This window comes from Caulobacter sp. GW821-FHT11A05, assembly GCF_058809015.1.
In genome coordinates this window covers 333,972-391,418 of record NZ_JBXASF010000001.1, presented here as the reverse complement: position 1 = coordinate 391,418, position 57,447 = coordinate 333,972, and the positions used below count along the sequence as shown (strand labels likewise).

Genomic DNA, 57,447 nt, shown 5'->3' with positions numbered 1-57,447 from the left:
AGCGTCGGCGGCGGCGGGGCGCAGATCCAGCCGGACCTGGTCGACAAGATCGACAAGACGGTGCCGACCGCCCGGCCCAACACCGGCTATGGCATGACCGAGACCTGCGGGGTGATCACCTCGCTGAGCGGCGACTTCTTCGTCGACAAGCCCGCCTCCTGTGGCCGCGCCCTGCCCAACTTCGAGGCCAAGGTGGTCGACGACTTCGGCAACAGCCTGCCGACCGGCGAGGTCGGCGAGCTGTGGGTGCGCGGCAGCAGTGTCATCAAGGGCTACATCAACCGCCCCGAGGCCACCGCCGAGACCATCACCGACGGCTGGCTGCACACCGGCGATGTCGCCCGCATCGACGAGGAGGGCTTCATCTTCCTGGTCGACCGCAAGAAGGACATGGTCCTGCGCGGCGGCGAGAACGTCTACTGCGCCGAGGTCGAAGCCGCCGTCTATCGCCATCCGGCGGTGGCCGAGGCGGTGGTGTTCGGCGTGCCGGACGATCGGCTGGGCGAGGAGGTGGCGGCCGCCATCCTGCTGCGCGACGGCCACAGCGCCAGCGCCCAGGAGCTGCGCGACCACGTCGCCGTCCTGATCGCCAAGCACAAGGCGCCCCGCTACATCTGGTTCCTGTCGGAGAACATCCCGCGCAACGCCAGCGGCAAGTTCCTCAAGAAGGACCTCAAGGCGTCGCTGAAGCTGCACGAGGCGGCATAAGGGGAACAGGCAATCGGCTCACGGCGTTGCTGTCCCGCCTCAAGGGGAGCCCGCCGTGAATACTGAAAAAGCCTTCTCCAAGTTCGCTTCAAAGACCGCTAGAGTGACCGGCCAGCCGATCACCTTCCTGGCCTGCGTCGCCGTGGTGCTGCTGTGGGCGATCAGCGGGCCGTTCTTCGGCTTCTCGGAGACCTGGCAGCTGGTGATCAACACCGGCACGACCATCATCACCTTCCTGATGGTCTTCCTGATCCAGAACACCCAGAACCGCGACAGCGAGGCGGTGCAGGCCAAACTCGACGCCCTGGTGCTGGTCTCCGAGGCGGAGAACGACTTCGTCGGCATCGAGGATCTGACCGACCGGGAACTGCGCGAAATGCACCGTCGCTGCGCCAAGGCGGCCAAGGCCCACACAGACCTGCACCGGAAACTCAATGAGGAACTGGAAAGCCGCGAGGGCGACAAGCCCGCGCGCAAGACCGCCAGCCCCAAACGGCCTGCCAAGACAAAGACTTAGTCGGCCAGTCGACAGACAACCTGCAATCGACTCTCAGCACACACTCGCCCGGGAACGGCGGCGGCGAAAACCCGTTAGGTCGCCGAACGACCCAGAACCCGGAGGAGATCACCCATGGAAAAGTCATTCACCGCCGCCGACGCGCCGGACGCCATCGCCCTGCTCAAGACCGACCACCGCAAGGTCGAGGAACTGTTCGAAAAGTTCGAGGGCGCCAAGGGCGCGGCGGCCAAGCAGAAGATCGCCGAGCAGATCTGCCTGGAGCTGAAAGTTCACACCCTTATCGAAGAAGAGATCTTCTATCCGGCCTGCGAGGGCAAGATCGAGGACGACCTGCTGAAGGAAGCCTTCGTCGAACACGACGGGGCCAAGATCCTGATCAACGAGATCGAGGCCGGCAGTCCCGAAGAGGCCTTCTATGACGCCAAGATGAAGGTGCTGTCCGAGGAGATCGAGCACCACGTCAAGGAAGAGGAAGCGCCCGTCAAAGGCATGTTCAGCCAGGCCCGCAAGGCCGGCCTCGACATGGATGAGCTCGGCGCCCGGATGTTCGCCCGCAAGGAAGAACTGATGGAACAGGCCAAGGCCGGTGGCCTCGGCAAGGCCGAGACCACCATCGTGCAGAACGATCAGGCCCCGACGTAGGCCTTGAACCAGGGGACGAGGCGGCCAAGCGCCTCCTCGATCTCCGGGGTCGAGACCGCGAAGCTGAAGCGGATGAAGCGGTGGCCATAGACCGGGTCGAAATCGACGCCCGGGGCGGTGGCCACACCCGTTTCGGTCAGCAGGCGCTTGCAGAAGCTCATGCTGTCATTGGTCAGGTGGCCGATGTCGGCCCAGATGTAGAAGGCCCCGTCCGGCGGGGCGATGGCGGTGAGGCCCAGGCGCGGCAGGGCGGCCAGGATGAGTTCGCGGTTGCGGGCGTAGGTGGCGACATGGCCCTCCAGCTCGGCGATGTCGTCCATGGCCGCCAGGCCGGCGTGCTGGCTGAGCGAGGGGGCGGTGAGGAACAGGTTGCCGACATAGGCGCGGGCCGCCTCGCGCAGGTCGGTCGGCGCCACCAGCCAGCCCAGCCGCCAGCCAGCCATGCTGAAATACTTCGAAAAGCTGTTTATAATCAGCGCATTAGGCTCGAACTCCAGCATCGAATGGGTCGGGCCGACGTAGGACAGGCCGTGGTAGATCTCGTCGGAGACGATGCGGATGCCCCGCCGTTTGCAGACGGCGGCGATGGCGGCCAGCTCGTCGGCGCCGATGATGGTGCCGGTCGGATTGGCCGGGCTGGCGATGATCAGGCCGGCGGGGGCGGGATCGAGCGCCTCGATCATGGCGGCGGTCAGCTGGTAGCGAGTGGCCGGACCGCAGGCCAGTTCGACCGGGACCATGTTCAGCGCCGTCAGCGTGCCGCGATAGGCGACGTAGCCGGGCCGGGCCAGCGCGATGCGGTCGCCGGGCTGGAAGGCCGACGACAGGGCCAGCACCAGGGCCGGCGAGGCGCCGCAGGTCAGGATGATGCGGCCGGGCTCGATGTCGACGCCGTGCAGGGCCCGGTAGCGCTCGGCCAGGGCGGCGCACAGCGGCTGGCTCTCCCAATAGCCCATGCCGTCGGCGTCCAGCACCCGGTGGGCGGCGGCGATGGCGCTGGCCGGGGCGCCGGTCGAGGGCTGGCCGAACTCCATATGGATGACGCGCGTCCCCTCGGCCTTCAGGCGATGGGCCAGGCGGCTGATCTCGATGGCGCGGAAGGGGTCGGGGGTAGCCATGGGCTGGCGGTAGCGGCTTTCGGCGGGAATGGGAACGGCCAGGGCTTATCGAAGCGATCGCCCATTATAGCAGGCCCGGACAGGGGCAAGAGCCGCGGCGAGCAATTTTCCTTTTAAATACAGATATTTGATATCGGCATGGACGGACCATCCCATGGTGGCGGCATAGGGAATCCATGGGGGACCCCGGGAGGTTTCATGGGGGTGGAATCGGGCGGGTCTTGGGGTTTGCGGCGAACGGCGGTGGCGGCCGGCGCCCTGTGTCGCGCCCGGCCGCCCGGGCTCCGTACCCCGGATTCAAACTCGTCCGGACGGGCGCCGGGTTTGACTCCTTCGACGGCCTCGTGATGAGGTTGATCCGAGGGCGACAGGGGGCCCTTGCCCATGACCCGTCTTTTCGCGCTGGCCGCCGCCGCGCCGCTCGCCCTGCTCGCCGGCCAGGCCCTGGCCCAGACTCCACCGCCGCCGCAGGCCGAAGTCCTGCGCTTCGAGGCCCCGCAGCGGGCCATCGCCGTCGCCCTGCCGACCGCCGGAGAATGCCGCGCCCTGCTGCCGGTGAGCAGCAGCGCGCCGTCCAAGGTTCCCGTCGACGTGACCGGCGCAACGATCCTCACCAAGGACGATCTACGCGAGGGCTGGCTGCACCTGGGCGACAACGACGCCGGGGCTGATACCCCCACCAAGGTCGCGGCCTGGGTCGACTGCCGCTATGCGCAGGCGGGCTATGTCGGGGCGCGCAGCAGCATCACCCGGGACGGGACGACCTGGACCATCGCCGTGCGCGAAGGGCGGATCAGCGGCCTGGAGGTGCAGGGCGCCGACGCCTCGCAGGAGGCCTTCATCCGTCGGGCCTTTTCCGATGTGAAGACCGGCCAGCTGCTCAACGCCCGCGCCCTCAAGCGCGGCGCCGACGCCGCCTCCCGCTACGGCTTCTGGGGCGTCGCCCCGTCGGTGCGGCCGGACGGTGAGGGGGTGGTGCTGGTGCTCAGCGTCTCGCCGGGGCCGCCCGGCATCTTCCTGTCCGCCCAGAACGCCTCGGCCGAGACGGTCGGGACCTGGAGCGGCGGGGCCAGCCTGATCTTCGGCGACCTCACCCCGCTGCACGAACGGACCATCATCGGGGTCTTCCACGACCTGACCGGGGACGCCCAGCGCGGGGCGCAGATCTCCAGCCAGGTCCTGATGACCAGCTCGGGCCTGGAGCTGAAGGGCGACCTGGCCATCTTCGAACAGTCGCCGGACGAACGCCTGCCCAACCTCGACACCGAGGGAACGACCCGGGTCGGGCGGCTGGAGCTGCGCCATCCGCTGGGCCTGGCTGGCGGCGGCCAATCCAGCGTGCTGTTCGCCGGCCGGGCGGGCCTGGAGGCCATCGACCAGGACACCGACCTGGCCGAAGGACCCTTCTCCGGCGACGCGACGGTGCGCGACCGGCTGCGGGTCGCCTACGCCGGGGTGCAGGCCGACTTCCGCTCGAAGGATGCGACGGCGTACGGCTATGTCAGCCTGCGCAAGGGCCTGAGCGGTCTGGGCGCTTCCGAGGAGGGCGACGCCCTGCTCAGCCGGGTTCAAGCCGATCCCTCGGCCCTGGTCCTGCGCTTCGAGGGGGCGGCGTCGATCACCTCCGGCGGCTTTCTGATCGAGCCGCGCCTGCGGGCCCAGCTCTCCGACAAGCCGCTGCTGCAGTATGAGGAGTTCACCTACGGCGGCCTGATCGGCGGCCGGGCGCTCGATCCTGGCGCGTTGTTCGGCGACAGCGGCGTCAGTGGGTCGGTGGATGTCTACGGCCCGGCGGCGAAGCTGGGGACGCGTTTCTCGATCCGCCCGGCGGCGTTCGTCGAAGGGGCCTGGGCGACCAACGAGGACGACATCGGCCCGCTGGTCGACCGCCTGGAAAAGCACGGCGCCTTCGCCGGCGGCGGGGTGCGCTTCAGCCTCGACGGCCGCTGGAACCTGGATGTGCTCTACGCGGCGCCGGTCGGGGACACGGTCGGGGTGCCGGATCAGTTCGTGGGGCCGAAGGTGAGTGTCGGGATTTCCGGTGGGTTTGCGTTTTAACTGCTCCCTTCTCCCGCTTGTCGGGAGAAGGTGGCGCGAAGCGCCGGATGAGGGCAGCACCGGCTGAAGGGGTGATGCGCGTTCTGGTGCCAGGGCGGCCGCTGATCGGGCTCCTCGTCGTGAGCTGGCGCCGCCCTCATCCGACCCCCTTCGGGGGCCACCTTCTCCCGACAAGCGGGAGAAGGATCGTGCTTGGCTAGTAGGCGTACCGCGCCGGTTCCGCCTCCGACGCCTTGGCCACCGCCGCGGCCAGTCGGGCCTCGACGGCCTCCGCCGACAGCTGCAGCACCAGCGCCCCGTCGCGCTGCTCGGGGCTGATCAGGCCGCCATCCAACAAGCGCTCCCCGAGCGGTTTGCCCAGGCCCCTGCCCCGCGTCAGCGCCGCCTGCAGGTCGTTGTGGCTGATCGCCCCGGCCCGAACCAACAGGTCGCCCAGCCGCACGTAGCCTGACCGGATGCCGCGCCACAGAGCCGCCTCGTCCGAGGCGCTGATCCGGCCCTGGCCGCGCACCTTGGCGAGGGCCGCCCGGCCGCGGGCGAAAGGCGCCGGCTCCCAGGCGAAGCGGATGGCGAAGGCGATGTCGCTTAAGGGGGCGTAGAGGTAGCGGACGCTCTTCACCCCGGCGGCGCCGAGAATCTTCTCCAGCTCGGCGCGACGGGCGGGCGGCAGGGGTTCGGCCAGGGCGATGTCCAGCGTGCCGTTCTGGCGGCGCAGCGGCACGGCGGCGAACCAGGCGGCCTGTTCGGGCTTGAGGGTCCACAGCACGCCGCTGTCGATCTGGAAGGGATCGAAGATCGAGGCGTAGACCTCGCCGCGCTCGGCGAAGGCCTCGGCCAGGTGCTCGTCCTCGACGAGGCCGAGGTCGAGGAGCTGCAGGCCGATCGGACGGTAGGACGCCTTCTGGGCGGCCAGGGCCCGCTCCAGCCCGGCCTCGTCCAGATGGTTCCAGAAGCGCAGCACGTCGCCGACCCGGCCGCCGCGCTCCAGTTCCGACAGCGAGGGATAGCTGTGCTGGGTCTTGTCCCAGGCGATGGTGCGGCCGGTGATCAGATGGCTGACGTACTGGCGCAGGGAGCGGAAGAAGGCTCCGAAGCCGATCAGGTTGGAGACCACGATCCGCAGCGGCGTCAGCGGTACGTGCTTGAGGCCGTGGTTGAGGCCGGTGAACCAGGCCCGGTGCAGGATGCGGTTGACCAGGAAGATGAAGTTCAGGGCCACCAGGGCCCAGACCCACGGCCGGTCGATGATCGGCGGCAGTTTGGCGACCTGCGGCCAGATGGCGATGATCCCCCAGTAGCCCAGCACCTGGATGACGATCAGATAGGCCATCGCCCCGACCGGCGAGGTGAACAGCGCCTTGCGGTCGCGGAACAGGTAGTAGCGGTTGGCCAGGTCCCCGAACCAGCCCAGCTGCTTCCAGCCCAGATAGGAGATGCCCAGCATCCAGCGGGTTTTCTGGCGCACCGAGGTCTGGAAGCGGTCCGGGAAGAACTCCTTGGTGGCGACCAGCTCGCGCTTCATCACCGTCACCTCGCCTTTGCCGAACCAGCGCTTCCTCTGGCGCGGGACGCGGGCGTGGTAGCGGATGAACTCCGACGGATAGCCCAGCGTCGCCAGGCGGTGGGCGACGTCATAGTCCTCGGTCAGGCTGTCGGTGTTAAACGGCTGGCCGTCCTTCTCGCGCAGCAGGGCCAGCATGGCCGAGCGGGCGAAGGCGGTGGCGACGCCGGCCGAAGGGGTCATCCCGGTCACCGCCGAGCGGACCGGCAGGTCCTTGGTGTGGAACTCGGCGAACTCGTCCATGTAGTGGCAGGCGACCAGCCGGTTCCAGGCCCGGTCCATGCTGAGCACCGGCATCTGGATCATGCCGTTGTCCTCGATGAACCAGCTTACCGTTTTCAACCCATAGGGATGCACCACGTCCTCGGCGTCGTGCATCAGGAAGACGTCGAACCGCTCCCCGGTCCGCTGCTCGTGCAGCAGGATGTTCTGGACCAGCCAGTTGAGGCAGTCGGCCTTGCTGGTCGGGCCGTCGTGCGGGACCTCGGCGAGGTAGGTGTTGGGAAAGCGCTGGCGGACCTTCTCCACCTCGCGCCGGGTGTCCGGATCGTTGGCGTAGACGCCGACGAAGATCCTGTAGCGGGCGTAGTTGAAGGTCTTGTTGGTGTTGGCCACCATGTTGGCGATGACGTCGCTCTCCTGCCAGGCCGGCACCATGATGGCGATCAGCTTTTCAGGATGGGCGTCGAGCCGGGCCTGTTTGGGCGGGCGGCCCCAGAAGTCCCACAGCTTTTCCCAGCGTTGCCACCAGTAGAGCAGGTCGATGAACAGGTCGTCGAGCGAGCTGATGGTGATCAGCACGGCGGTGACGATGATGGCGACCTTCAGCGCCCCCCAGTAGCCGAGGACGGCCGCGAAGGCGCTGTCGCCGGTGATGCCCACCGACGCTAGCCAGGCCGCGATCTGCGCCATTGCGCCGTCCATCACCCCAATCCCCCAACCCTTGAAAAGGGTTAACCGGCATTCAGCCTTTCCACGGCCCCGGCCGCAAGTCTGCCGGCATATTGCCGCGTCAGGATCTCGGCGATCCGTTCGGCGGCGTAGCCGTCGCCGAACGGGCTGAGGGCCTTGGCCATCCTGTGCCGTTCGTCCTCGTTGGTCAGCAGCAGACAACCTGCGGCCGCCACGCCGTGGCGGGTGACGCCGACCAGCCGGGCGACGCCGGCGGTCACCGCCTCGGTCCGTTCGGTGGATTCGCGCAGCACCAGCACGGGGACGCCGAACACCGGGGCCTCCTCCTGGACGCCGCCGCTGTCGGACAGGATGGCGACGCAGCTCTTCAGCAGGCTGAGGAAGTCGGGGTATTCCAGAGGCCCGACGATACGGACGCGCTGTTGCCCTTGCAGGGCGGCGAACACCCGCTGGCGCAGGGCCGGGTTGGCATGGGCGACGAAGACGATCTCGACGTCCGGCACATGGTCGCGGATGTCCAGCAGGGCGCCCAGCACCTGGTCGAGCGGCTCGCCCCAGTTCTCGCGCCGGTGCAGGGTGACCATGATCCGCCGCAGGCCGGCGGTCAGCGGCTCGGGCGCGATGCCGGCGGCGGTGAGGCGCACGGAGTCGACGCCGGTATTGCCGGTGACGAACACCCGGTCCTCATGCACCCCCTGGCGATGCAGGTTGGCGGCGGCGACGCCCGTCGGGGCGAAGTGGAGATCGGCCAGCTGGCCGACGACGCAGCGCCAGCCCTCCTCCGGAAAGGGGCTGGTCAGGTCGAAGGTGCGCAGGCCCGCCTCGACATGGGCCACCGGGATGCGGCGGGCGAAGGCGGCCAGGGCCCCGGCGGCGGTGGTCGAGGTATCGCCCTGGACGATCACCAGCTCGGGCGCGGAGCGCTCATAGGCCTCGTCCAGCTGGCCCATGACATGGGCGAAGCGGGCGCCGAGGCTGGCGTTGTCGGCCGGGGGGGCAAGGCTGAGGTCGGGGGTGATGCCCAGCGTCGCCAGGGTCTGGCGGTTGAGCGCCGCCTGTTGCTCGGTCGAGATCCAGATGGGGTCGAACCCCGTCTTCGTCGCCAGCGCCGCCTTTACAGGCGCCAGCTTGACCACCTCGGGCCGGGTCCCGGCCACAATCGCCACCCTCACGGTCGTATTCCTTTGACCGGGGCGACCCGTCGCCGCCCCATATGTGGAGGAATGACGGCGTTCGATTGAACTCTGTCTGAGGTCGCCGTTGGCTGGCGTTCATAAACCGGGCGGATGAGTAGGGATTGGGAGGGTTCGAGGCTCCTGTCCTATTTTCTACCGCTCATCCCGGCGAATGCCGGGACCCATTTCGTAAGGCGCGGTGGCAAGGGAGCGTGCCCTTGGGCACGGCATTGAATGTCTCAACCCAAGCCCCGCCGTGCCTGAAGGCACGAGTCCTGACCGATGGCGCCCTATGAAATGGGTCCCGGCATTCGCCGGGATGAGCGGAAGGGGGGGGGCGAACTTTCGGCTGATACTAGCCAGCCAGCCCAATCGCCTTCAGCCGCTCATGCAGGAACTCGCCGGCCGAGATGTCCGGATACTTCTTGCCCTCGTCCCCGAGGCATTGCGGCAGGACGTCCAGCCGCGTGGCCAGGGTGGGGTGCATGAAGAAGGGCATGGAGTAGCGGCTGGCGTTCTCGGCCCCCTGCGGATTGACCACCCGGTGGGTGGTCGAGGGGATGACGCCGTTGGTCAGGCGCTGCAGCATGTCGCCGGAATCGACGATCAGGTTGCGGGGCGCGGTCTCGACCGGCAGCCAGGTCCCGTCGCGGTCGAGCAGCTGCAGGCCGGCGCCCTTGGCGGCGACCAGGATGGTGATGAAGTTGATGTCCTCATGCGCCGCCGAGCGCACCGCGCCGTCCGGGTCGCCGTTGATCGGCGGATAGTGCAGGACGCGCAGCAGGGAGGTGCCGTAGCGGACCCGGTCGTCGAAATAGTCCTCCGGCAGGCCGAGGTTCGGCGCCAGGGCGCGGAGCAGGATCTGGCCGGTCTCGTTCAGGGCCGCGAACAGGCGGGTGAAGACATCCTGGAACTCGGCGATCTCGGCGGGCCAGACATTCTCGGGGAAGGGCTCGTCAGCGGGGGCGTCCGGCGAGGGGTCATGGCCGATCTGCCAGAACTCCTTGAGGTCGGGCTTGGCGCTGTCCTTGGCGTGCTCGACGCCGAAGGGGGTGTAGCCGCGCATGCCGGCGGCATAGGCCTGCTTGGTGGCCTCGGGCAGGGCGAAGACCTTTTCGGCCAGGCCGTAGGCCTGCTCCAGCAGCTGCGGCGAGACGTTGTGGTCGGCCAGGGTGAAGAAGCCGTACTGCTTGAGACCCCGGAACAGGTCGGCGGAGAACTTGGCGCGGCTGGCGGCGTCGCCGTGGGTGTAGGCCTTGAGGCTAAGCTCGGGAACGTGGCGGGTCATCTGTCGTGTCTCAAATCGGAAGCAGCGGAGCCTAGACTCTGTGCGGGCGGATTCAAAAAGAGATCAGCCGGTTAGCCCCATCAAATCCGCTCATCCCGGCGACACGAAGTGCGGCGCGGCCCATGTCGGGACCCAGTTTGATCGCGACCTCCCCTCACCACCGTGTGTCCTCGCGAAGGCGAGGACCCATAGGCGGGTGGCCGGTGACCGGAGGTTCAGGGTGTTCCGATCGATTGCCCGCCGCCACCTATGCATGGGTCCTCGCCTTCGCGAGGACGGTCGGTGGATGGGGTGAAAGGGGGGAATCAAGGGCTGAGCAACTTCGCCTCGACCTCGGCCCGCCAGGGCAAGGAAGGCTGGGCTCCGGCCTTGGTCACCGCCAGCGCGCCGGCCGTGCAGGCGAAGGCCAGGGCCTCGGCCGGCGACTGGCCCTCCAGCAGGGCGACGGTGAGGGCGGCGACGAAACAGTCGCCGGCCCCGGTGGTGTCGACCACGGCGACCGGCGGCGGAGCGGCCAAGGCGATCTCCAAGCCATCCCTGAACAGCTTAGCGCCGGCGCCGCCGAGGGTGACGGCGACCAGTCCTGGGGACTGGTGCAGGGTCTCGCCATAAAAGGCGGCTTCGGTCTCGTTGACGATCAAGAGGTCGGCGCGGTCGAGCAGGGTCTGGGGGACCGGCGCGGCGGGGGCGAGGTTCAGGGCCACGAAACCGGTGGCGCGCTCAGCGGCGGCGGCGACGGTCGGGATCGGCAGTTCCAGCTGCAAGATGACCGCGCCTTCCAGCGTGTTGGGCAGGTCGGCGGGGGAGACGCCGGCGTTGGCGCCGGGGGCGACGACGATCTGGTTCTCGCCCTCGGCTGATACGGCGATCAGGGCGACGCCGCTGGCCAGGTCCGGCTTGGTCGCCACACCCCAGAGGTCGACGCCGTCGCGGCGCAACAGGCCCAGCGCCTCGTCGGCCATGCCGTCCTTGCCGGTCGCCCCAATCATCTGGACATTGGCGCCGAGGCGGCGGGCGGCCAGGGCCTGGTTGGCGCCCTTGCCGCCGGGGTGGCGGGCAAGGGATGCGCCGGTCATCGTCTCGCCGGGGGCCGGCAGGGTGGCGGCGGTGGCCACGAAGTCGAGGTTGATCGAGCCGACGACCGTGAGGGAAACGCTCATGCCAGCCTCGCGGTGATCAAGTCGAAGACCCCCTGCCCGTTCGCGGTCGTCACCCAGCGGTGCGGCGAGCCAGCGGCGGCGCGGAACTCGACAGCGGTGTGGCCCAGGGTCAGCGGCGAGGCGGTCTCGACGGTGACCTCGCAGGGGACGGTCTCGAACAGCTCCGGCGCGACCAGCCAGGCGATCGGACAGGGGTCGTGCAGCGGCGCGTCGAGGCCGCGGACGATCTCGTGCTCGATCTGGCGCGAGAAGCGCAGCAGGCTGGCGGCGGCGGCGGCGCGCGGATTGCCCAACGCCTCGATGGCGGCGATGCGTTCCTCGGTGGCCCGCACCTGGTGGGTGGCGTCCAGGCCGTGGACGATGACGGCGGCGCCGCTGGCGAACACCACATGGGCCGCATGCGGATCGGCGAAGATGTTGTACTCGGCCGAGGCGGTGATGTTGCCGCCCTCGGCCCGCGCCCCGCCCATCACCACCACCCGGCGCAGACGGCCGATGATGGCCGGTTCCAGCACCATGGCCACGGCCAGGTTAGTGAAGGGGCCGGTGACGACCACGTCGACCGTGCCGGCCTCGCGCTCCATCAGGGTGCGGACCAGGAAATCGACCGCGTGCGGGCCGGGCTCGTCCGCGACCTTGAGCAGCGCCAGGTCGCCAAGGCCCGAATCGCCGTGGAAGTGGCCGGCCTCGACGGGGACGCGCACCATCGGCCGCTGGCAGCCGGCCAGCACCGGCACGTCGTGACGGCCGGCGATCTGGCGGATGATGCGGGCGTTGCGGGCCGTCAGGGCGGCGGCGACGTTGCCGGCCACGGTGGTGACGCCAAGGATGTTCAGCTCGGGGCTGGCGAAGGCGAGCAGCAGGGCGACGCCATCGTCGACCCCCGGATCGCAGTCAATGATCAGGGTGGAATGTGACACCGGCCCATTGTCGGCCGGACCAGGGCCCGGCCGCAAGTAGGGCTAGATGACACCGACCTCCCGCATCTGGTCGAGGAAGCGACGGGTGTTGGCGTAGTTCTTGGCGGTCAGGCCTTGCGTCTCGTAGGCGGCGAACACCGCGTCGGGGACCACGACGCCCTCCTCGACCCGTTCGATCTTGCCGGTCTTGATCAGCCGTTGCACGTGGCGGCGGGCGGTCTCGTAGGAGATGCCCAGCTCGCGGGCCACGACATAGACACTGACCGGACGGCGGGCGTCGTTGGGCGGGATGTCGTTGCTGGCCTGGTAGCGGCCGTCGGGGCCGTTCAGGTGGCGGGTGTTGGCGTCGGTGATGGCCAGAAGGATCAGGCCGTCGAGAATGTCGCCGCCGCCGAAGCTCTTCACGAGGGTCAGGCTCTGCAGGAACCAGCGAGAGCCCAGCCGCGCGACGATGCGCTTCTGGTCGAGGGTCGTTTCGTCGTTCACCGCCGACGGGAAGTCGGTCGTCTTGAGAGCGGACTGAGGCATGGGTGCGTCCCCCCGGAGCGCATTTTCTGGTGTTGAGCGAATAAGCTACTCACGAGTAATCTGCACCAATCTGGGCATAGCTCAAGCGTTGCAGCGACCCAAAACGAGGATTGGACAAGATGTCGCGCCACGAGGGATGATCGGGTCCTCTTCGGGTCGGACGTCGGGGGTCTCCATGCGCCAATCTCTTCGCTTCGCGCCAGCGGTAGCGTTGCTCGCCGCCGCGCTCATCGCCCTGCCGATGGCGGGCCTGGCCCAGCCGGCTGACGGCTATCGCCTGCCGCCCGCGCCGATTCCGCAGATTCTCGACGCCGACCCGACGCCGGTCATCGTGCCGTCGCGCGACCGCAGCCTGATCGCGGTGATGGGCCGCGAGAACCTGCCCTCGATCGCGGCGGTCTCCGAGCCGATCCTGCGGCTGGCCGGCACGCGGCTGAACCCGCGCACCAACGGCCCGATCGAGGCGCGCACCACCTATCTGCGCTCCCTGAGCTTCATCACCGTCAACGGCGGGGCCGAGGTGAAGGCCCGGCTGCCCGAGGGCCTGCGGTCGCTCAGCCTGTCCTGGTCGCCGGACGGCCGCTGGCTGGCGATGATGGCCGAGGCCAGGAACGGGCTGGAGCTGTGGGTGGTCAATCCGAAGACCGGCGACAGCCGCCGGGTCAGCGACGCCAGGCTGAACGCGGCGTTCGGCGCGGCCTACGGCTGGCTGCCGGACAGCAGCGGCTTCCTGGCCCGCATCGTGCCGCCCGGCCGGGGCGAACCGCCGGCCGCGACGACGACCCCGAGCGGTCCCCTGGTGCAGGAGAGCAAGGGCCGCGCCGCGCCGGTGCGCACCGCCCAGGACCTGCTGGCCTCGCCGCAGGACGAGGCGATGTTCGAGCACTATTTCACCAGCCAGCTGGTCCGCATCGACCTGGCCAGCGGAGCGCTGAAACCCATCGGCAAACCTGGGCTCTACAGCGGCGCCACGGCCTCGCCCGACGGCCGCTACATCCTGACGACGCGGGTCAAGCGGCCGTTCAGCTACATCGTGCCTTCGGGCCGCTTCCCGACCGAAATCGCCGTCGTCGACTGGAACGGGACAGTGGTGAAGGCCGTCGTCGACCGGCCGCTGGCCGACGACCTGCCGCCGCCGTTCGACGCGGTGGTGACCGGGCCGCGCAGCGTCGGCTGGCGCGACGACGCCCCGGCCACCCTCTACTGGGTCGAGGCCCAGGACGGCGGCGATCCGCGCACCAAGGTCGACATCCACGACCGCGTGCTGATGCAGGCCGCGCCCTTCACCGCCGCCCCGACCACGCTGGTGGACCTGGCCGAGCGGTTCAGCGGCGTCGACTGGGGCCGCAAGGACCTGGCCGTGGTGCACAGCGCCTGGTTCGACACCCGTCACGAGACCCGGCTGGCGGTGAACCCCGCCCATCCGGGCGCGCCCAAGGTGCTGGTCAGCCGCAACTACCAGGGCCAGTACGACGACCCGGGCGACGTCTTGATGACCGCCCTGCCCAACGGCCGGCAGGTCATCCACTTCACCCCCGACGGCCGGGGCATGTTCATGAGCGGGGCCGGGGCGACGCCCAAGGGCGGCTTCCCCTTCCTGTCGGAGATGTCGCTGGAGGACGGGACCAGCAAGCGGCTGTGGACCTCCAGCGCCAGCCACTACGAGATGGTTCTCGACCTCATCGACGACGAGCGGCTGGTGATGCTGACCCGGCGCGAGAGCCGGACCGACAACCCCAACTTCTTCCTGCGCGGCGTCAAGGCGGGCAAGCTGGCCCAGCTGACCCGCATCCCTGACCCGGCCCCGCAGTTCGCCGGCATCAGCAAGCAGGAGGTGAAATACAAGCGGGCCGACGGGGTGCAGCTGTCGGGCACCCTCTATCTGCCGGCCGGTTACGACGCCCAACGCGACGGGCCGCTGCCGATGCTGATGTGGGCCTATCCGGCCGAGTTCACCGACGCCGGGGTGGCGGGCCAGACGGTCGACCGCTCCAACCGCTTCACCCGGCCGGGCGGCATCAGCCATCTGTTCCTGCTGACCCAGGGCTACGCCATCTTCGACAACCCCTCGATGCCGATCGTCGGCGAGAAGGGGACGCAGCCCAACGACACCTACATCGAACAGCTGACCGCCGACGCCGAGGCGGCGGTGAAGGCGGTGGTCGACATGGGCGTGGCCGACCGCGACCGCATCGCCATCGGCGGCCACAGCTACGGCGCCTTCATGACCGCCAACCTGCTGGCCCACACCGACCTGTTCCGGGCCGGCATCGCCCGCTCCGGGGCCTACAACCGCACCCTGACGCCGTTCGGCTTCCAGTCGGAGCAGCGCACCTACTGGGAGGCGACCGACACCTACACGAAGATGAGCCCCTTCACCTTCGCCACCAAGATCAACGAGCCGATCCTGCTGATCCACGGCGGGGCGGACGACAACTCCGGCACCTTCCCGATCCAGAGCGAGCGGTTCTTCGCGGCGCTGAAGGGGGCCGGGGCGACGGCGCGCTACGTCGTGCTGCCCAACGAGGCCCACGCCTACCGGGCCCGGGAATCGACCCTGCACACCCTGTGGGAGATGACCGACTGGATGGACCGGTATGTGAAGAAGGCGCCGGCTCGACCCAAATAGCTCGTCATCCCGGCCGTAGCGAAGCGAAGAGCCGGGACCCAGGAGGGACGGAGCGCGATTCGGGCGGCCGCCGCGTTCGGCGCGGTCGCCCCTGGGTCCCGGCTCTCCGGGCTGCGCCCTGCGGCCGGGATGACGGTTGGGGGTTGCGGCCACACCGCTAACAGGCAACGTTCACCCCCTGAACCGGTAGGAATAAACGATGCTCAAGTCCCTCGCCGTCCGCGTGCTGATCGCGTTGATCCTCGGGTTGCTGGTCGGCGCCGCCTTGCAGGTCTGGGCGCCGAAAGCGGTCCAGGATGGCATGAGCATCGTCGAGGCGCTGGGCTCCCTGTGGCTCAACGCCCTGCGCATGACCATCGTGCCGTTGGTCTTCACCCTGCTGGTGCTGGGCATCGCCTCGGTGGCTGACGCCGCCGCCACCGGCAAGCTGGCGGCCAGGGCCATCCTGCTGTTCGGCGTCTTCCTGGTGGTGTTCGCCACCTACAGCGTGCTGATGACCCAGGGCTGGCTGGCCCTGTGGCCGATCGACGAGGCCGCCGGCGCCGCCCTGCGGGCCAGCGCCCAGGCGCCGGACGCCGCCGCCGCCCAGGCCTCGACCCTGGCCGACTTCCTGAAAGGCCTGGCCCCCGCCAACGCCCTGAAGGCCGCCGTCGAGGACGCCATCCTGCCGCTGGTGGTGTTCGGGGTGTTCTTCGGCTTCGGGGCCAGCCGGTTGCCGGACGAGCTCAAGCAGCCGTTGCTGACCGTGTTCCGGGGCGTGGCCGAGACCATGCTCAACGTGGTGCGCTGGGTGCTGTGGGCGGCGCCGGTCGGAGTGTTCGCCCTGTCGCTGAGCGTCGGCCTGCGCACCGGCATCGCCAGCGCCGCCACCCTGCTGCAGTACATCGTCATCGTCTCGACCATCACCGCATCGATCACCGTCATCATGTTCCTCGTCGTGGCCGTCAGCCGGGCGGCGAAGTTCGGGGAGTTCCTGCGGGCCTCGGGGCCGGTGCTGGCCGTGGCCTTCTCCACCCAATCGTCGCTGGCCAGCCTGCCGCTGATGATCGAGCGCACCCGCGACAACCTCGGCGTTCCGGTCCGCATCACCGGCCTGGTGCTGCCGCTGGCCGTGGCCGTGTTCCGCGCCACCAGCCCGGTGGCCAACCTCGCCGCCGCCCTGTTCGTGGCCCACCTCTATGGCGTCGAGCCGGGCCTGCCACAGATCGCCGGGGCAATCCTGGTGTCGTTCGCAGTGGCCGTCGGCTCGGTCGGCCTGCCGGGCCAGATCAGCTTCTTCGCCAGCGTCGCGCCGATCTGCATCGCGCTTGGGGCGCCGATCGACCTGCTGCCGATCCTGCTGGCCGTCGAGGTGGTGCCGGACATCTTCCGCACCCTGGGCAACGTCACCGCCGACATGGGGGTGACGACCATGCTGGCCAAGGGCGAGCGGGAAATCCCAACCGCCGTCATCCCGGACAGCCCGCAGGGCTGATCCGGGATGGCGGAGACTAGGTGGGGAAGGCCGGGGCCTCTACCGTATCATCCTTCTGGGCCGCCTTGGCGCGTTGGAAGGCCTCGCGCCCCTGCAACCGCTGCCAATAGGCCGCCACCGCGGGCGGGAAGCCGCTGTCGATCCTGATGCTGCGGGCCAGAAGCAGGGCGTAGCCGACCGAGATGTCGGCGGCGGTGAAGCGGCCGGCGACCAGCCACTCGCGACCGTCGGCGAGGGCCCGGTCGAGACCCTTGAGGCGGGCGAAGAACCAGCGCTCGTAATCGTCGGCCGCCGCCTCGGCCCGGCCCTTCTCGAAGACGCGGTAGCGCAGCACCAGGGTCTGGGGGAAGGTCAGGGTCGCCTCCCCGAAATGCAGCCAGTTGAGCCAAGCGCCGTACTCGGCCTCGCCCGGCTGGATGCTCAAGGTGGTCGGGCCGTCGCGGGTGGCCAGGTACTGGGTGATGGCCGCCGATTCGCTCATCCGGGTGTCGCCGTCGACCAGGAAGGGGATGGTGCCGAGCGGATTGACCTCCAGGTAGTCGGGCTGGCGGATGCGCGGCGGGAAGGGCAGCAGCTTCAGCTCATAGGGCAGGCCAAGCTCCTCCAGGGCCCAGAGGGCTCGGAAGGAGCGGGCGTCGGCGCAGTGCCAGAGCTGGATCATCAGGTCGCTCCCAGCCCCGCGACCGGGGCGCGGGCCTGGTCAATGGCCGTGGCCACCGAGGGGCGGGCGGCGGCGCGGGCAAACCACTCGGAGAGCTTGCCGGTCGGCGGGAAGCCGAAGCCGATGGCCCCGGCCACGAACGGCGCAACACAGAGATCTCCCCAGCCGAAGGCCTCGCCGTTGAACCAGGGGCGGTCGCCGAGCTGGGCTTCCAGCCAGGCGTGGAGCTGGCCCAGTTCCTCGCCGGCCCTGGCCCGCATGGCGGCGGCCTGGTCGCCGGTGGCGCGCTTGAAGTTGGCGATCTCGGACAGGCCCCAGGTGATGGCTTCGTAGTGGGTGTCGACGAGGTCCTCGATCATGCGGACGCGGGCCCGGTCCGCGGGGCTGGCGGGCAGCAGCGGGGGGTCCGGGAAGCGGTCCTCGATGAACTCCAGGATGATGGTCGAGTCGAAGATGGCCTGGCCCTCGACATGGATCACCGGCACCTCGCCGCGTGGGTTGGCGCGGGCGAAGGCGTCGGAGACCTGGCCCGAGCCGATAGCGCCGGGGATGCGGGCGACGAAGGGGACGCCCTTCTCGGCCAGGGCGATCTTGACCTTCTGGGCGTAGGGCGAGAGCGGGTGTTCGAGGAGTTCGATGGCCGGGTGGGGCATGGCGGCGTTTCCCTGTTTGGGAGGGACGCTGCGCCGGTTTCCGCTAGGCGCGTCAACCTCGCGAGGAATTCCTCCCTCCCCTTTATGGGGAGGGACAGCGAGGCGAAGCCTCGCAGGGTGGGGCACTCAGGTTCAAGCTCGAACGGTGGCGGTCTTGGGGTTCCAAGACAACGGGCTCCGGGCGCGCTGCATCCGACTTCCCCACCCTGACCGCTTCGCGGTCTGTCCCTCCCCATAAAGGGGAGGGAGGTACAACGCGTCGCCCTAGTGCAGCTTCAGCCTCCCCGACACCCGCTCCTGCAGCAGCCGCGCCAGCGCCAGCACGATCGTCTTCGTCGTCCCCAGGATCGCCCGGTGGTGGGCCAGGTGGAGGCTCATGTAGATCCACTTGGCGATCAGGCCCTCGATGAAGAAGTTGGGACCGCCCAAACCGCCCATCAGGGAGCCGACGCCGCGGCTTTCGCCGAGCGACACCAGGCTGCCGAAGTCGCGGTACTGGAACGGGGCCTCGTGGCGGCGTTCGGCCAGGCGGGCGGTCAGCACCTTGGCCAGGTAGTCGGCCTGCTGGTGGGCGGCCTGGGCGCGGGCGGGGATGGTGCGGCCCTCCGTCCAGGGCGCGGCGGCGCAGTCGCCCATGGCCCAGATGTCGGCGGCGGAGGTCTCCAGCCGCTCGTTGACGACGATCTGGTTGAGGCGATTGGTCTCCAGGCCCAGCGTGGTGTTGCTGTCGGCCGCCTTGACCCCCGCCGCCCAGACGATGATCGAGGCCGGGATGTCGCCCTTGGAGGTGACCACGCGGTCGTCCTCGACCGACAGCACCTTGGCCGCGGTCAGCACCTTCACGCCCTTGCGCTCCAGGGCCAGCTGGGCCTGGTCGGAGATCTTCTCCGGCAGGGCGCCGAGGATGCGCTCGGCGGCCTCCAGGATGGTGATGTCGAGGCGGAAGCGCTGGTCCTTGGCCAGGCCGTCGATGAACTCGTTGTGGGCCTCGATCAGCTCGGCCGACAGCTCCACGCCCGTGGCGCCGCCGCCGACGATGGCGATGGCCAGGGACCGCTCGGCGGCGAAGCTGGCGCGGGTGAAGGCGGTCAGCAGGCGGGTGTGGAAACGCTCGGCGTCGGCGGTGTTTTCGAGGAGGCGGGCCTTCTCGGCGCCCGGGGTGCCGAACAGGTTGGCGCCGCCGCCGATGGCCAGGACCAGATGGGTGAAGGTGATGGACCGCTCGGGGGCCAGTTCCCTGCCCTGCTCGTCGGTCATGACCGCGAGGGTCAGGCGGCGGGCGGCGGGGTCGAGGGCCGACAGCTCGCCGAGCGTGAAGCTGAAATGGTTGCGGCGAGCGAGGATGGGGTAGCTGAGCCCCTCCTGGTGGGTGTCGAGGGTGCCGGCGGCGACCTCGTGCAGGGTCGGCTTCCAGATGTGGAAGACGGTGCGGTCGATGAGCAGGACTTTTTCCGCGCCCCGGCGCCGGCCGAGTCTGCGCCCCAGCTGGGCGGCGAGTTCCAGGCCGCCGGCGCCGCCGCCGACGATGACGATGTCGTAGTGCATGCGGCTATCCCCTTCCGCTGACTACGGTGGGGTTTAGGCCTGTTGGGCGTGTGGGGGAAGCGGGTTCGCTCTCCGCCCCCGCGAGGGGGCGGAGGACGGTTCGGAGCGTCAGCGACGGACCAGGAGGCGGGGCCGCGCCGGCGGTTGGTGACTAGCCTTGCGCCGCCGGTGGGAACACCCTCGGTTTGGCTCGCTTGCAGCGCTCGCCAAAGCCACTCCCCCATTTCATGGGGGAGAGCGGAGCGCTTGCGCCGCCTTTTTCTAAGCCGCCTTCTTCCGCCGGACCTTCACCCGTTCCTCGTCGAGGAACTCGCGGATCAGGGGCGCGCTGACGCTGGCCTTGCTGACCAGGAACAGGTGCCCGCCGTCCTTGATGATCTCCAGCCGCGCGTTGGGGATGAGGGCGCAGAGGAACTTGCCGTTGACCAGGGGGACGATCCTGTCGGCGTCGCCCATCATCACCAGGGTCGGGGCCTTTACGAAGGGCAGGAAGGGCACGCTGGTCCAGCCGCTCATGGCCATCAGCTGGTAGAGGTAGCCGGACCGCGAAGGCGGGCTGATGCGGCCGATGTGGCCGTCGGCGCCGGTGGTCTCGCCGCCGTAGAGGGCCTCGAAGTTCTTGCGCATGAACTCGGGGTCCACATAGCGCTTGGGGTCGGCCATCTTGCTCAGCGACTTGAGGTCGCCCGGCACCATGATCATGCCGGCCGACGTGGCGGCCAGCACCAGGCGCCCCGTCATCTTCGGGAACTGGAAGGCGAACTGCTGGGCGAGACCCCCGCCCCAGCTGACGCCCATGACATCGACCAGGTCATAGCCCAGCTGGTCGAGCAGCCGGGCGGCCGTCCAGGCCATGGTCCAGGGGCGGTAGGGCACGGTCGCCTTGGGCGAGCCGCCGACGCCGGGCATGTCGAAGGTGATCAGGTCGCGGTCGGGGAACCAGTCGGCCAGGGGCGCCATCAGCTCGATGTTGGCCCCGATGCCGTTGAAGAACAGCAGCGGCCGGCCGTGGCCGGACTTGGGGCCCTGGGCCTTCCAGACCGCGACCCGCAGCATGCGGCCGCCCGCCCTCAGCATCGAGAACTCGGGCTGGCCTTGCGCGGCCGTTTTGCGGGAAGCGGTCAATGGAGGTTCCTTTTATTCGAACGCATAGAGGCCGGGCGCCGGCTCCATGGCCTTGTGTTTCTTCGAGCCGAGCGTCTTGGGCGCCGGCCTGGTGGGTCCCGAACGCTCGCCCAGCCAGCTGGCCCAGAAGGGCCACCAGCTGCCGGCCTTTTCCTCGGCCTGGCCGTTCATCCAGGCGTCGATCGAGGGCCCGGGCCGCTCGGCGCTGTGGAAGTATTTGGCCTTGGGGTTGCCGGGCGGGTTGAGCAGGGCCTGGATGTGGCCAGCCTGGCTGAGCACGAAGTCGACGTTCGGCGAGCCGATCAGCTGGGTCAGGCGGTAGCAGGCCTTCCAGGGGGTGATGTGGTCGGTGACGCCGGCAACGACGAAGAGGTCGTTCTTGACCGCCGACAGGTCGACCTTGTGCCCGGCCATCTCGACCTCGCCGTGGTTGCGGAACGGCTGGTTCTCGTAGACCGACAGGTAGTCGCTGTGCAGGGTGGCGGTCAGGTTGGTGCTGTCGTTATTCCAGAACAGCACGTCGAACGGCGGCGGATCGTCCCCGTGCAGGTAGTTGTTGATGACGTAGTTCCAAACGAGATCGTTGGGCCGCAGCCAGGCGAAGGTCCGCGACAGGGATGAGCCCTCCAGGATGCCCTTCTTGGCCGACCGCTCGCGGGCCATCTGGATGCCGTGCTTGGAGGTCAGGGCCCCGGCCTCGGAGTCGCCCGGGTCGGGATCGAGGACGCAGACCATCATCGAGACGGCGTTGATGCGGTCGTCGCCTTTTGCCTGAAGCTTGGAAAGCAGGGTGGCGGTGGTGATGCCGCCCGAGCAGGCGCCGGAGACGTTGACCTTCTTGGAGCCGGTGATGTTCGCGATGACGTCGGTCGCGTCGATCAGGCTGTCGACATAGTCGCCCAGGCCCCAGTGGGCGTATTCCTTGGTCGGGTTGCGCCAGCTGACCAGGAAGACCTGGAAGCCCTGAGCGGTCATGTAGCGGACCATCGACTTGTCCGGCGACAGGTCGTTGACGTAGGCCTTGTTGATCTGCGGCGGGATGACCAGCAGCGGGATCTCATGCACAGCTTCAGTCGCCGGCTGGTACTGGATCAGCTCCATCATCTCGGTGCGATAGACGACGGCGCCGGGGCTGTTGGCCAGGTTCTCGCCGACCTTGAAGGGGCGCTTGTCGACCTGGCTGACGATGCCGTCGTTCTTGGTCATGTCGTCGTAGGCGTTCTTCAGACCCTTGAGCAGCGAGCCGCCGCCGGTGTCGTAGGCCCGCTTCACGGCCGAGGGATTGCCGATCAGGGTGTTGGACGGCGACAGGCTGTCGAGGATCATGCCGGTGACGAAGTTGGCCCGGGCCCGCTCCAGCTCGTCGAACTCGACATCGTCGATCCAGCCGGCGACGCCCTTCTGGACGGCCAGGTAATATTGCATCGCGCCCTTGTAGAGCGGGTTGTAGCGCCAGGCCGGGTCGGCGAAGCGCTTGTCCTTGGGGCCGGATTCCAGCTCCGACTTGCCGGTCAGGATCTTGACCAGCTCGCCGTTGAAGGCGGCGACATGCTTCAGCGTCTTGACCGGCCGGCCGGCCGTCTCGCGCAGCAGCACGCCGACGGCGCCGATCAGGTCTTCCCGCGCCACCCCGACGATCGGGTTGAGGCCGCCGGCATTGTCGGTGGCGCCGCCGCTGTCGAGGCGGATTCCGGGCTTGGTCATCGATCGTTTCCTCCCGCGCGCCAGATCGTTCTCGCCCGGCTGCGCCTTGAGGGCATATGCTGGACGGACGTGACGCGAAGTCAACGGGGGACGCTCAGGGTGAAGACGCGCGACCGCATCCTCGAGGCCTCTCGGGAGCTGTTCAACGCCGAGGGGGTGGGGCCGCTGTCGGCGGTCGACATCGCCTCGGCCCTGAACATGAGCGCCGGCCACCTCTACTACCATTTCAAGGGCAAGCCCCAGATTCTGGCCGAGCTGATGACGGCCCACGCGTCCGAGATCGAGATGGTGCTGGAGGCCATGCGCAAGGCCTGCGCCGCCCGCCCCGATGTCGAAACCCTGTGGACCCATGTCCATATCCTGGTCGAGGAGGCCTGGGACGCCCGCTTCTTCTGGCGCGAACCGGCCTTGGCCCTGGGGAACGAGGCGGCGGCGGCGGCGGCCAGGCGGGTGATGACGAGCCTGGTTTCGGGGCTGGGGGATGTCCTGAAGGCCCTGCACAAGGCGGGGGCCATCAAGGCGGAGGCTCAGGCGCGGGACGGACTGGCGGGCCAGCTGGCCACCGGCATCGTCTTCCACGCCATCGCCCTGGAACTGCGGGGCGACACTGGGCCGCCGCGAGAGCTCGTGGCTCGGGCGGCGGCCCAGGTCATGCTTCCGGCGGCGTCTCTCGCATCATGACAGCCGCCTTGCGGCGCCCGTCATGATGCAAAGTAAGAGACCGGGTCTGCAGAGCAGACCCTGGGGGCATCCTGATCCCTTGGGGGGAGGGGGAGGATCGCTACGCGGACGCCTGGCCGCCGGAAGATATCAGGCCGCTTCGTCGGTCTTGGCGGCGGTCTTCTTCGAGGCCTTCTCGGCCTTGAGGGCCGCGACTTCGCCGGTCAGGGCCTCGACCTGGGCGGTCAGGGCCTGCACGGCCTCACCGAGGGCGGCGAGGTTGTAGGGGGCGAAGGTTTCGGTCAGCGACTTGCGGACCTTGCCGATACGCTCTTCGAGGGCGGCGCGGCGCTCCTTCGACTGCTTGGTCAGGTCTTCGACCAGGCTGACGACCTTCTTGCCGGTCGGGGCGGCGGCGATGCGGCCCCGGACCTCGTCCTCGATGACTTCACCCTTGGCGACCAGCTGGTCGAAGGCTTCGGTCGCGCCCTGGGCCAGCTTCTCGGCGCTGTCCTTGGCTTCGGTGAAGGCGCGGCCATAGGCGCCGACGCCGGCCAGCCAGATCTTGCGGGCGATGTCGAGGTCGGCGCCGGTTTCGGCGGCGGGCTTCTTGTCGGTCTTGGTCTTCTTGGCGGCGGCCATGGAAGGCTCCTTGAATGCTTGCTGACGCCGGGGGAGCGGCGAATGGCCCCATGATCTAGTGGAGCCGTCTAGAAAGATCATTCTAGGCCTAAGCCAGAACTGCGTTATGCTTACAGCCAGGGGTTTTGGGGGACGGCAGCGAACCTACGGTGGACCTGCGCCCCGGACTGGGAAAACGTCGGGTTATTCACATGGACGGGAATGACGACGAAAAGGATGGCAAGCTCGGGCGGCTGACAAAGCGCGAGCGTGAAATCCTGTGGCTGGTGGACGAGCACCTCAGCAGCAAGGAGATCGGCCGCCGCCTCGGCCTTTCGAACCACACGGTCTCCAACCATGTCCGCAACGCCCTTGAGCGGCTGGGCATGGACGACCGTTTCGCGGCGGCGCGGCTGCTGCGAAACACCGAAGATGGCATGACACACGACGTGTCAGGCGTGACGGGTGTCATGGCGAAGGGGCCGGATCACGGCTCAGTCTCTGCTCCAACAACTGGAGCCGAGCATGACACCCGCCAACGACCATCAAGCCGGTATCGCGACCCCGGGCCTCAGCCAGGCATTGTGGATGAAGCAGGAAGTCGATCGCTTCGAGGCTTCGTTCCAGCGCACCCCGCAAACGGGAACACCCCTGCCGGTGTGGACCTGGGAGCAGCTGGAGCGTCAGCTCGTCAGCCTGTCCTCCAGCCCGGCCATGGCGGCCGCGACGCCGGAACTGATTTCCGCGGTCCGCAAGCAATCCCGCTGGCTGCCGCCCGAGATGGTGCTGCGGGAAATCCTCTGCGCGGCCTTCGCGGTGATGGATGGGGACTTCTATCCGCCGGAGTCGGAGGACAGCTCAATACGCTAGGCCCGGTCCAGCGGCTGGGGCTCATCGTGCTGATCATGGTGATCGCGGCGATGACCTTCGGCGGCGCCCTTTCCGGCCTGGTGGCACTGCAACAACTGATCCGCCCCTGAGGTGATCCGGGCGGATCGCCCGGACTTCACACAAGCGCCCCGCGGGGGGGCACAGGGAGGCGACTATGTTGCATCAACGACGCGCTGCGGTGGACGCTGTGGCCAAGCAGCTGTTCGAGGCGGAAGACGCCCTGGACATTGCCCTGGCGAAGGTGGCCGGGCTGGCGGTGACCATGCCGGCGGTCCGCAAGCAGGCCAATCTATCCGTCATGTACGCCCAGGACGCCTTCGAGTGCGCCAGCGAGACGCTGTCCCACCTGACCCAGGCGCGCCGCACCATCATCGCCACCCACAAGGCCCTGGCCGTGGCCCAGGACCAGTTGGGGCTCAAGCGCTACGCCGTCGGCCCGGGCAGCGACAAGCCGGAGACCGAACCGGTCCCCACCGGCGTCTACCTCAAGGAAGTGAAGGCGGCCTGATACACGGCTGAATTGGCATAAGCCCAAATTGGCGCCAGAAAGGGTCCCGTCAACGCGGGACCCTTTTTCGTGTCGCTGCCGGTCTGGTTCATCTTCAACTTCAGCATCACCTTCCTGGTGACGGGCTTTGCCATGTGGCGCGGCGGGGGCCCGGAACGGCTGGTCGGCCTGCTGGTGCTGATGGCCACCATGCTCACCTTCGTCCTGCCGGACCGCCGCTGGAACGATGTGCAGTTCAGCATGATGTGGCTGGACATCGCCTTCTTCGTGATCCTGATCGGTCTCGCCCTCATGGCCGACCGCTGGTGGACCCTGTTCGCCGCCGCCGTGCAGGGATTGAGCGTGCTGCTTCACCTGGCCTTCTGGGCCCAGATGAAGATCACCAGCCTGGTCTACACCACCGGCCTGAACATCGTCGGGCATCTGCTCCTGGTGACCATCCTGGTCGGCACCATCAGCTATGTCCTCCGTCAGCGTCGCGACCTAAGGGTTCAGCGCGGGGCCAGCTGAGGCTCGCCCCATCGCCGGCCTAACGCGCCGCCTTCCAGGCCTCATAGCGGGCCTTGGTCTCGGCGTTGGGCGGGTAGAGGCCGGGTAGCGGAACGCCGCGCTCGACCTCGCTGACCACCCAGCCCTCGAAGCGTTCCTGCTCGACGCCGAGCTGGGCTGTCTCCTCGACCAGGGCGGCGGGGATGACCACGCAGCCGTCCTCGTCGGCGCTGATGACGTCGCCCGGAAAGACGGCGACGCCGCCGATCGAGACCGGCTCCTGCCAGCCGACGAAGGTCAGGCCCGCCACCGAGGGCGGGGCGGCGACGCCGGCGCACCAGACGGCCAGGCCCGTGCCGCGCACGCCGACGGCGTCACGGATGACCCCGTCGGTGACCATGGCGGCGACCCCGCGCCTGACCATGCGGGCGCAGAGGATGTCGCCGAACACCCCGGCGTCGGTCACCCCCTGAGCGTCGATCACGGCGATGACGCCGGCCTCCATCGCCTCGATGGCGGCGCGGGTCGAGGTCGGCGAGGCCCAGGATTCGGGCGTCGCCAGGTCCTCGCGGGCCGGGACGAAGCGCAGGGTGAAGGCCTCGCCGACGATGCGGCGGGTCCCCGACGACCAGGGCGCGGCGCCGCGCAGCCAGACGTTCCGCAACCCCTTCTTCAGCAGGATGGTGGTCAGGGTGGCGGTGGAAACGCCTTCGAGGGCGGCCTTGGTTTCGGGGGACATGAGGTTCGTTTCGCTAGAGGCTGGGGATCTGGCCGCCGTCGACGCGGACGACGGAGCCGGTGACGTAGGCGGCCGGGACGCTGCACAGGAAGGCGGCGACGGCGGCGTATTCGGCGGGCTCGCCGAGGCGGCCGGCGGGAATGGCGGCGAGGCTGGCGGCCTCGACGGCGGCCAGGCTGCGCCCCTCGCGCTCGGCCCGCTTCTCGTCGAGGAAGCGGATGCGGTCGGTGGCGATGCGGCCGGGGACGATGACGTTGCAGGTGACGCCGTCCCTGGCGACCTCGCCGGCCAGGGTCTTGGACCAGCCGACCAGCGACAGGCGCAGGGCGTTGGAGAGGGCCAGGCCCGGGATCGGGGCGGCGACGCCGGAGGAGGTGGAGGTCAGGATGCGGCCGAACCGGCGCTGGCGCATGCCCGGCAGGACACGGTCGGTGATGGCGATGACGCTGGCGACCATGGCGTTGAACTGGGCGATCCACAGCTCGGGGTCCTGGCCGGCGGCGGGGGTCGGCGGCGGGCCGCCGGTGTTGTTGATCAGGATGTCGACGGGGCCGAGGCCCGCCTCGATGGCCGAGACGTTGGCGTCGATCACCGAGCGGTCGGCGAGGTCCCAGGCGATCGGCAGGGCCCGCACGCCGGCCGCCTCGCACTCCGCGGCCAGGCCTGCGAGCAGCTCGGCGCGGCGGGCGGCCAGGGCGAGGTTGACGCCCTCCTGGGCCAGGCCCAGCGCGATGGCGCGGCCCAGGCCGCTGCTGGCCCCCAGGACGAGGGCGGTCTTGCCGGCGATGCCAAGGTCCATGGGAGGTCTTTCTAGAGGGCGGCGCGTGGATCGCGCAGGGCGAGCCGGGCGAGAAGGTAGTCCACTTCGGCCTTGGCCGCCGCCGTAAGGACGGGGGCGGGCTTGCGCATCGTATCACTGGCGATGACGCCGCGCCGTTGCAGGACGTACTTGCGGACCGCAAGCCCGACGCCCTGCTGGTGCTCGTAGCGCAGCAGCGGCAGGTGGGCGTCGAACAGGTCATGGGCGTCGTCGCGCCGCCGGGCCTTGGTCATCCCGACCACATCGACCAGCATCTCGGGGAAGGCGTAGCCGGTCATCGCCCCATTGGCCCCGCGCTCGACCTCGAAATCGAGGAACAGGCCGCCGTTGCCGCAGAGGATGGAGATCGGCCGCATCGCGCCCTCGGCCTGGAAGCGGCGCAGGGCGGCGATCTTCTCCAGCCCCGGCCAGTCCTCGTGCTTGAGCATGACGCAGTTCGGATTCTCCTGGACCACGCGGCGGATGACGCCGGGCGCGATCTGCACCGTGAGGGCCAGGGGGTAGTCCTGCAGCACCCAGGGGGTGTCCTCGCCGACGGCCTCGGCGGCCTGGGAAAAGTAGGTGGCGATCTGGTCATCGGTGCGCAGGGCCGGCTGGCCGCCGATCATCACCCCGACGGCGCCGGCGTCCATCGAGGCCTTGGCCAGGCTGGACATGGCGACCAGGCCGGGCGCCGAGACGCCGACGATGATCGGCAGTTTGCTGCGCTTGATGACCCGTTTGGCGAAGGCCAGGGCCTCGGCCGCGTCGAGTTTGGGCGCCTCGCCGAGGATGCCGAGGATGGTCAGGCCGCTGACCCCGGTCTGCTCGTACCAGTCGATCATGCGGTCGACGGAGGCGTCATCGATGGCGCCCTCCGGGGTGAACGGGGTGACGGCGATGGCGTAGACGCCGGCGGTGTCAGCGGTCAGGCGGGTCATGGTTTCACCATCAGGATGCGGGCCTGGCCCTCGCGGCGCCCGTCGGCGCCGCCGTCGATCGAACCGTCGGCGCGCAGGATGACGCCGTGGATGCCGCTCTCCTCGCCGGCGCCGCGCTTGACCTCGACGCCGCGCGCCCTGAGGCCTTCGAGGATGGCCGGGCTGAACTTCTGGGCCTCGCCGTTGAAGTCTGGGCCGCGCGAGACGAGGTTGGGCAGGTCGATGGCGGCCTGCATCGGCAGGCCCCAGTCGAGGACCCCGACCAGGGTCTTGGCGACATAGGCGGGAATGGCGTTGCCGCCCGGCGAGCCGACCGCGCCGACGAACCGGCCCTTGGCGTCGAGGATGATCACCGGGGTCATCGACGAGCGCGGCCGCTTGCCGCCGGCCACGGCGTTGGCGGCGGGGGCGCCGTCCTTCTCGTTCGGGCGGAAGGAGAAGTCGGTCAGCTGGTTGTTGAGGAAGAAGCCCTCGACCATCCGGCCCGAGCCGAAGAAGGACTCGATGGTGGTGGTCATGGAGACGGCGTTGCCCTCGGCGTCGATGACGACGAAGTGGGTGGTGCCCGGGACTTCGGCGGTGGCGTCGATGCCGACCATTCGGGCGCCCGGCGGACGGCCGGCGGCGATCTCCCCGCCCCGGGCTTTCGGGCCGACCTCCCTGGCGCGGGCGTCGAGATAGGCGGGGGTCAGCAGGCCTTCGACCGGCACAGACACGAAGCGCGGGTCGCCGACGTAGCGGTCGCGGTCGGCGTACATCACCCGGCTGGACTCGGCGAACAGGTACCAGGCCTGGGGATCGTCCGGGCCCCGCGCGGCGATGTCGGTGCGCTCCAGCAGGCCCATCAGTTCGAGCAGCCCCACCCCGCTGGCCGGCGGCGAGGGGACGCAGAGGATGTAGACCCGGTAGGGCCGGCAGAGGGAGGCGATCTCCTGCGGCCGGTAGCCGGCCAGGTCCTCCAGGGTCATGGTCCCGCCGAGCGGCGCGGCGCGGGTGCGGGCGACGATCTTCTCGGCGATGGGGCCGGCGTAGAGCACCTTCGAGCCCTCGGCGGCCATGCGGCGCAGGACGGCGGCGTAGGCCGGGTTCTTCAGGAGGTCGCCGGCAGCCAGCGGCTTGCCGTCGGGACCGGAGAAGTAGCGGGCGCCGTCCGGTGACTTGTCGGACGAGGCGAAGCGCCGGATCTGATCGGCCAGCCGGGGGGTGACCACCAGCCCGTCCTCGGCCGTGCGGGCGGTGTCCTCGAACAGGCTGTTCCAGGGCAGTTTGCCGAAGCGGCCCTGCACCGCTTCCAGCACGGCCATGGCCCCCGGGACGCCGGTCGAACGGCCGGCGCGGATGGCGTCCGGCTTCCTGAGCGGCGCGCCGTCGTCATCGAGGAACATGTCGGGCGTCGCGCCCTTGGGAGCCATCTCGCGGCCGTTCCAGGCCGTAACCTTCCCGGTCCTGGCCTCGTAGTGCATCACGAAGCCACCGCCGCCGATGCTGCTCGACTGCGGCTCGGCCAAGCCCAGCATGACCTGTACCGCCACCGCCGCATCGGCGGCGCTGCCGCCCCGGCGCAGGACCGAGAGGCCGGCCTCGACCGCGAGGGGGTTGGCGGCGGCGACGAAGCCGGGGACCGGGGCGCCGGCCTGGGGGGCGGCGGGCGGCGTCTGGGCGAAGGCTGTGGCGTTGAGCAGCGACGAGGCTGCTATCGCCGCCAGCGTCGTTCGAGCCAATTGGACGATCACGAGTCGAACTCTTGAAGGTAGGCTTTGCGGGCGAAGCCGCCGTGAGAGGTCCCTTCTCCCCTCGCGGGAGAAGGTGTCGGCGAAGCCGACGGATGAGGGGGCTCCCAGGTCGTTCAGCTGCGATGAGATGGCGGCGACAGGCTGTGCCCGAGGCCGGTGCGCCCCCTCATCCGACCCCTTCGGGGCCACCTTCTCCCACGAGGGGAGAAGGGAGACCTGAGGCGAACTCACGGCGCCACCGCGAGGGCGCCAGGCCTTCTCGGATCAGCCGCCCCCAGGAACAGGCCCTGGTCGATCATGATCGACTGGGCGCTGCCCATGGTCTGGGAAAACTTCACGGGGTGGCCCATGGCCTTGAGCCCGGCCAGGGTGTCGAGGTTGAAGCCGGGTTCGACCTCCAGGGTGTCGGTCGCCGCCTGGAAGATACGCGGCTGGTGGGTGGCGGCGGCGACGTTCATGTCGAAGTCGACGGCGTTGACGATGACCTGCAGCACCGTGTCGATGATGGTGCTGCCGCCGGGGGTGCCGGTGATCAGCCAGGGCTTGCCGTCCTTGAAGACCATGGTCGGCATCATCGTCGACAGCATGCGCTTGCCCGGGGCCATGGCGTTGAGCGGCAGGGGCTCCCCCTTCTCCAGCGCCTTCACGGTCTGTTCGTGGCTGTAGTTGTTCATCTGGTTGTTGAGCAGGAAGCCCACCCCGGCCGGCATCACCCCCGAGCCGAAGTCGGCGCCAAGGGTGTAGGTGGTGCTGACCGCATTGCCTTGCGCGTCAGCCACCGAGAAGTGGGTGGTGCTGGGGCTCTCGTACTTCCAGGGATCACCGCCGCGCAGCGCCTTGGCCGGCGTGGCCTTTGAGGGGTCGATCTTCTTCGCCTGCTCGGCGCCGTAGGCTTTCGAGGTGAAGCCCTTGAGGGGCGATTTCACGAAGTCGGTGTCGCCGAGGAATTCGTAGCGGTCGGCGTAGGCCAGCTTCATCGCCTCGGCCTCCAGGTGCAGCGACCGCGCGCCCCAGCCCATGGCCTTCAGGTCATAGGTCTCCAGGATGTTGAGCATCTGCAGGAGGGTGGCGCCGCCGGCGCTGGCCGGTGGGGTGGTGTAGACGGTGTGGCCGCGATAGCTGCCGACCAGGGCCTCGCGGACCACCGGGCGGTAGGCGGCCAGATCCTGCGCGGTGATCAGCCCGCCGTGGGCCTTCATGTCGGCGACGAAGCGCTTGGCGATCTCGCCGCGATAGAAGGCCTCGGCGCCGTGGTCGGCAATCTGGCGCAGGGACCAGGCGAGGTCGGGCTGCTTGAGCGTCTCGCCGGCCCGGTACAGGCTTCCATCCGCCTTGTAGAAGGTCTTCTTGGCGTCCTCGCTCTCGCTCAGCCGCTCCCTGCCCCAGGAGAAGACGAAGGCCTCGTCGGGGGTGAGGACGACGCCCTGTTCGGCCAGGGCGATGGCCGGGGCGATCACCGTCTTCCAGGGCAGTTTGCCGTAACGGGCGTGGGCCAGGTGCAGGCCGGCGACGGTGCCGGGCACGGCGGCGGCCCTGTAGCCCTTGGAGGCGTCCGGGCTTTCCTCGCCGTCGCGGTTGACGAAGTCCTCCAGCCTGGCGCCGCGCGGCGCGGTCGAGCGGTAGTCGATGACCACCATCTTCTGCTCGGCGGCCACCCAGATCATCGTGAAGCCGTCGCCGCCGAGGTTGCCGGCCCTGGGCAGGGTCACGGCCAGGGCGAAGGCGATGGCGACGTGGGCGTCGACCGCGTTGCCGCCCTGGCGGAGAACATCGGCCCCGATCTGGCTGGCCAGGGCGCTCTGGCTGACCACCATGCCCTTCTCGCCCACCGTCGGATGGTGGATCGAGGGGTATTCCAGGAGCTGCTTGCGCTGGGCCTGCGCCAGGCCGGAGACCGGCGCGAAGGCCAGCGAAGCGGCGGCCAGGGCGGCGGCAAGGCGGCGGAACAGGGACATGGGACGGCTCGCGTTCACTGGGGGTCAGACGTCCTTGGCGGACTTGTATTCCTCGACGTCGATCTCGCCCTCCCAGCGCGCCACGGCGGTGGCGATGGCCAGGTCGCAGGTGACGTTGGGGACGGTGCGCATCATGTCGAGGATGCGGTCGAAGGGCAGGATGAAGCCGACGATCAGGGCGGTCTGCTCGGGCTGCACCCCGATGCTGGCCAGCACCGCCGGCAGCACGAAGAAGCTGCCCGAGGGCACCGGGGCCGCGCCCATGGCGACGATGGCGATGGTCAGGGCGACCAGGACGTACTGCACCGGCTGCAGGTCGATGCCGAACACCTGGCAGGAGAACAGGGTCAGCATGCCGATGTACATGGCCGTGCCGTCCATGCCGATGGTGGCGCCCAGCGGAAGGACGGTGGAACTGATCGTCGGCTTGATGCCGAGGTTGTCCTCCGCCACCCGGATGGCCACCGGCAGCGTCGCCGAGCTGGAGGAGGTGGAGAAGCCGACCATGATGGCGTCGGCCACCCCGCGATAGAAGGGGATCAAGGGCAGCCAGGCCCCGAGGCGCACCACGGCGCCGTGGGTGATCAGGGTCTGGATCAGCGAACCGATCAGTACGCAGGCGGCCAGCTTGGCGATGTTGGTGAAGATCTCCGCCCCGCCGTTGCCCATCAGCACGCAGATCAGGGCGAAGACCCCAAACGGGGCGACCTCCATGACCATCTCGACGACCTTGAGCATCACCTCCGAGCCGGACTTGAGAATGTTCGCCGCCGGCTCGCCCTCCTTGCCGGCCATGATCACCGCCACGCCGATGACCATGGCGAAGAAGATGATGGAGAGGGTCTCGCCCTCGGCCAGGGATTTGATCGGGTTGGTCGGCACGATGGCGATGAACATCTCCGCCGTGCTCTTGGGCGCCGCCACCACGCCGGGGGTGACCCCCAGCAGGTTGGCGCCCAGGCCGGGGGCGATGAGGGTGGCGATGACCAGGCCGATGGAGACGGCGATGATCGTCGTCAGCAGGTACATGCCGATGGTCTTGACGCCGATGCCGCCGAGCCGGCGCGCATCGCCCAGCTGGGCGACGCCCGAGGCGATGATGAAGAAGACCAGCGGGGCGACGATCATCCGGATCAGGCGGATGAAGACATCCCCGATCCATTTGATGCTGTTGGCGCCTTCGCCCCAATAGAAGCCGATGACGCCGCCCAGCACCAGGGCGACGAGGATCCGTTGCCACAGCGGAATGGCGAACCAGAAGCGCAGGGGCCCGCCCCGCTTGGCCTTGGCGGCGGCGGGGACGGTCGGCTCGGCGGGGGGAGAGGCGGCGCCAGTCATGAAGCTCAGGCCTTCTTTGAACAGTCGTCGAGGGCGGCATGGTCTCTCGCCGCGCTCCGGTTGGCGAGAGGGGCCGGAAAGCCCCTCTCGCCGGACAAGCCCCCGGCGTTCTTCGACTGAAGAGCCGGATCATTCCATCAACGCCTCAGGTCAGGCGGCGATCAGAACCGCTTGCGGACGCTGGCGTAGATCACCCGCCCCCGCGGTGAGTGGAGCTCGCCCATGAAGCCCAGGTCGGAGTCGGCCAGCGGCGGCTGCTCGTCGAACAGGTTGCGCGCGCCGATGCGGAAGCGGGCGCCATCGAGCAGGCCCTCGTCGAAGCTGTACTGGACATAGAGGTTGTGGGTCTGGACCTCGTCGACCACCCAGCGCGTGCCATCGGCCAGGGTGGCGCTGGTGTCCTCCACATCCCCGACATAGGCGGTGTAGTAGCCCGCGCCCCAGTCGCCCTTGCGCCAGGTGACCGTGGCGGTCCAGCGCCACTCCGGACGGCCGTTCTGGCGGATCAGGCTTTCGGCCCCGACGATGGAGATGCTGGGGTCGATGGTCCCGGCCGCCTGGGCGTCGAGCAGTTCCTGCTGCTCCGGGCCGGGGGTCTGGAAGAAGGTCAGCAGCTTGGCGGCGTTGACCTTGACGTCGAAGTCGCCGAGCGGGGTGTCGTCGATGCTGTAGAACACACCGATATCGATGCCCTCGACTTCGCGTGGGCCGAGGTTGCGGTAGTTGTCGATGACGCTGAGGACCGTACCCGGAGCGTTCGCGCGGATGCCAAGACCTGAGCCTGGCAGGCCAGAGGATTCGAACTCGGCAAACTGGGCGTCCGTGGCGGTGGCCCGCATGACGTTCGGATTGGTCAGGCCCAGCGTGCGCAGATAGTAGTCATAGGTCAGGGCGTTGGCGTCGCCGAAGATGCCGATGATGTCAGTCTGCTCCACCTTCCAGTAGTCGAGAGTCGCCGTGAAACGGCCGAAGCGGCGCGGGATGAAGGTCGTCTCGAACGTGACGCCATAGGTCAGGTTCTCCGACTCTTCGGGGGTCAGCTCTTCATTGCCCGAGCGGTTGGAGATCACCGACACCGAACTGGAGCAGGCTTCGAAGTTCGGGATGGTCCCGTTGCGCTCCTGAATCTCGCAGCGGATCCAGTCGGTGCGGCTGTTCGATCGCTGGATGCCCTGTTCGTACTGCTGGGGCAGGTTCGGGGCCCGGAAGCCCTCCGACCAGGCGCCCCGGAACTGCAGGAATTCAAACGGCCGATACGACAGGGCGATCTTCGGCTTCGTGGTGCTGCCGAACAGGCTGTAGTTCTCGTAGCGGGCCGCCAGCTGCATATCGATCGAATAGAGGCCCGGGATCTGGCCCTGCGGGACCAGGGGGATGGCGAACTCGACGAAGGCGGCCTGGACGTTGCGGGCCCCGGAGGTGTCGGGTGTCGGGCTGACCCCCATGACGTCGCTGCCGGTCGTGACGCCGGCCAGGTCAGTGTAGGTGATCGTGCCGTCCAGGCGCTTGTCGCGGTCATCGCCGTAGGTCTCGCGGCGCAGCTCGGCGCCGGCGGCCATGCCGATGTCGCCGCCCCACCATTCGAACAGGCTGGCGTTTGAGACCTTGAAGTCGACCATGGCCATCGAGGTGTGGCTCTCGCGCCGGACCGGCACGATGAAGCTGTCGATGACGCTCTGCGGATTGCCTGAAGAATCCCCCTCGCCGGGGTTCATCGGGTCGCCGCCGTTGAAGGGGTTGTAGGCGGTGTCGGCGGTGGTCCCCGACAGAGCCGCCTGGAACAGGGTCAGGCTGGGCGCCCGCTGCACGTCCTCGGTCTCGGCCCGCGAGTAGACGACGGCCGATTCCCAGTCCCAACCCTTCCACTCGCCGCGCAGGCCGGCGAGGGCGCGGGTGACCATCTGGTCAACCTGATAGGTCTGGGCTCCGGCGTCGACCAGGCGGTAGTCGAGCAGCTCGATCGGCGCCCCGGTGTTGGCGACGCCGGTCAGCAGCGGCAGGCGGTTGGGGCTGCCGACCGGACCGAAGGGGTTCCAGTAGCCGGTGATCGGCACGATGACCCGCTGGTTGCCAAGCGTGGTCTCCTGCTCGCGCGAGCCCTCGGAGGTCGAGCCGAAGTAGCCAGCCTCAGCGAAGAACTCCATGCCGTTGTCGAACTCGTGGTTGGCGAAGGCGAACAGGTTGATCCGCTGCAGTTCGCCCCAGAGGGTCCGCTCATCGTTGGAATTGTAACGCAGGTTGTTGTCGGTGCTGGCCGTCGACAGGGTCGAGTTGTCGTAGCAGACCCCGCCCGACAGCGGCACGATGCAGCCCTCGTTGGTGCTGGGCTGGACGTGGAAGATGCCCGAGCTGGTGAAGCTGGTCCCGTTATAGCTGGCCGTCGTCGTCGAGGCGGCATAGCTGGTGGTCAGCCGCTGGAACTCGCCCCAGGGGGTGTCGGCCGAGTTGTTCTGCCAGTCGGTGTCGCCGGCCCAGGGGCCGGACTTGAACAGGCCGCGCATGTCGGAATTGCGCGAGAACTCGCGGTCGGCGGCCCAGATCGGATCGCGGTCGGTGAAGGCGCCGAACAGGGAGATGTTGCTGCGGCCGCCGTTGAAGTCCTTGCCCAGTTCGAAGGACAGATCCCACTGAGCGCGCTGGCCGGCCCCTTCGGCGACGCCGTATTCGCTCTCGATGGAGAAGCCGTCGAAGCTGGACTTGAGGACGGTGTTGATGACCCCGGCCACGGCGTCGGTGCCGTAGATGGCCGAAGCGCCGTCGCGCAGCACCTCGATCCGCCGCACGCCGGCGACCGGGATGGCGTTGGTGTTGACGGTGGCGACCGGCACCAGGTTCTCGACCTGGATGGCCGGGTGCAGGACCATGCGGCGGCCGTTGAGCAGCACCAGGGTGTTGCCGGTGCCCAGGCTGCGCAGGTTGATCGAGGCGGTGTCGCCGCGGGCGTCGTTGATGCCGCCGGTCGTGCGCGATTCGTTGAAGCTGACGTCGCCGGCCTGCGGAATGGAGCGGAACAGGTCGTCGCCGCTGCTGGCGGCGGTGGCGGCGATCTCGTCCTCGCCGATGACCGTGACCGGCAGGACGCCGGTGGCCTTGTTACCCTTGATCTGGCTGCCGACGATGGTGATCGCCTCGACTTCGGCAGCCTCTTCAGGGGCGGCGTTCGGGTCCGGCTCCTGCGCGAAGGCGGCGCCGGCGAGGAGGCTGGCGGCGGAGGCCAGCAGGGCGGCCTTCCAGGTACGATCGATGATGCTCTGACGGGCCATGCCCACTACCCCCATGTAAAACCCACGCCGGGCCGCTGTTGCGGTCTTGTGTCCGGCCTGTGACAGCATCGCCTCCCGACGGGGCGTCGCCAATAACCTGAGCCTTTCGGTTCGTTCCGAAAGTCATAGCCAACGGCTATACGTCTCACGCAGGTTCGCCCCAGAATCCCGCCGCCGGGGCGCGCATGACGCCGCCCCGCAGCCGCACACCCTCCGGCCAGTCGCCGGCCAGCCACCAGGGGCCGTCGAGGTCGACGAAATCGGAGGCGCCGGCGATGTGCAGGGCCGGGGCGATGGCCAGGGACGAGGCGACCATGCAGCCGGTCATCACCTGGAAGCCCAGCGCGCGGGCCGCCCGCAGGGTTTGGATGGCCTCGGTCAGGCCGCCGGTCTTGTCGAGCTTGATGTTGACCGCCTGGTATCGGCCCTTGAGCCGTTCGAGGTCGTCGGCCGTATGCAGGCTCTCGTCGGCGCAGACAGGCGCGGGCGGATCGAAGCCCTCCAGGTCGCCGTCGGCGTCAGCCGGCAGGGGCTGTTCGATCAGGGCGACGGGCAGGCGGGCCAGCAGGGGCCGCAGGTCGTCGAGCAACGATCGGGTCCAGCCCTCGTTGGGATCGACGATGAAGCGGGCGTTCGGCACGGCGGCGGCGACGGCCAGCAGCCGCTCGTCCGGCCGGTCGGCGTCGAGCTTGATCTTGATCAGTGGCGCGTCGCTGCTGGCCCGGGCGGCGGCGGCCATGGCCGCCGGCTCGTCCAGGCTGAGGGTGACGGCGCAGACCAGGCTGGCGGGGCGGGGCAGGCCGGTCATGGCGGCGACCGAGACGCCGGTCTCCCGCACCCTGAGGTCCCAGAGGGCGCAGTCCAGCGCGTTGCGGGCGGCGCCGGCCGGCAGCATGCCCAGGACCGCCGCGTCCGGCTGGCCGGCCTCGAAGGCGGCCAGGACGGGCCCCAGCTGATCCAGCACCCCCTCGGCGCTCTCGCCGTAGCGGGGATAGGGGCAGCTCTCGCCCCGGCCGCAGGCCTCGCCCCGCCGCAGCTGAACGATCACCGTCTCGGCGGCGGTCTTCACCCCCCGCGAGATGCGGAAGGGCGCCTTCAGCGGCCAGTGCTGGCGGCGGACGGTTGCGTTGCGAAGCATGAGATCAGCCGATCGACGATGAGGTGGGTTCCGTGGGCGACGGGGTCCTGGCAGGGCAGGCCCAACCGGTCCGAGACCTCGGCGCAGAGATCGAGGGCCGCGCCGGCATTCATCGCCGAGGTGTTGAGGGCGACGCCGACCGCGATGACATGCGGGTTGGTCAGGCGGGCGGCCTCGAGGTTTCGCTCCAGGCACAGCGCCAGGTCGGGCACCGGATGACCCGGCACGCCTCGCATGTGCGGCCGGCCGGGCTCGTGGCAGAGGACCAGGGCGTCCGGCTGAGCGCCGTGGATCAGGCCCAGGGTCACCCCGGCATAGGAGGGATGGAACAGCGAACCCTGCCCCTCGATCAGGTCCCAGCCGCCGTCGTGGCGGGCCGGCGAGATGGCCTCGACGGCGCCGGAGATGAAGTCGGCGATCACCGCGTCGACCGGTGCGCCGTCGCCGGTGATCAGGATGCCGGTCTGGCCGGTGGCGCGGAAGTCGGCGGCCAGGCCGCGCCGCCGCATCTCCTTCTCGATGGCGAGCGAGCTGTACATCTTGCCGACCGAGCAGTCGGTGCCGACGGTCAGCAGCCGCCGGCCAGCACGGGGAACGCCCTTGCCGACGACGAGATCGGCCGGCGGCTGACGCACATCGGTCAGGCGGCGGCCGAGGCGCTGGGCCGCCTCGCGGATGGCGGGGACGTCGCTCAACCGCTGGTGCAGGCCGCTGGCCACGTCGAGGCCGGCTTCGAGCGCGGCGAGCACGACGGGGATGGCGGCAGGACTGAGCACGCCGCCGGCGTTGGCTTCGCCGATGATCAGGGTCCTGGCGCCTTGCGCGGCCGCCTCTTCGACAGTCAGGTCCGGGAGGCCGAGGCTGACCGTGCAGCCCTCCAGCCTAAGTTGGCCCAGGCATCGGTCCGGCCGCCATTCGGCGACGCCGCGCGCGGTCTTCACCGCCAGCGGATCGGTCGCGGCGCCCAGGTAAAGGAGGTAGGGGGAGGCAATCATGGCGCCCTTCCGCATGGCCGTTGAACTGGCGCGGACTATTCTGCCGCCCAACTGCCCGGGGCAATGTCAGAGACAGGGGTATCCCATAGCTTCAGGCTAAGGGACGCGGACCTCTTCCAGCACGTCCTTCATCACCTTGACGAAGTTTTCCGACAGGTTGGACAGCGGCCGGTCTTCCAGGTGCATGCAGTAGACGCCGAACGCCAGGGCCGGTTCCAGCGGCCGAAAGTCGATCAGCTCGGAGGCCTCGGCCCGGGCGGTGAACTCGTCGACCACCGCCACCCCGACCCCGTGCCGCACCAGCGAGGCGGCCATGTAGAAGGTCGAGACGGTTATGGGCTCGTTGATGATCAGGCCCCGCCCCTCGACCTCGGCCGAGAAGATGTCGCTGACCGGGCCGGTGGCGCCCGAGCCGATGTAGTTGCGGCTCTCCAGACTCTTGAGGTCCAGCCGGGCCGGCGGCTGGTCGCCGAACTCGCCGCGCCGGAACATCATCATCAGCTCGCCCGAGCCGATCTGGAAATTGTTCACGCGCGGGTGGGCGATGGAATCGTAGGCCAGGGCCATGTCGACCTCGTGCTCGTACAGCGAGCGCAGCACTTCGTCGTAGTGCAGGGTGCGGAAGTCGAAGGTCACCGTCGGGTGCTTGGCGCGGAAGCGGGCCACCGCCGCCGGGGCGACACCCAGGCCGAGCGCCGGCAGCACGGCGGCCCGGATGTGGCCGCCCTCGCCGAGCTTGAGGTTGCGGGCCGCCTGCTTGAGCGAGTCGAGCCGCTCGAAGACCTCCTTCACCTCGCGGAACAGGGCGTGCGCCTCGTCGGTCGGGGCCAGCCGGCCCTTGACCCGGCGGAACAGCCCAAAGCCCAGCTGATCCTCGGCGTGCTTGAGCACCTTGCTGACCGACGGCTGCGAAACGTTCAGCGCCCGGGCGGCGGTGCTGATCGAGCCGTGGGCGTAGACCGCGTGGAAAACTTCGATGTGACGAAGGCGCATACGGCCTGTTTAGCCGACGTTCAGGGCCCGTATGCAACATTACCGAAAAGATCGGTGACCCCGGCCTGATTTCGGAGAACCCTGGGGCCATATCAGCGTTGAACTTCCCGTTGGGACTGACGGGCGAAAACAGGAGATGGATCGTGGCGCGTAAACGCCCCAAGGGGGTGCTGGAACTTGGCTGGGCCTGTATCGAGAGCGCCGCCAACGGCCGCTTCGAGCATGTGCCGACCGCCGAGCTCTACGAGGAGAGCGTCGTCAAGCGCATCTCCATGCCCTGCGGCGGCGACCACGGCTGGACCCTGTCGGCCCTGACCACCCCCCGCGACAAGCCCGCGCCCTGGAAGATCGTCGTCGTCACCGGCGCGCCCAGCTGGGCCGAGTACTGGGCCCCTGTGCTGGCCGAACTGCCCAAGGACCGTGAGATGGTCGTCGTCGACCGCCCCGGTTACGCCGGCAGCGAGCCGGTGGAATACGTCGGCGACATCCGTGTCCAGGCCGAGGCGCTGATGCCGTTGCTCGAGGTCGCGCCGGGCCAGAAGCTGCTGCTGGTCGGCCAGTCCTACGGCGCCGCCATCGCCAGCCTGATGGCCGCCCGCCGGCCGAAGGCGCTGAGCGGCCTGGTGCTGCTGAGCGGCTACCTCGGCGATCCGGGGCCGACCGCCCGCATGCTGGTCAAGCTCGGCCTGGTGCTGCTGCGCTTCCTGCCCGTGCCGCGCGACCTGCGCAACGCGGTGCTGGAGGTGGCCGGCCAGCCGGGCCAGATGATCCACATGCGCCAGGCGCTGGAACGGATCGGCGTGCCCATCCACCTGATCCACGGCGACCTCGACGACTTCGCGCCGATTGAGACGGCCGAGTCCCTGATCAAGGAGGTCCGCGCCGCGCGGCCCATGCGTTTCCGCCGCGTGCCGGGCGGCAACCACTTCCTCAACGACGGCCCGGCCAGCGCCTTGATCGCCGAGCTGGAAGCCTGCCTGCCGGAGCCGCAGTCGGTGTTCGCCACCTTGGCCGAACGCCTGAGCGAAGCCGCCGACCTCGCCCGCTCCCTGTCGGTTGGCCTGTTCGGGCGCAGGAAGACGGTCACGGCCTGACGTGGTATGGTCAAAGCCATGACACACGACCGCATTGAGCAGATCGCCGGTGTGATGGACGGAAGGCCCGTGATCAGGGGCACCCGCATTCCCGTCGAGCTGATCCTTCGAAAGTTTGCCGCTGGGCATTCGCCGGACGAGCTACTGCTCGACTATCCGCACCTGACCCATGCGGACCTGATGGCGGTCTTGGCCTATGCCGCCGACCATATCGCGCATGAAGGCTTCGTGGCGGTCGCCTAGCCTTGCGCCTTTTGCTCGACGAGTGCTGCTCCGCGCGGCTGGTCGCCGCGCTTCGGGAAGCCGGGCACGACGTCGTCTACGTTCGCGAGACCTATCCGGCCGTCTCGGACGACCGCGTCATTGAATTGGCGCGTGACTTGGATCGCGTTCTTGTCACCGAGGATTTCGGATTTGGAGAACGCGCGGTTCGCTATCGGGAGCCGGTGCCAGGCTTGATCACGCTGGCCTTCGGGCGCGAGCCGGCCGTCGAACAGATCGCGATCGTCCTGGCTCAACTCCAGGCCGGCGAGGAGACCCATCGCGGTCGGGTCACGACCATCGATGGGACACGCACTCGGGTCAGGCCGCTCTAACCCCCTACTCCGCCGCCACCCGCGCCGGGCTCGACACCATGCCTTCCAGACGGCCGCGGATCAGATCCTCGGCCTCGCTGATGATGCGGTCGATCAGCTCCTTGCAGCTGGGGATGTCGTCGATGATCCCCTGGACCATGCCGGCCGACCAGATGCCGCCGTCGGTGTCGCCGTTGGCCAGGGCGTCGCGGCCGCGGGTGCCGGCGACCAGGTGCATGACGTCCTCGAACTTGGCGCCGCCGGCCCGCTCGATCGACACCACCTCCTGGCTGACCTGATTGCGCATGACGCGGGCGGTGTTGTGCAGGGTGCGGAAGATCAGGTCGGTCTGGCGCTCGTCGTTGGCCACCATCTGCTGCTTGAAGCTCTCCGGGATCGGGGCCTCCTTGGTCACGCAGAAGCGGGTGCCCATGTTGATGCCGTCGGCGCCCAGCGCCAGGGCCGCGACCAGGCCGCGGGCGTCGCCGAAGCCGCCCGAGGCCAGCATCGGGATCTTCACCCGGTTGGCCGCGGCCGGGATCAGGATCAGGCCGGGGATGTCGTCTTCACCGGGGTGACCGGCGCATTCGAAGCCGTCGATGGAGATGGCGTCGACGCCCATCCGCTCGGCCGACAGGGCATGGCGGACGGCGGTGCATTTGTGGATGACCTTGATGCCGTGCTGCTTGAAGTGGTCGACGTGTTCCTGCGGCTTGTAGCCGGCGGTCTCGACCATCGTGATGCCGCTCTCGATGATGGCGGCGCGGTATTCGGCGTAGGGCGGCGGCTTGATGGCCGGCAGGATGGTCAAGTTCACCCCGAACGGCTTGTCGGTCAGGTCCTTGGTCCGCTGGATTTCCTTGGCGAGATCCTCCGGCGTCGGCTGGGTCAGGGCGGTGATGAAGCCGAGCGCCCCGGCGTTGGCGACGGCGGCGACCAGCTCGGCCTTGCCCACCCACTGCATGCCGCCCTGGGCGATCGGATGCTCGACGCCGAACAGCTCGGTGAAACGGGTGCGAATGGCCATGGCGGTCTCCCAAACGTTTGTTTGGAAGACCTTATCGGCAAATCACCCGGCGTCAGGCAAGAGCCGATTCTCTACTCGCCGCTCCGCGCCACCTCGCGGGCCAGCAGGGACTGCAGGCCGAGCAGCAGGGGCGCGGCTGCCTTGGGGTCCAGGCCCGGATGGCCGAGGGTGCGGATGGCGGCGACGTGGACCGTGATCGGCGGCGCGTCGGGCTTGCCGGTGCGCCGCTGACGGTCGACCAGGTCGCACAGGCTCCAGGCCGCCTTGGCCAGCGCCGGCAGGTCGGGCGGGCAGATGTCGATGACGTTGGCCGAGGCCCGGTAGACGTCGTCGAGCCAGGCCTCGCACAGGGGATCGGCGGCGGCCGTCTCCAGGGCGACGATCGCCTCGACCAGCAGGGCGCGGCCCTCCTCGCGCAGGCCGGCGGTCTCGGCCTCGGCCGCGCGCAGGGCGGCCAGGACGGTGCGGCCGCCCTTTTCGCCGACCAGCTTCGACAGGGTGGAGACGCGGCGGATGATGAGGGCGCTCATGAGCCGGTCTCTTCGTTGGCCGCGGCCTGTTTGCGCAGGAGATAGGCCCGGCGCTCTGGCTGGCCTTCGGGCAGCACCGGGTCGTTGAAGCGGCGGTCGGGGCCGACATAGTCGCCGGCCTTCACGAAGGGGCGCGGGTCGCGCGCCATCCACAGGATGCGCTCCAACAGGACGGCCGCCGTGATCGGCCGGGTGATGATGAAACTGGCTCCGCAGTCGCGGGCCTTGGCCACCTGCGATTCCCGGGTATGGCCGGAGATCATCAGGGCCGGGGTGTAGGCGTTGGGCTCGAGGCCCGAACGCCGCAGCCAGCTGACCAGGTCATAGCCGTCGGGGCCCGGCATGTCGCAATCGACGATCAGGAGGTCGACCGAAAAGGACTTCAGAATCTCCACCGCCGACTCGCAGTCGTTGCACAGGTAGCGGGTCTGGATGCCGAAGCCGAGCAGGGTCTGGGTGGTCAGGCGCAGGGAGAAGTTGTTGTCGTCGATGACCATGACGACGGCCTTCGACAGGTTGAAGATCGTGCCCATCGTCAGGCCGGTTTCGCCGACCGAAGGCGCCGATGACGTCGATGTCTGTTCCGCTGCGCTCATGCTCGACCTGATCCCCGGGCGCAACCTGCCCCCGGGGGGTCACCGAAACCTTAACTGGAGGCCCCGCCACACCCAGCCTGGGGACAGTTTTTCCTGCCCTGCCAGGGATTTAGGCACAATTGTCGCAGGCGGCGGCGCCGAGGGTCATCCAGCCAGGCATTGTCCCGCCGCGAGCTTGCGGTCGGCCTCGGCCTTGGCGGCCAGGGCGGCGTCGCCGGCCGCCTTGGCGACGGCGTCGGTGATGTCGAAGCCGCCGACGGTCAGGGGCTTGCCCTCCTCCATGACCTGGATCTCGACCCGGCCGCCCTTAGCCAGCTGGGTGATGACGCCCGCCGCCTTGCGCGCGTCGGCCAGGCCGCCGGGGCCGAGCGCCTCGATATCGGAGGAGCCCAGGCCGGCCATGGCGTTCTCGAACTGATCGGCTTCCATGACCTTCGGCGCCGACACCTTGCTGGCGTCCGCCGACCAGACCAGTGCGCGGGACGGGCCGGCCTTGAGCAGCAGGCGGTGCTTGAAGACCGGATCGGGCTTTCCCAGGAAGCCGGCCATCGAGACCATGCCCAGGTTGGCGTAGGCCGGCGCGGCGATCACGACCTTGCCGAGGGCTTCGGCGTCAGGGCGCTTGCCATACTCGAGGATGACCACCCCCTTCGACGGGAACGCAAGGCGGCTCATGTCGACATTGACCTGGTAGGCGGCGTCCTTGTCCTCTTCGGGCAGCATCACCTGGTAGGTGTAGGTGGTGACGGTGTCGAACAGCTTGCCGTCGGCGCGGGTGTAGGCGACGTATTTGACGGCCCAGCCGGCCCCGCTGCGGAACGCCTTGCATTCCTTGGTCTGGGCGGCGGCGGGCGCGGCGACGCACAGGGCCGCGACAGCGGTCAGAGCAGTGATCAGGCGCATGGAAATCTCCCCCTGGCGGCGAAGGGATCATGGCTGGACCCCGGATGCAACGCGCCCCGAATTTGGGGGGCAGGCCGGCCAGGGCCCGAGTATCGAAGCGGCGACCATTATACCGCCGCCTGCCCGACCAACAAAAAAGGCTGTCGTCGCCCGGATGCCGCTGAAAGCGGGCCAAACCCCCGGCCCCGTTGGCTTTGGCGTGGGTCCGGGCGCTGCGATGGTGGCCCGGGGCGTTGGTCAGCGGGTTGGTCGATGCGCCGGGTTTGTTGGTCGAAAGGTCTGCGCGGCGACCAACACCTCCGGCCGGGCGCACGGCGGCGGCCCTCAGGACGGGTGAATATGTCTATACATATTGCGCAAAGCCCCGGCGGGCGGGCGTTTTGCGCCGGATGAACACCGGCCCAGACGTCGAAACAGCCTAGGCCGGCGCGGTGCGGCCGATGGCGTAGTAGCGCTCGGCCCGCTGGGCCAGCAGCTGCTCAGGGGAGAGGTTCAGGAGCAGCTGCAGCTCGTCCTCGATGACCTCGCCGACCAGCCGGATGGCCTCGGCCGGGTCGGAGTGGGCCCCGCCCGGCGGCTCGTCGATGATGCGGTCGACCACCCCGGTCTTGATCAGGTCCTGGGCGGTGATGTGCATCTGGGTGGCGGCGTCCTTGGCCCGGGCCCCGTCGCGCCACAGGATGGAGGCGGCGCCTTCGGGGCTGATCACCGAATAGATGCCGTGCTCCATGATCAGCACGCGGTTGGCGGCGGCGATGCCGATGGCCCCGCCGCTCATGCCTTCGCCGGTGACGGTGGCGATCATCGGGACTTTTAGGGTCAGGCAGCGCTCGGTGCCGCGGGCGATGGCCTCGGCCTGGCCGCGTTCCTCGGCCCCCAGGCCCGGATAGGCGCCGGCGGTGTCGACGAAGCTGAGCACCGGCAGGTTGAACTGCTCGGCCATGTCCATCAGGCGGACGGCCTTGCGGTAGCCCTCGGGCCGGGCCATGCCGAAATTGTGCTTCAGGCGGGTGGTGGTGTCGTGGCCCTTCTCCTGGCCGATGACCAGCACGGGCACGCCCCGGAAGCGGCCGAGGCCGCCGAGGATGGCCTGGTCGTCGGCGAACTTGCGGTCGCCGCGCAGCTCGACGAACTCCTCGATCAGGCCGCTCAGGAAGTCGACGAAGTGGGGCCGTTCGGGATGGCGGGCGACCTGGGTCTTCTGCCAGGGATCGAGCTTGGAATAGGCCTCGCGGCGCAGATCGTCGAGGCGGGCGCGCAGGGACTCGACCTCGGTCTCGAAGGAACTGGCGCCGGCCGCGTCGGAGAGCTTGGACAGCTCCTCGATCTTGCCTTCCAGTTCGGCAATCGGCCGTTCGAACTCGAGATAGTGATGGACCATAGTTCGCCTAACGCAGCCCGTTCCGAAAGGTGGCGAAACTAGTCGCTGTCCGCCGCCGATGGAACCCATATGCCGCGATTCTGAGCCCGGCGGGGTTGGGAGGCGACCCGAGGCCGCCTCCCGCCCGGATCAATAGACGAAATTGACGTGGCTGACGTGGTTCCCCGTCAGGGTGATGGTCATGTCGGCGACGCTGTCGCCGTTGACGTCAGCCTTCAGCAGGGTGCTGGCCCCCGACAGGCTGAGGGTCATCTGGCCGGCCACGCCGGTGAAGGCGGCGACCTTCACGAAGGCCTGGTCGCCCCCTGTCCCGGTGTCGGCGTCGATGGCCGACAGGTCGATGAAGTCCTCGGCCAGCAGGTCGGTGATGGTGTCCCGACCGGCGCCCGCCACGGTGCTGTCGGCAAGGTCGGTGTAGACGAAGGTGTCGACGCCCGTCCCACCGGCCAGGAAGTCCTTGCCCGCGCCGCCGGTCAGCACGTCGACGCCGTCGCCGCCGAACAAGGTGTCGTTGCCGATGCCGCCGGTCAGGGTGTCGTCGCCCTCGTCGCCGTTGACGGTGTCCGCCCCGTCCTCGCCGTGCAGGACGTCGCCGTCCAGCCCGCCGCTAAGGGTGTCGGCCGCCGCCCCGCCCCAGACCTGGTCGGCGCCGGCCCCGGCGGTGACGGTGTCGGCTCCGGCCCCGCCATGGACGGTGTCGTCGCCGCCACCGCCCTCGATGACGTCATTGCCGCCGTCGCCGCCCAGGATGTCGGCCCCGTCGCCGCCGTCGATGGTGTCGATGCCGCCGCCGCCGGCGATCAGGTCGTCGCCCTCGAAGCCCCACAGGCTGTTGGCCTGGCCGTTGCCGGTCAGGCTGTCGTCGAGGACCGAGCCGCCGACGTTCTCGACATTGTAGATCCGGCCCATGCCGGAAAAGCCGTCGTTGAGGATGCGGCTGGTGGCCAGGTTGACCGCCACCCCCATGTAGCCGTTCTCGACCTCGGCGATGCCGTCGCCGTTGGTGTCGCGCAGCCGGGTCAGGGTGAACTGGGTCAGGGTGTCGATGCCGTCGCCGCCGTCGAGCCGGAACGGCGCATCGTCGACCTGGATGTCATCGTCGCCGCCCAGGGCATAGAGGGTGTCGCCACCGCCGATCAGGAAGAGGTTGCGCTGGTCATCGCCGGTGAAGTGGTCGGCGAAGCGGGTATGCGAGCCCAGGCCCTCGATCGAGCTCATGGTCTCGGCGTTGCCGAAGCCGTCGTTGGCGATGGTCTGGGTCGAGAGGTTGGCGACCACGCCCTGGGTGGCGTCGGCGTTGTAGAAGCTGACCCGGTCGAAGCCGTCGCCGCCGATGAAGGTGTCGGCCCCGCTGCCGGTGCGCAGCAGGTCGTCGCCGTCGCCGCCGTCGAGGGTGTCGTTGCCGCCGCCCGCGCGGATCTGGTCGAAGCCGCCCAGGCCGATCAGGACGTTGCTCTGGGCGTCGCCGAACAGGACGTCGTCGAAGTCCGTGCCGGTGACGTTCTCGACATTGTAGATCAGGCCGCTGTCGCCGAAGCCGTCGTCATAGATGCGATTGGCCAACAGGCTGACGAACACCCCGGCCATGGCGTCCTCGGTGTCGGGGATGCCGTCGGCGTTGTTATCGACGATGCGGAAGGCCGAGAATTCCAGACTGTCGACGCCGTCGCCGCCGTCCAGGCTGGCGGTCGCCCCGGCTAGCAGGATGTCGTCGTCCCCGGCCCGCGCGTCGACGGTGTCGCCCGTGCCGGCGTAGATGAAGTTGACGCCGCTGCTGCCCAGGAAGGTGTCGCCGAACAGGGTGCCGAGGCCGACGCCCTCGATGGAGGTCAGGCTCTCGACGTTGCCGAAGCCGTCGTTGAGCACCTGCTGGATCTCCAGGTCGACATAGGCCGCCTGGGTCGCCGCCGCCTCGAACAGGCTGATGCGGTCGAGGCCATCGCCGCCGATGAAGGTGTCGACGCCCTCGCCGCCGCGCAGCAGGTCGTCATGCGCCCCGCCGATCAGCCAGTCGTCGCCGCCCCCGCCGCGCAGATTGTCGTCGCCGTTGCCGCCGTCGAGGGTGTTGGCGCCGGTGCTGCCGATGAGGACGTCGTTGAAGCCGCCGCCGGTGGCGTTCTCGATGCTGATCAGGGTGTCGCTGCCCAGCACCGTGGTTCCGGCGGCGTCCAGCCGCTCGCCGTAGCCGGAGCTCAGGACGACGGTCACCGAACCGGCCGCATCGGTGTAGTCGGCGTTGTCGATGCCGGCCCCGCCGTTGAGGATGTTGGTCCCGTTGCCGCCGTTCAGCACATCGTCGCCGGCATAGCCGCCGTCGTCGGTCTGGGTGATCGGGCCGGAGGCGCCGACCAGGGCGAAGTCGATGGCGAACTGGCCGTCGCCGAGCAGCAGGTCGTCGCCGTCGCCGCCGAACAGGCCATCGTGGCCGTCGCGGCCGGCCAGGATGTTGGCGCCGGTATCGCCCCGCAGCACGTCGTTGACGACGGAGCCGGACAGGTTCTCGATGCCGCTCAGGGTCATCAGGCCATGGCCGGTGTCCTGGGCCGCACCCTGCAGCGCCAGGCTGACGATCACGCCCTCGAAGCCGGCGGCGCCGATGTCGCCGTTGCTGAAGAAGCTGACAGTGTCGGTCTCCGTGCCGCCGTCCAGGGTGTGATTGCCCTGGCCGACTTCCAGGAGGTCGTCGCCGCCGCGGCCCGACAGCACGTCGTCCCCCGAGGTCCCGCCGGGACCGGAGACGCTGCCCCACAGCCAGTTGGCGCCGCCGTCGCCGCTAAGGGTGTCGCTGTAGATGGTGCCGGAGAGGTGCTCGATGTTGAACAGGGTGTCGAAGCCGTGGCCGGTGTCCTGGGCCACGCCCTGGAGGGCCAGGTCGACCGTCGCCCCGACCTGCGGGTCGGTCGGCAGCAGCGCATAGGCTGCGCGATCGAAGCCGGCGCCGCCGTCGAGGACGTCGTCGCCTTCGCCGCCCTGCAGATAGTCGTCGCCGTCGCCGCCGAGGGCGGTGTCATTGCCGTCGCGGCCGCGCAGGATGTCGTCGTCCGCGCCGCCGTCGAGAATGTCGTCGCCGCCCTGGCCGACCAGGATGTCGACCCCTTCGAGGCCGGTGATGGTGTCGCTGTCAGGGGTGCCGACGAGGTTGTCGTCGCCGGAGGTGCCGATGATGTCAGCCATTTTTTGAGTGCTCCACATGCGCCCGGGGGGAACGGCGCGCGGCACCCTATTTTGAGGATAACAACCTTGGAAACCCGCGTTCAGCGACTTGTGATCGCCACCCGGTTAACGGGTGTCGGCGGTCAGCAGGGCCAGGGCGAAGGGCTGTTCCTGCGCGATCCAGACCTGCTCGATCGACCAGCCGCCAGCGTAAGCCAAGGCTTTTAAACGGCTTTCGTCGAACTTGTAGCTGCTCTCGGTATGAATGGTTTCGCCGGCCGCGAAGTCGAAGCGATGGCCGTCGATGGTTACCGTCTGGGCCTTGCGCGCAACCAGATGCATCTCGATGCGCGCCGCTGCAACGTTCCAGACCGCGCGGTGTTCGAAGCCGCCAAGATCGAAGTCGGCGCCCAGTTCGCGGTTGGCCCGGGCCAGCAGGTTGAGGTTGAAGCGGGCCGTCACCCCCTGGGCGTCGTCGTAGGCCGCTTCCAGCACCGGCCGGTCCTTGATCAGGTCGGCGCCGAGCAGCAGCTGGCCGCCGGGTCCCAGGTGTTCGCGCATGGCGGCCAGCAGGGGGCCGGCCTCCTCGGGCGGGAAGTTGCCGATGGTCGAGCCGGGAAAGAAGCCCAGGCGCGGCCGCGACCCGGCCGCCACCTCGCCGCGCAGATGGGTGAAGTCGCCGGCCACGCCGCGCACCGGCAGCTCGGGGAAGGCGGCCTTCACCTCGCGGGCGGTGGCGCGGGCGGCGCCGGGGTCGATCTCGACGCAGAGGTAGCCGGCCGGCGCCTCCAGGGCCCCCAGCAGGGCAATGGCCTTGGCGGCCGAGCCCGAGCCGTATTCGACCACCGTGCGGCCGGGGCCGATGGCGGCGGCGATGTCGGCGCCGCGGTTCTCCAGCAGGGCCATCTCGGTGCGGGTCGGATAGTATTCGGCAAGCTGGGTGATCTCGCCGAAAAGGGCCGAGCCGGCGGCGTCGTAGAACCACTTGGGCGGCGTCGCCTTGGGGGTTTTCGACAGGCCGGTGATCATGTCCTCGGCGAACAGGGCCCGCTCGAGGTCGGGATGCAGGGCGGTGAGCTGGTTCATGAACAGTCTTTCGCCAGTCGCAGCCCGGAGAACATCCAGCGCTGATGGGGTTCGAAGAAGTTGCGGTAGCTTGCCCGCATATGGGCCGCCGGCGTGACGCAGGCCCCGCCGCGCAGCACCTGGCGGCCGGACATGAACTTGCCGTTGTACTCGCCGACCGCCCCGGCCGCGGGCGCGAAGCCGCGATAGGGCCCATAGGCGCTGGCCGTCCATTCCCAGACGTCGCCGTACAGCTGGTCGCCGGAGGCGGCGGCGGTGCGCAGGATGTCGCTGTCCAGGAAGTTGCCGGCGATCGGCCGGCTCTCGGCGACGGCCTCCCATTCGGCTTCGGTCGGCAGGCGGGCCCCCGCCCAGCGGGCGTAGGCGTCGGCCTCGTAGAAGCTGACGTGGCAGACCGGGGCGTGCGGGTCGACCGTCTCGCGGCCGGCCAGGGTGCGGCGGCTCCAGACCCCGCCCTCCTCGTCCCAGTAGGCGGGCGCCCGCCAGCCCTCGGCCCGGGCCCGGTCCCAGCCGTCCGACAGCCAGTGGGCCGGGGTGGCGTAGCCGCCGTCGGCGATGAAGTTCAGCCAGTCGCCGCAGGTCACCAGCCGGTCGCCGAGCGCGAAGGGCTCCAGCCAGACCTTCTGGCGCGGCCGCTCGCAGTCGAAGGCGAAACCGCCCTCCCCCGCGCCGATCTCGACCAGCCCGCCGTCATGGCTGATCCAGCCGAGCGGCCCGCGCGCCGGGCCGGCGGCGGACTGGAGGTCGCCGCGATAGGCCGGCGCGGCGGGATGCAGGGCGAACAGGCTGAGGATATCCATCAAGAGCAGTTCCTGATGCTGCTCCTCATGGTTCAGGCCCAGTTCCAGCAGCGGGGCCAGGTCATCGATCAGGGCGGCGGGCGCCTGGGCGAACAGACGCGCCAGGGCCTCGTCGACCCGCAGCCGCCAGTCGAGGATTTCCCGCACCCCAGGCCGGGTGACCAGGCCCCGGTCTGGCCGCGGATGCCGCTCGCCGACCGCCTCGTAATAGCTGTTGAACAGGAACCGGGCGTCGGCCGGCGGCGGCGGCGCATAACCGCGAGGCCGCAGGATGAACTCGTCGAAGAACCAGGTGGTGTGGGCCAGGTGCCATTTGGCCGGGCTGGCGTCCGGCATGGCCTGGGGCTGCATGTCCTCAGGCGACAGGGGCGCGGCAAGGCTCAGCGTGCGCTCCCGCACGCGGGCCAGCGACAGGGCCAGCGTCTCGCGATCGTCGGTGTCGAATGCCATCCCGCCTCTCCCAACGCGCAAGACGGCTCAACGCTCCGCCCCGGTGCAGGAGAACATATAGGGATCAAACAATGTTCCGCCAGAGGGTTTCCGGCAAAGAAAAGGGCCGGTCGCGCTGGCGACCGGCCCCGGTCCGGATCGTTGGCGCCGCCTAGAGCAGGAACCGCGCCGCCGTCAGCGTATGGGAGCCGCTGATCAGCACCTCGAAGTCGGCGACCCCGTTGCCGTCCACGTCGCCGTAGACGTGGGTGTCGGTCCCGTCGAATTCGTAGCGCAGCTCGCCGGCGACACTGGTGAAGGCGCCCGTGCCGATGAAGCTGAAAGTCTGGTCAGCCGCGACGAGGGTGTTGGCGTCGATGGGCCTCAGGTCGACCTGGTCGACGCCGTCGAAGTCGAAGATGACGTCGGCGGCCCCGACGGCGCTGTCACTCAGCGCCTGCAGGACGAAGTAGTCCTTGCCCGCGCCGCCGAGCAGGGCGTCGGTCCCCGCGCCGCCGTAGAGGTAGTCCGTGCCGGCGCCACCGCTGAGGATGTCGTCGCCCGCCTCGCCGTAGAGCTTGTCGTTGTCGTCGCCGCCATTGAGAACGTCGAGACCCACACCGCCGCGCAGGGTGTCGGCCCCTGCCCCGCCGTTCAGGGTGTCGGCGGCGGCGCCGCCGATGATGGTGTTGCCCAGGGCGTTGCCCGTGCCGGTGAAGCCGCCCGCGCCGGTGTAGAGCATGATCTCCACGTTATCGGCGAGGGTCAGGCTGGAGAGCGCGGTCTTGACCGAGTCGGTCGTCCCCTCGCCCACCGCCTCGACCACCACGTCGCCGGCGCTGTCGACGATATAGGTGTCGTTGCCGATGCCGCCGGCCGCGTAGTCGTCGCCGCCCTGGCCGTCGAGGGTGTCGTTGCCCTCGGCGCCCAGCAGGTTGTCAGCCCCAAGGCCGCCGTACAGCTTGTCGTCGCCGATCCGGCCTTCCAGCAGGTCGCCGTCGGCGCCGCCGGTGATGCTGTTGGCCAGGTCGTTGCCGACGCCGGTCACCGCGCCACTGACGCTGAAGGTCAGGTTCTCGACGTTGGCGGTCAGGGTGTAGCTGTTCAGCAGGCTGATGACGCTGTCCGTGCCGGCGCTGGCCGCCTCGGTCACGGTGTCGTCGGCGTCGACGTAGTAGATGTCGTTGCCGCCCTCGCCTTCCAGGGTGTCGGCCCCGGCGCCGCCGGTCAGGGTGTCGTTGGCCAGGCCGCCGAGCAGGTGGTCGTCGCCGTCGCCGCCGTTGAGCCTGTCGTCGCCGCCCAGGCCGCTGAGAGTGTCGTTCCCCGCGCCGCCGGTGATGATGTTGGCCAGCGAGGTGCCCGTGCCCGTGAAGTCGCCCGTCCCGTTGAAGGTCAGGTTCTCGAAGGCGCTGGAGGACAGGGTGTAGACGTTCAGGCTGGTGATGACGGTGTCGATGCCGCCGCCGACGTCGCTGATCGAGTCGTCGGCGCTGTCGACATGGTAGGTGTCGTTGCCGGCCCCGCCCTTCAGCGAATCCGCGCCGCCGCCGCCGATCAGGGTGTCGTCGCCCTCATTGCCGTTCAGCACGTCATTGCCCGTGCCGCCGGTCAGGACGTTGGCAACAGTGTTGCCGTTGGCGGTGAAGTTGGTCGAACCCGAGAAGGTCAGGTTCTCGACGTTGGTCGCCAGGGTGTAGGTGGTCAGGCTGGTGACGATCACCAGGTCCGTGCCGACGCCGGACTCGGTGACGACGTCCCCGGCGTTGTCGACATGGTAGGTGTCGCTGCCGAGACCACCCTGCAGGATGTCGGCGCCGCCCGCTCCGTCGAGGACGTTGTTGAGGGTGTTGCCGACGATGGTGTTGGCGCCGGCGTTGCCCGTGCCGGCGACGGCCGCCCCCAGCAGGACCAGCTTCTCCACCTCGTTGGCGAGAACCAGGTCGATGGTGCTGTTGACGGTGTCGGTTCCGCCGCTGGCGGCCTCGACGACAACGTCGCCGACGTTGTCGACCGCGTAGGTGTCGTTGCCGCCGCCGCCTTCCATGCGGTCAGCGCCGAGGCCGCCGTTGATGACGTTGTTGGCGGCGTTGCCGTAGATCTCGTTGTCGAGCTCGTTGCCGGTCAGGTTGAAGGCGCTGAGGCCATCGCCGCGCAGGATTTCGATGTTGGCGCCGAGGGTCCAGCTGATGTCGGTGATGACGGTGTCCGTGCCGCCGTCTTCCGCCTCGACCGTGACGTCGGAGACCTGGGCCACATACAGCGTATCGTTGCCGTCGTTGCCGATCAGGGTGTCGCCGCCGGCCCCGCCGAACAGGATGTCGTCGCCCGCCCCGCCGGTCAGGACGTTAGCCAGCGAGGTGCCCTGGCCGTGGAAGTTGCCCGTGCCGGTGTAGGTCAGGTTCTCGATGGTGGTGGCGACCAGATAGTAAGTGCTCAGCGCGGTTTGGACGGTGTCGACGCCGCCGGTGTCGCTGACCACCTCGTCCTGGCTGTCGACGATGAAGATGTCGTTGCCGAGACCGCCCTTGAGGGTGTCGATGCCGGCGCCGCCGTCGATGATGTTGTCCTGGTCGTTGCCGGTGATGGTGTTGGCCAGGGCGTTGCCCGTCCCGCTGATGGCGGTTCCGGTCAGGGTCAGCTTCTCGACGTTGTCGACCAGGGTGTAGTTGACGCCCGCCAGGACGGTGTCGTCGCCTTCGCCCGTCAGTTCGACGACGAGGTCGTCGGCGTGGTTGACCTCGTAGGTGTCGTTCTGGGTCCCGCCATCCATGACGTCGCCGCCCGCGCCGCCGTTGAGCACGTCGTTGCCCGCGCCACCGACCAGGTGGTCGGCATTGTCGGTCCCGGTCAGGGTGTCGTTGCCGCCCTGGCCCTGGAAGTCGACGGCCACGACCGAGGCCGAGACCGACGGCGCCACGACGTTGGCCGAGGCGTTGGTCGCCACCGGCAGGACGTTGACGTGGCCTTGCGATGTGCCGAAGGCGCCCGTCACCGTGTAGTTGAACGAACCGCCGCCGAGGGCGCTGGCGACGATGACCAGCTTGCCGCCGACCAGGCTGACGGTGACGCCGTCGGCGCCCGAGACGCCGGTGACCACGGCCGCGTCGTCGCCCTCGGCGAACTCGTCGTTGAGCAGCAGCAACGAGGCGTCGATGGAGGAGGCGATGCCGACCGTGGTCTGCAGCAGGTCGGACACCGTGCCCGGCGCGGTCTGGGCCAGTTCCTCGGCGTCGCGGCTGCCGTCGCTGAACAGGGCCAGTTCGATGTCGATCAGGTGATCTGTGCCGTCCGGCGAGCCTTCGCGCAGGTCGGTGATGTAGAGCTGCCCGTCCTGCAGGAAGGTGCTGTAGTCGGCCAGGGCGCCGGTGAAGACGGCGATGTCGAAGTCGGCCCCGCCATCGATGATGTCGGCGCCCGCGCCGGCTTCCAGCACGTCGTTGCCGTCGTCGCCGTGCAGTTCGTCCACGCCGGCCCCGCCGACGATGCGGTCGGCGCCGTCGCCGCCGTACATCAGGTCGTCGCCGCTGAGGGTCGGATCGTTCTCGGCGTCGGCGTTGTCTTCCTCGTAGCCGATCTCGCCGCTGTAGCCGATGCCGCTGACGCCGTAGACGCCATCGCCAAGCAGCAGGTCGTCGCCCTCGCCGCCTTCCAGGGTGTCGCCGCCGGAACCGCCGGCGATGATGTTGCCCTCGGCGTCGCCGGTCAGGAAGTCGTCGCCGTCACGGCCGGACAGGTTCTCGAAGCCGCTGGCGATGATCGTGCCGCCGCCGAACGCCTGTTCCGAGCCCTGCAGGGCCAGGGAGAAGGTGACGTTGGTCGGGGTCTCGCCCAGCAGGGTGAACAGCAGGGTGTCGTTGTCGGTCCCGCCGTCGGCGGTGTGGTTGCCGATGCCGACCTCGAGCAGGTCGTCGCCCTCGCCGCCGAGCAGCACATCGTCGCCGTCCTGGCCCCACAGCCAGTTGCCCTCGGCGTTGCCGTCGATGGTGTCGTTGAAGCTGGTGCCCGAGGCGTGCTCGATGCTGATCAGGGTGTCCATGCCATGGCCGGTGTCCTGGGCGACGCCCTGGATGTTCAGGTCGATGGTGGCGCCGACCTGGGCCTCGGTCGGCTGCAGGGAGAAGGCCACGCGGTCGAAGCCGTCGCCGCCGTCGATGACATCGTCGCCGTCGCCGCCGTGGAGGTAGTCGTTGCCCGTGCCGCCGCTGACCTGGTCGGCGCCGAAGCCGCCGCGCACGAAGTCGTCGTCCTCGCCGCCGTCGACGATGTCGTCGCCGCCCTCGCCGCGCACGGTGTCGGAGCCGAGGCCGCCGTAGAGGGCCTCGCCCGCCGTGCCGCCGCGGATGAAGTCGACATAGTCCGAGCCCTGGACGCTCTCGATGGAGGTCAGGGTGTCGCTGAAGTCCGAACCGCTGGCCGAGCCGGGGCCGTCGTTGAGGACGACGGTGACGCCGGCGCCGGCGCTGGCGTAGCTGGCCTGGTCGTAGCCGTCGCCGCCTTCGAGCGTGTTGTTCCCCGAGCCGCCGTTCAGCACGTCGTCGCCGCCGGCCCCGACCAGCCGGTCGGCGCCCGCGCCGCCGATCAGCAGGTCGTTGCCGATGTAGGCCGGGTTGCTGAAGAAGGTGGCCAGGTTCTCGATCGTGGTGATCGGGCCCGAGCCGCCCTGGTTGGAGACCATGCGGATGTCGCCGTCGCCCAGCAGCAGGTCGTCGCCGTCGCCGCCGGTCAGGGTGTCGGCCCCTTGCGCGCCGGCCAGGGTGTTGTTCGCGGCGTCGCCGGTCAGGCTGTCGGTCCCGGTGGTGCCGGTCAGGTTCTCGATGCCGCTCAGCGTCATCAGCCCGGCGCCGGTGTCCTGGGCCGCGCCCTGCAGGTTCAGGTCGATGGTGACGTTCAGCGGCGGGGTGATGTTGTCGAACAGCCGCACGGTGTCGACGCCGTTGCCGCCGGTCAGGATGTTGGCCCCGATGCCGGCTTCCAAGAGGTCGTTGCCGTCGCGGCCGTCCAGGGTGTCGCCGGCCCCGCCGCCGATGCCCCACAGCCAGTTGTCGCCGCCGTTGCCCGACAGGGTGTCGTCGAAGCTGGTGCCGGAGACGTGCTCGATGTTCAGGAAGGTGTCCAGGCCATGGCCGGTGTCCTGGGCCGTGGTGATGGCCAGGTCGACGGTGGCGCCGGCCTGGATGTCGGTGGGCAGGGACAGGAACATGCTGACGCGGTCGACGCCGTCGCCGCCGTCCATCAGGTCGTTACCCTCGCCGCCCGAGAAGAAGTCGTTGTCGGCGCCGCCGTAGGCGATGTCGTTGCCGTCGCGGCCGCGCAGGAAGTCCTCGCCGGTCCCGCCGTTCAGGGTGTCGTCGCCGCCCTCGCCGATTAAGAGGTCGTCGCCGCCCAGGCCGGTCAGCACGTTGTTGGCGTTGTCGCCGTCCAGGGTGTCGGAGATCTGCGAGCCGATGACGTTCTCGACGCCGGTGATGATGTCGAAGCCGCCATCGCCCTGGCTGCGGTTCTGGTTCTCCGGCCGCAGCAGGTAGACGCCCACGCCGATGCCGTTCACCACCGAGATGTCTTCGAAGGAGACGGTGTCGATGCCGTCGCCGCCGGCGATGACGTCGTTACCGATCCCGCCCAGCAGCAGGTCGTCGCCGCCGCCGCCGTTCAGGGTGTCGACGCCGGCCCCGCCGCGCAGGATGTCGTTGCCATCGACGGCGCCGTTGGCCGGATCGGCCGCCAGGTCGACGATGGTGGTGATGGCGCCGGACCCGCCCTGGGTGGTCTGCGTCCGGACCATGCCGTCGCCGTAAAGGGTGTCGTTGCCGTCGCCGCCGATCAGGTCGTCATTGCCCTCCGCCCCGGCCAGCAGGTTGTTTCCGGTATCGCCGGTCAGCACGTCGCTGAAGGTCGAGCCCGACAGGTTCTCGATGCCGGTCAGGGTGATGCTGCCGCCGCCGGTGATCGCCTGAGAGGATCCCTGCAGCAGCAGGGAGGCGACCACGCCGCTGGTGAAGTCGTTGTTGTTGAAGAACGACAGGGTGTCGCCGGTCCCGGCGCCGCCGCTGACGACATTGGCGCCGGTCGAGCCGATCTCGATCAGGTCGTTGCCGTCGCCGCCGCTGAGAGTGTCGCCGCCGCCGATGCCCCAGATCCAGTTGTCGCCGGCGTCGCCGGTCAGGGTGTCGGCCAGGGTCGTGCCCGAGACGTGCTCAATGCTGATGAAGGTGTCCATGCCGTGGCCGGTGTTCTGGGCCCCGGCGATGGTCAGGTCGACGGTGGCGCCGACCTGGGCGTCGGTCGGCAGGGAGAGCGCCATGCTGGCCCGGTCCAGGCCGTCGCCGCCGTCGACGATGTCGTTGCCCTCGCCGCCGGACAGGAAGTCGTGGTCGGCCCCGCCCTGGATAGTGTCGTTGCCGTCGCGGCCGCGCAGGAAGTCTTCGCCGG

44 protein-coding genes and 2 pseudogenes (2 of these 46 running past the window's edge) are annotated in these 57,447 nt (G+C 69.2%); 14 read left to right on the top strand and 32 right to left on the bottom strand.

All coding sequences use genetic code 11. The annotated features are described in order from the left end of the window. From AC1RSK_RS01770 to AC1RSK_RS01760, 3 genes are all read left to right on the top strand, one after another. A protein-coding gene (locus tag AC1RSK_RS01770) for a class I adenylate-forming enzyme family protein (protein ID WP_492904975.1) crosses the window boundary here: on the top strand, nt 1-708 show its final stretch. It extends 990 nt beyond the left edge of the window; the window shows 708 of its 1,698 coding nt (coding positions 991-1,698); its start codon lies beyond the left edge, outside the window; it ends in the stop codon at nt 706-708. A 55-nt stretch (nt 709-763) separates the two neighbouring features. Next, nucleotides 764-1,225 carry a low affinity iron permease family protein gene (locus AC1RSK_RS01765; RefSeq protein ID WP_492904973.1) on the top strand — a complete coding sequence of 154 codons (462 nt, stop codon included), beginning with the start codon at nt 764-766 and terminating at the stop codon, nt 1,223-1,225. Nucleotides 1,226-1,339: 114 nt separating this feature from the next. Next, on the top strand, nt 1,340-1,870 hold the full coding sequence (locus tag AC1RSK_RS01760; RefSeq protein WP_492904971.1) for a hemerythrin domain-containing protein: 531 nt from the start codon (nt 1,340-1,342) through the stop codon (nt 1,868-1,870). Here AC1RSK_RS01760 and AC1RSK_RS01755 read toward each other — a convergent pair. Next, complete coding sequence (locus AC1RSK_RS01755; RefSeq protein WP_492904969.1) at nt 1,855-2,988, bottom strand: pyridoxal phosphate-dependent aminotransferase; 1,134 nt, start codon at nt 2,986-2,988, stop codon at nt 1,855-1,857. The genes AC1RSK_RS01760 and AC1RSK_RS01755 overlap by 16 nt on opposite strands. Before the next feature lie 384 nt (nt 2,989-3,372). Between AC1RSK_RS01755 and AC1RSK_RS01750 the strand changes: the two genes are divergently transcribed. After that, on the top strand, nt 3,373-5,046 hold the full coding sequence (locus AC1RSK_RS01750; RefSeq protein WP_492904967.1) for a ShlB/FhaC/HecB family protein: 1,674 nt from the start codon (nt 3,373-3,375) through the stop codon (nt 5,044-5,046). Nucleotides 5,047-5,242: 196 nt separating this feature from the next. Here AC1RSK_RS01750 and AC1RSK_RS01745 read toward each other — a convergent pair whose 3' ends face one another. From AC1RSK_RS01745 to AC1RSK_RS01720, 6 genes are all read right to left on the bottom strand, one after another. Then, entirely contained in the window at nt 5,243-7,519 is a 2,277-nt protein-coding gene (locus AC1RSK_RS01745; RefSeq protein WP_492904965.1) for a glycosyl transferase family protein, read from the bottom strand. Between the two features lie 41 nt (nt 7,520-7,560). Then, on the bottom strand, nt 7,561-8,691 hold the full coding sequence (wecB, locus tag AC1RSK_RS01740; RefSeq protein WP_492904964.1) for a non-hydrolyzing UDP-N-acetylglucosamine 2-epimerase: 1,131 nt from the start codon (nt 8,689-8,691) through the stop codon (nt 7,561-7,563). A 358-nt stretch (nt 8,692-9,049) separates the two neighbouring features. Then, on the bottom strand, nt 9,050-9,982 hold the full coding sequence (locus AC1RSK_RS01735) for an isopenicillin N synthase family dioxygenase (protein ID WP_492904962.1): 933 nt from the start codon (nt 9,980-9,982) through the stop codon (nt 9,050-9,052). Between the two features lie 305 nt (nt 9,983-10,287). After that, entirely contained in the window at nt 10,288-11,142 is an 855-nt protein-coding gene (locus AC1RSK_RS01730) for a ribokinase (protein WP_492904960.1), read from the bottom strand. Continuing rightward, on the bottom strand, nt 11,139-12,062 hold the full coding sequence (locus AC1RSK_RS01725; RefSeq protein ID WP_492904958.1) for a nucleoside hydrolase: 924 nt from the start codon (nt 12,060-12,062) through the stop codon (nt 11,139-11,141). The genes AC1RSK_RS01730 and AC1RSK_RS01725 overlap by 4 nt, the downstream gene beginning before the upstream one ends. A 42-nt stretch (nt 12,063-12,104) precedes the next feature. Further along, nucleotides 12,105-12,590 carry a hypothetical protein gene (locus AC1RSK_RS01720; RefSeq protein WP_492904956.1) on the bottom strand — a complete coding sequence of 162 codons (486 nt, stop codon included), beginning with the start codon at nt 12,588-12,590 and terminating at the stop codon, nt 12,105-12,107. Nucleotides 12,591-12,765: 175 nt separating this feature from the next. On the opposite strand from AC1RSK_RS01720, the gene AC1RSK_RS01715 reads away from it, so the two are divergent. Both AC1RSK_RS01715 and AC1RSK_RS01710 read left to right on the top strand, forming a co-directional pair. Next, nucleotides 12,766-15,219, top strand: coding sequence for a S9 family peptidase (locus AC1RSK_RS01715; RefSeq protein ID WP_492904954.1), 2,454 nt, complete (start codon nt 12,766-12,768; stop codon nt 15,217-15,219). Between the two features lie 199 nt (nt 15,220-15,418). Further along, the gene (locus tag AC1RSK_RS01710; protein WP_492904952.1) at nt 15,419-16,693 is read left to right on the top strand and encodes a dicarboxylate/amino acid:cation symporter; all 1,275 of its coding nucleotides are present in this window, start codon (nt 15,419-15,421) and stop codon (nt 16,691-16,693) included. A 16-nt stretch (nt 16,694-16,709) separates the two neighbouring features. Here the strand turns inward: AC1RSK_RS01710 and AC1RSK_RS01705 are convergent, their stop codons facing one another. The 5 genes from AC1RSK_RS01705 to AC1RSK_RS01685 all read right to left on the bottom strand — a co-directional run bounded on the left by AC1RSK_RS01705 (nt 16,710) and on the right by AC1RSK_RS01685 (nt 22,381). Beyond that, nucleotides 16,710-17,354 carry a glutathione S-transferase family protein gene (locus AC1RSK_RS01705; RefSeq protein ID WP_492904950.1) on the bottom strand — a complete coding sequence of 215 codons (645 nt, stop codon included), beginning with the start codon at nt 17,352-17,354 and terminating at the stop codon, nt 16,710-16,712. Beyond that, complete coding sequence (locus AC1RSK_RS01700) at nt 17,354-18,007, bottom strand: glutathione S-transferase family protein (RefSeq protein ID WP_492904949.1); 654 nt, start codon at nt 18,005-18,007, stop codon at nt 17,354-17,356. The genes AC1RSK_RS01705 and AC1RSK_RS01700 overlap by 1 nt, the downstream gene beginning before the upstream one ends. 264 nt (nt 18,008-18,271) lie before the next feature. After that, nucleotides 18,272-19,552, bottom strand: coding sequence for an NAD(P)/FAD-dependent oxidoreductase (locus tag AC1RSK_RS01695; RefSeq protein ID WP_492904947.1), 1,281 nt, complete (start codon nt 19,550-19,552; stop codon nt 18,272-18,274). A 261-nt stretch (nt 19,553-19,813) separates the two neighbouring features. Further along, nucleotides 19,814-20,677: an alpha/beta fold hydrolase gene (locus AC1RSK_RS01690; protein ID WP_492904945.1), complete on the bottom strand. Its 864-nt coding sequence runs from the start codon at nt 20,675-20,677 to the stop codon at nt 19,814-19,816. Nucleotides 20,678-20,689: 12 nt separating this feature from the next. Then, nucleotides 20,690-22,381 (bottom strand): alpha/beta fold hydrolase, encoded by a 1,692-nt coding sequence (locus AC1RSK_RS01685; protein ID WP_492904944.1) that lies wholly within the window; start codon nt 22,379-22,381, stop codon nt 20,690-20,692. Between the two features lie 99 nt (nt 22,382-22,480). On the opposite strand from AC1RSK_RS01685, the gene AC1RSK_RS01680 reads away from it, so the two are divergent. Next, on the top strand, nt 22,481-23,062 hold the full coding sequence (locus tag AC1RSK_RS01680) for a TetR/AcrR family transcriptional regulator (RefSeq protein ID WP_492904942.1): 582 nt from the start codon (nt 22,481-22,483) through the stop codon (nt 23,060-23,062). Between the two features lie 129 nt (nt 23,063-23,191). Here AC1RSK_RS01680 and AC1RSK_RS01675 read toward each other — a convergent pair whose 3' ends face one another. Continuing rightward, on the bottom strand, nt 23,192-23,683 hold the full coding sequence (locus AC1RSK_RS01675) for a phasin family protein (protein ID WP_492904941.1): 492 nt from the start codon (nt 23,681-23,683) through the stop codon (nt 23,192-23,194). A gap of 191 nt (nt 23,684-23,874) precedes the next feature. Here AC1RSK_RS01675 and AC1RSK_RS01670 point away from each other — a divergent pair. The 4 genes and pseudogenes from AC1RSK_RS01670 to AC1RSK_RS01655 all read left to right on the top strand — a co-directional run. Then, nucleotides 23,875-24,018, top strand: a pseudogene (locus AC1RSK_RS01670) (LuxR C-terminal-related transcriptional regulator); the annotation flags it as partial. 169 nt (nt 24,019-24,187) lie between these two features. Next, nucleotides 24,188-24,532, top strand: coding sequence for a hypothetical protein (locus AC1RSK_RS01665; RefSeq protein ID WP_492905398.1), 345 nt, complete (start codon nt 24,188-24,190; stop codon nt 24,530-24,532). A gap of 175 nt (nt 24,533-24,707) precedes the next feature. After that, nucleotides 24,708-25,061, top strand: a complete 354-nt coding sequence (locus AC1RSK_RS01660; protein WP_492904940.1) for a hypothetical protein — start codon at nt 24,708-24,710, stop codon at nt 25,059-25,061. 69 nt (nt 25,062-25,130) lie between these two features. Next, nucleotides 25,131-25,571 (top strand): hypothetical protein, encoded by a 441-nt coding sequence (locus AC1RSK_RS01655; RefSeq protein WP_492904939.1) that lies wholly within the window; start codon nt 25,131-25,133, stop codon nt 25,569-25,571. A 19-nt stretch (nt 25,572-25,590) separates the two neighbouring features. On the opposite strand, the gene AC1RSK_RS01650 is transcribed toward AC1RSK_RS01655, so the two are convergent. The 10 genes from AC1RSK_RS01650 to AC1RSK_RS01605 form a co-directional block, all read right to left on the bottom strand. Then, the gene (locus AC1RSK_RS01650) at nt 25,591-26,289 is read right to left on the bottom strand and encodes a ribonuclease activity regulator RraA (protein ID WP_492904938.1); all 699 of its coding nucleotides are present in this window, start codon (nt 26,287-26,289) and stop codon (nt 25,591-25,593) included. A gap of 13 nt (nt 26,290-26,302) precedes the next feature. Beyond that, complete coding sequence (locus AC1RSK_RS01645) at nt 26,303-27,088, bottom strand: SDR family oxidoreductase (protein ID WP_492904937.1); 786 nt, start codon at nt 27,086-27,088, stop codon at nt 26,303-26,305. 11 nt (nt 27,089-27,099) lie between these two features. After that, nucleotides 27,100-28,029, bottom strand: coding sequence for a dihydrodipicolinate synthase family protein (locus AC1RSK_RS01640; protein WP_492904936.1), 930 nt, complete (start codon nt 28,027-28,029; stop codon nt 27,100-27,102). Next, nucleotides 28,026-29,762 carry a gamma-glutamyltransferase family protein gene (locus tag AC1RSK_RS01635; RefSeq protein ID WP_492904935.1) on the bottom strand — a complete coding sequence of 579 codons (1,737 nt, stop codon included), beginning with the start codon at nt 29,760-29,762 and terminating at the stop codon, nt 28,026-28,028. Before AC1RSK_RS01635 ends, AC1RSK_RS01640 begins: the two co-directional genes overlap by 4 nt. Nucleotides 29,763-29,989: 227 nt before the next feature. Continuing rightward, a complete protein-coding gene (ggt, locus tag AC1RSK_RS01630) occupies nt 29,990-31,717 on the bottom strand; it encodes a gamma-glutamyltransferase (RefSeq protein ID WP_492904934.1) in 1,728 nt (575 codons plus the stop codon). A 24-nt stretch (nt 31,718-31,741) separates the two neighbouring features. Then, complete coding sequence (locus tag AC1RSK_RS01625) at nt 31,742-33,055, bottom strand: dicarboxylate/amino acid:cation symporter (RefSeq protein WP_492904933.1); 1,314 nt, start codon at nt 33,053-33,055, stop codon at nt 31,742-31,744. 161 nt (nt 33,056-33,216) lie between these two features. Then, the gene (locus AC1RSK_RS01620) at nt 33,217-36,318 is read right to left on the bottom strand and encodes a TonB-dependent receptor domain-containing protein (RefSeq protein WP_492904932.1); all 3,102 of its coding nucleotides are present in this window, start codon (nt 36,316-36,318) and stop codon (nt 33,217-33,219) included. Nucleotides 36,319-36,463: 145 nt separating this feature from the next. Continuing rightward, entirely contained in the window at nt 36,464-37,456 is a 993-nt protein-coding gene (dgcA, locus tag AC1RSK_RS01615; RefSeq protein ID WP_492904931.1) for an N-acetyl-D-Glu racemase DgcA, read from the bottom strand. Continuing rightward, nucleotides 37,414-38,451 (bottom strand): N-acetyltransferase DgcN, encoded by a 1,038-nt coding sequence (gene dgcN, locus AC1RSK_RS01610; protein WP_492904930.1) that lies wholly within the window; start codon nt 38,449-38,451, stop codon nt 37,414-37,416. Before dgcN ends, dgcA begins: the two co-directional genes overlap by 43 nt. Nucleotides 38,452-38,547: 96 nt before the next feature. Further along, a complete protein-coding gene (locus tag AC1RSK_RS01605) occupies nt 38,548-39,444 on the bottom strand; it encodes a LysR family transcriptional regulator (RefSeq protein WP_492904929.1) in 897 nt (298 codons plus the stop codon). Between the two features lie 143 nt (nt 39,445-39,587). On the opposite strand from AC1RSK_RS01605, the gene AC1RSK_RS01600 reads away from it, so the two are divergent. From AC1RSK_RS01600 to AC1RSK_RS01590, 3 genes are read left to right on the top strand one after another with little or no spacing between them, the layout of a single operon-like run. Then, nucleotides 39,588-40,538 carry an alpha/beta fold hydrolase gene (locus AC1RSK_RS01600; RefSeq protein WP_492904927.1) on the top strand — a complete coding sequence of 317 codons (951 nt, stop codon included), beginning with the start codon at nt 39,588-39,590 and terminating at the stop codon, nt 40,536-40,538. A 6-nt stretch (nt 40,539-40,544) separates the two neighbouring features. Next, on the top strand, nt 40,545-40,781 hold the full coding sequence (locus AC1RSK_RS01595; RefSeq protein ID WP_492904925.1) for a DUF433 domain-containing protein: 237 nt from the start codon (nt 40,545-40,547) through the stop codon (nt 40,779-40,781). 2 nt (nt 40,782-40,783) lie between these two features. Then, nucleotides 40,784-41,134, top strand: a complete 351-nt coding sequence (locus AC1RSK_RS01590) for a DUF5615 family PIN-like protein (protein WP_492904924.1) — start codon at nt 40,784-40,786, stop codon at nt 41,132-41,134. Nucleotides 41,135-41,138: 4 nt separating this feature from the next. On the opposite strand, the pseudogene AC1RSK_RS01585 reads toward AC1RSK_RS01590, so the two are convergent. The 9 genes and pseudogenes from AC1RSK_RS01585 to AC1RSK_RS01545 form a co-directional block, all read right to left on the bottom strand. Beyond that, a pseudogene (locus AC1RSK_RS01585) lies at nt 41,139-42,146 on the bottom strand (NAD(P)H-dependent flavin oxidoreductase); the annotation flags it as partial. 65 nt (nt 42,147-42,211) lie between these two features. Then, a complete protein-coding gene (locus AC1RSK_RS01580; RefSeq protein WP_492904922.1) occupies nt 42,212-42,670 on the bottom strand; it encodes a hypothetical protein in 459 nt (152 codons plus the stop codon). Further along, entirely contained in the window at nt 42,667-43,266 is a 600-nt protein-coding gene (locus AC1RSK_RS01575; RefSeq protein ID WP_492904920.1) for a response regulator, read from the bottom strand. The genes AC1RSK_RS01580 and AC1RSK_RS01575 overlap by 4 nt, the downstream gene beginning before the upstream one ends. Nucleotides 43,267-43,410: 144 nt before the next feature. Next, a complete protein-coding gene (locus AC1RSK_RS01570; protein WP_492904918.1) occupies nt 43,411-44,169 on the bottom strand; it encodes a hypothetical protein in 759 nt (252 codons plus the stop codon). 418 nt (nt 44,170-44,587) lie between these two features. Further along, entirely contained in the window at nt 44,588-45,550 is a 963-nt protein-coding gene (locus tag AC1RSK_RS01565) for an acetyl-CoA carboxylase carboxyltransferase subunit alpha (RefSeq protein WP_492904916.1), read from the bottom strand. A 129-nt stretch (nt 45,551-45,679) separates the two neighbouring features. Further along, nucleotides 45,680-48,724, bottom strand: coding sequence for a hypothetical protein (locus AC1RSK_RS01560; RefSeq protein ID WP_492904914.1), 3,045 nt, complete (start codon nt 48,722-48,724; stop codon nt 45,680-45,682). Nucleotides 48,725-48,829: 105 nt separating this feature from the next. Beyond that, entirely contained in the window at nt 48,830-49,789 is a 960-nt protein-coding gene (gene egtD / locus AC1RSK_RS01555) for an L-histidine N(alpha)-methyltransferase (RefSeq protein WP_492904912.1), read from the bottom strand. Then, the gene (egtB, locus tag AC1RSK_RS01550; protein WP_492904911.1) at nt 49,786-51,039 is read right to left on the bottom strand and encodes an ergothioneine biosynthesis protein EgtB; all 1,254 of its coding nucleotides are present in this window, start codon (nt 51,037-51,039) and stop codon (nt 49,786-49,788) included. Before egtB ends, egtD begins: the two co-directional genes overlap by 4 nt. Before the next feature lie 151 nt (nt 51,040-51,190). After that, nucleotides 51,191-57,447, bottom strand: the 3' portion of a protein-coding gene (locus AC1RSK_RS01545) for a calcium-binding protein (RefSeq protein WP_492904909.1). The gene runs 469 nt beyond the window's last position; 6,257 of the gene's 6,726 nt are visible here — the last part of the coding sequence; its start codon lies off the right edge, out of view — the gene reads right to left on this strand; it ends in the stop codon at nt 51,191-51,193.

Coding starts and splice junctions, on each gene's coding strand:
- egtD (WP_492904912.1), bottom strand. CDS start 49,789: ATGAACCAGCTCACCGCCCTGCATCCCGACCTCGAGCGGGCCCTGTTC.
- AC1RSK_RS01565 (WP_492904916.1), bottom strand. CDS start 45,550: ATGGTCCATCACTATCTCGAGTTCGAACGGCCGATTGCCGAACTGGAA.
- AC1RSK_RS01595 (WP_492904925.1), top strand. CDS start 40,545: ATGGTCAAAGCCATGACACACGACCGCATTGAGCAGATCGCCGGTGTG.
- AC1RSK_RS01660 (WP_492904940.1), top strand. CDS start 24,708: ATGTTGCATCAACGACGCGCTGCGGTGGACGCTGTGGCCAAGCAGCTG.
- AC1RSK_RS01695 (WP_492904947.1), bottom strand. CDS start 19,552: ATGCACTACGACATCGTCATCGTCGGCGGCGGCGCCGGCGGCCTGGAA.
- AC1RSK_RS01605 (WP_492904929.1), bottom strand. CDS start 39,444: ATGCGCCTTCGTCACATCGAAGTTTTCCACGCGGTCTACGCCCACGGC.
- AC1RSK_RS01645 (WP_492904937.1), bottom strand. CDS start 27,088: ATGGACCTTGGCATCGCCGGCAAGACCGCCCTCGTCCTGGGGGCCAGC.
- AC1RSK_RS01625 (WP_492904933.1), bottom strand. CDS start 33,055: ATGACTGGCGCCGCCTCTCCCCCCGCCGAGCCGACCGTCCCCGCCGCC.
- AC1RSK_RS01700 (WP_492904949.1), bottom strand. CDS start 18,007: ATGCCCCACCCGGCCATCGAACTCCTCGAACACCCGCTCTCGCCCTAC.
- AC1RSK_RS01685 (WP_492904944.1), bottom strand. CDS start 22,381: ATGACCAAGCCCGGAATCCGCCTCGACAGCGGCGGCGCCACCGACAAT.
- AC1RSK_RS01710 (WP_492904952.1), top strand. CDS start 15,419: ATGCTCAAGTCCCTCGCCGTCCGCGTGCTGATCGCGTTGATCCTCGGG.
- AC1RSK_RS01750 (WP_492904967.1), top strand. CDS start 3,373: ATGACCCGTCTTTTCGCGCTGGCCGCCGCCGCGCCGCTCGCCCTGCTC.
- ggt (WP_492904934.1), bottom strand. CDS start 31,717: ATGTCCCTGTTCCGCCGCCTTGCCGCCGCCCTGGCCGCCGCTTCGCTG.
- dgcA (WP_492904931.1), bottom strand. CDS start 37,456: ATGCTTCGCAACGCAACCGTCCGCCGCCAGCACTGGCCGCTGAAGGCG.
- AC1RSK_RS01575 (WP_492904920.1), bottom strand. CDS start 43,266: ATGAGCGCAGCGGAACAGACATCGACGTCATCGGCGCCTTCGGTCGGC.
- AC1RSK_RS01705 (WP_492904950.1), bottom strand. CDS start 17,354: ATGATCCAGCTCTGGCACTGCGCCGACGCCCGCTCCTTCCGAGCCCTC.
- AC1RSK_RS01640 (WP_492904936.1), bottom strand. CDS start 28,029: ATGACCCGCCTGACCGCTGACACCGCCGGCGTCTACGCCATCGCCGTC.
- AC1RSK_RS01570 (WP_492904918.1), bottom strand. CDS start 44,169: ATGCGCCTGATCACTGCTCTGACCGCTGTCGCGGCCCTGTGCGTCGCC.
- AC1RSK_RS01620 (WP_492904932.1), bottom strand. CDS start 36,318: ATGGCCCGTCAGAGCATCATCGATCGTACCTGGAAGGCCGCCCTGCTG.
- AC1RSK_RS01650 (WP_492904938.1), bottom strand. CDS start 26,289: ATGTCCCCCGAAACCAAGGCCGCCCTCGAAGGCGTTTCCACCGCCACC.
- AC1RSK_RS01675 (WP_492904941.1), bottom strand. CDS start 23,683: ATGGCCGCCGCCAAGAAGACCAAGACCGACAAGAAGCCCGCCGCCGAA.
- AC1RSK_RS01730 (WP_492904960.1), bottom strand. CDS start 11,142: ATGAGCGTTTCCCTCACGGTCGTCGGCTCGATCAACCTCGACTTCGTG.
- dgcN (WP_492904930.1), bottom strand. CDS start 38,451: ATGATTGCCTCCCCCTACCTCCTTTACCTGGGCGCCGCGACCGATCCG.
- AC1RSK_RS01715 (WP_492904954.1), top strand. CDS start 12,766: ATGCGCCAATCTCTTCGCTTCGCGCCAGCGGTAGCGTTGCTCGCCGCC.
- AC1RSK_RS01755 (WP_492904969.1), bottom strand. CDS start 2,988: ATGGCTACCCCCGACCCCTTCCGCGCCATCGAGATCAGCCGCCTGGCC.
- AC1RSK_RS01560 (WP_492904914.1), bottom strand. CDS start 48,724: ATGGCTGACATCATCGGCACCTCCGGCGACGACAACCTCGTCGGCACC.
- AC1RSK_RS01580 (WP_492904922.1), bottom strand. CDS start 42,670: ATGAGCGCCCTCATCATCCGCCGCGTCTCCACCCTGTCGAAGCTGGTC.
- AC1RSK_RS01720 (WP_492904956.1), bottom strand. CDS start 12,590: ATGCCTCAGTCCGCTCTCAAGACGACCGACTTCCCGTCGGCGGTGAAC.
- AC1RSK_RS01665 (WP_492905398.1), top strand. CDS start 24,188: ATGACACCCGCCAACGACCATCAAGCCGGTATCGCGACCCCGGGCCTC.
- egtB (WP_492904911.1), bottom strand. CDS start 51,039: ATGGCATTCGACACCGACGATCGCGAGACGCTGGCCCTGTCGCTGGCC.
- AC1RSK_RS01745 (WP_492904965.1), bottom strand. CDS start 7,519: ATGGCGCAGATCGCGGCCTGGCTAGCGTCGGTGGGCATCACCGGCGAC.
- AC1RSK_RS01735 (WP_492904962.1), bottom strand. CDS start 9,982: ATGACCCGCCACGTTCCCGAGCTTAGCCTCAAGGCCTACACCCACGGC.
- AC1RSK_RS01760 (WP_492904971.1), top strand. CDS start 1,340: ATGGAAAAGTCATTCACCGCCGCCGACGCGCCGGACGCCATCGCCCTG.